Origin of the sequence: Streptomyces sp. NPDC005791, from assembly GCF_042871485.1 — a bacterium.
Lineage (GTDB): Bacteria > Actinomycetota > Actinomycetes > Streptomycetales > Streptomycetaceae > Streptomyces.
Window position 1 is genome coordinate 57672 of sequence record NZ_JBIAIP010000005.1, and the last position, 57671, is coordinate 115342.

General features: G+C 71.9%; 46 protein-coding genes and 1 pseudogene (2 of these 47 cut by a window edge). 34 read left to right on the forward strand and 13 right to left on the reverse strand.

Going from position 1 to position 57671, the window contains the following annotated elements; genetic code table 11:
• On the forward strand, window positions 1-1389 hold the 3' portion of the coding sequence (locus ACFYSH_RS11850; protein WP_388752068.1) for an ATP-binding cassette domain-containing protein. 216 nt of this gene lie to the left of the window's left edge; 1389 of the gene's 1605 nt are visible here — the last part of the coding sequence; the start codon falls outside the window, past its left edge; the stop codon is at window positions 1387-1389.
• A 14-nt stretch (window positions 1390-1403) separates the two neighbouring features.
• On the forward strand, window positions 1404-1583 hold the full coding sequence (locus tag ACFYSH_RS11855; protein WP_359473116.1) for a hypothetical protein: 180 nt from the start codon (window positions 1404-1406) through the stop codon (window positions 1581-1583).
• 19 nt (window positions 1584-1602) lie between these two features.
• Here ACFYSH_RS11855 and ACFYSH_RS11860 read toward each other — a convergent pair whose 3' ends face one another.
• From ACFYSH_RS11860 to zapE, 4 genes are all read right to left on the reverse strand, one after another.
• Window positions 1603-2508: a polysaccharide deacetylase family protein gene (locus tag ACFYSH_RS11860; RefSeq protein ID WP_359473217.1), complete on the reverse strand. Its 906-nt coding sequence runs from the start codon at window positions 2506-2508 to the stop codon at window positions 1603-1605.
• A gap of 118 nt (window positions 2509-2626) precedes the next feature.
• The gene (locus ACFYSH_RS11865; RefSeq protein ID WP_388752070.1) at window positions 2627-4003 is read right to left on the reverse strand and encodes an alkaline phosphatase PhoX; all 1377 of its coding nucleotides are present in this window, start codon (window positions 4001-4003) and stop codon (window positions 2627-2629) included.
• 133 nt (window positions 4004-4136) lie between these two features.
• Window positions 4137-4562: an OsmC family protein gene (locus tag ACFYSH_RS11870; protein WP_388752072.1), complete on the reverse strand. Its 426-nt coding sequence runs from the start codon at window positions 4560-4562 to the stop codon at window positions 4137-4139.
• An 85-nt stretch (window positions 4563-4647) separates the two neighbouring features.
• Window positions 4648-5742, reverse strand: a complete 1095-nt coding sequence (gene zapE / locus ACFYSH_RS11875) for a cell division protein ZapE (RefSeq protein ID WP_359473123.1) — start codon at window positions 5740-5742, stop codon at window positions 4648-4650.
• 37 nt (window positions 5743-5779) lie between these two features.
• Between zapE and ACFYSH_RS11880 the strand changes: the two genes are divergently transcribed.
• The 4 genes from ACFYSH_RS11880 to msrB all read left to right on the forward strand — a co-directional run bounded on the left by ACFYSH_RS11880 (window position 5780) and on the right by msrB (window position 9021).
• Window positions 5780-6553: a pyrimidine reductase family protein gene (locus tag ACFYSH_RS11880; protein WP_359473126.1), complete on the forward strand. Its 774-nt coding sequence runs from the start codon at window positions 5780-5782 to the stop codon at window positions 6551-6553.
• Between the two features lie 158 nt (window positions 6554-6711).
• Window positions 6712-7164 carry an indole-3-glycerol phosphate synthase gene (locus ACFYSH_RS11885; protein WP_359473129.1) on the forward strand — a complete coding sequence of 151 codons (453 nt, stop codon included), beginning with the start codon at window positions 6712-6714 and terminating at the stop codon, window positions 7162-7164.
• A gap of 45 nt (window positions 7165-7209) precedes the next feature.
• On the forward strand, window positions 7210-8604 hold the full coding sequence (gene murC, locus ACFYSH_RS11890; RefSeq protein ID WP_359473132.1) for a UDP-N-acetylmuramate--L-alanine ligase: 1395 nt from the start codon (window positions 7210-7212) through the stop codon (window positions 8602-8604).
• Window positions 8605-8613: 9 nt separating this feature from the next.
• Window positions 8614-9021 (forward strand): peptide-methionine (R)-S-oxide reductase MsrB, encoded by a 408-nt coding sequence (gene msrB / locus ACFYSH_RS11895; protein ID WP_359473135.1) that lies wholly within the window; start codon window positions 8614-8616, stop codon window positions 9019-9021.
• An 87-nt stretch (window positions 9022-9108) separates the two neighbouring features.
• Here the strand turns inward: msrB and ACFYSH_RS11900 are convergent, their stop codons facing one another.
• The 3 genes from ACFYSH_RS11900 to ACFYSH_RS11910 form a co-directional block, all read right to left on the reverse strand.
• Window positions 9109-11274 carry an MMPL family transporter gene (locus ACFYSH_RS11900; protein WP_388752076.1) on the reverse strand — a complete coding sequence of 722 codons (2166 nt, stop codon included), beginning with the start codon at window positions 11272-11274 and terminating at the stop codon, window positions 9109-9111.
• Window positions 11275-11314: 40 nt separating this feature from the next.
• Window positions 11315-11863, reverse strand: a complete 549-nt coding sequence (locus ACFYSH_RS11905; protein ID WP_388752078.1) for a TetR/AcrR family transcriptional regulator — start codon at window positions 11861-11863, stop codon at window positions 11315-11317.
• A gap of 494 nt (window positions 11864-12357) precedes the next feature.
• The gene (locus tag ACFYSH_RS11910) at window positions 12358-12828 is read right to left on the reverse strand and encodes a hypothetical protein (protein WP_359473144.1); all 471 of its coding nucleotides are present in this window, start codon (window positions 12826-12828) and stop codon (window positions 12358-12360) included.
• Window positions 12829-13337: 509 nt separating this feature from the next.
• On the opposite strand from ACFYSH_RS11910, the gene ACFYSH_RS11915 reads away from it, so the two are divergent.
• The 20 genes from ACFYSH_RS11915 (at window position 13338) to ACFYSH_RS12010 (ending at window position 42705) form a co-directional block, all read left to right on the forward strand.
• A complete protein-coding gene (locus ACFYSH_RS11915; protein WP_359473147.1) occupies window positions 13338-15188 on the forward strand; it encodes a phage tail sheath C-terminal domain-containing protein in 1851 nt (616 codons plus the stop codon).
• A 43-nt stretch (window positions 15189-15231) separates the two neighbouring features.
• The gene (locus tag ACFYSH_RS11920) at window positions 15232-15756 is read left to right on the forward strand and encodes a phage tail protein (protein WP_359473150.1); all 525 of its coding nucleotides are present in this window, start codon (window positions 15232-15234) and stop codon (window positions 15754-15756) included.
• Between the two features lie 8 nt (window positions 15757-15764).
• The gene (locus ACFYSH_RS11925) at window positions 15765-16523 is read left to right on the forward strand and encodes a hypothetical protein (protein ID WP_388752081.1); all 759 of its coding nucleotides are present in this window, start codon (window positions 15765-15767) and stop codon (window positions 16521-16523) included.
• The gene (locus ACFYSH_RS11930) at window positions 16516-17247 is read left to right on the forward strand and encodes a hypothetical protein (protein WP_359473156.1); all 732 of its coding nucleotides are present in this window, start codon (window positions 16516-16518) and stop codon (window positions 17245-17247) included. The genes ACFYSH_RS11925 and ACFYSH_RS11930 overlap by 8 nt, the downstream gene beginning before the upstream one ends.
• A gap of 4 nt (window positions 17248-17251) precedes the next feature.
• Window positions 17252-18058, forward strand: a complete 807-nt coding sequence (locus ACFYSH_RS11935) for a DUF4255 domain-containing protein (protein WP_388752083.1) — start codon at window positions 17252-17254, stop codon at window positions 18056-18058.
• Between the two features lie 30 nt (window positions 18059-18088).
• A complete protein-coding gene (locus tag ACFYSH_RS11940) occupies window positions 18089-20131 on the forward strand; it encodes an ATP-binding protein (RefSeq protein WP_359473162.1) in 2043 nt (680 codons plus the stop codon).
• Window positions 20122-20406: a hypothetical protein gene (locus ACFYSH_RS11945; protein WP_359473165.1), complete on the forward strand. Its 285-nt coding sequence runs from the start codon at window positions 20122-20124 to the stop codon at window positions 20404-20406. The genes ACFYSH_RS11940 and ACFYSH_RS11945 overlap by 10 nt, the downstream gene beginning before the upstream one ends.
• Entirely contained in the window at window positions 20403-26747 is a 6345-nt protein-coding gene (locus ACFYSH_RS11950) for a DUF4157 domain-containing protein (protein ID WP_388752085.1), read from the forward strand. Before ACFYSH_RS11945 ends, ACFYSH_RS11950 begins: the two co-directional genes overlap by 4 nt.
• A gap of 29 nt (window positions 26748-26776) precedes the next feature.
• The gene (locus ACFYSH_RS11955; protein WP_388752087.1) at window positions 26777-27553 is read left to right on the forward strand and encodes a hypothetical protein; all 777 of its coding nucleotides are present in this window, start codon (window positions 26777-26779) and stop codon (window positions 27551-27553) included.
• Complete coding sequence (locus tag ACFYSH_RS11960; RefSeq protein WP_359473174.1) at window positions 27550-28236, forward strand: hypothetical protein; 687 nt, start codon at window positions 27550-27552, stop codon at window positions 28234-28236. Before ACFYSH_RS11955 ends, ACFYSH_RS11960 begins: the two co-directional genes overlap by 4 nt.
• 5 nt (window positions 28237-28241) lie before the next feature.
• On the forward strand, window positions 28242-28610 hold the full coding sequence (locus ACFYSH_RS11965) for a hypothetical protein (RefSeq protein ID WP_388752089.1): 369 nt from the start codon (window positions 28242-28244) through the stop codon (window positions 28608-28610).
• A complete protein-coding gene (locus ACFYSH_RS11970) occupies window positions 28603-29742 on the forward strand; it encodes a hypothetical protein (RefSeq protein WP_388752091.1) in 1140 nt (379 codons plus the stop codon). The genes ACFYSH_RS11965 and ACFYSH_RS11970 overlap by 8 nt, the downstream gene beginning before the upstream one ends.
• Window positions 29743-29785: 43 nt before the next feature.
• Complete coding sequence (locus ACFYSH_RS11975; RefSeq protein WP_359473183.1) at window positions 29786-30316, forward strand: phage baseplate assembly protein V; 531 nt, start codon at window positions 29786-29788, stop codon at window positions 30314-30316.
• A gap of 51 nt (window positions 30317-30367) precedes the next feature.
• The gene (locus ACFYSH_RS11980) at window positions 30368-30709 is read left to right on the forward strand and encodes a hypothetical protein (protein WP_359473186.1); all 342 of its coding nucleotides are present in this window, start codon (window positions 30368-30370) and stop codon (window positions 30707-30709) included.
• Window positions 30706-31083: a GPW/gp25 family protein gene (locus ACFYSH_RS11985; RefSeq protein ID WP_359473189.1), complete on the forward strand. Its 378-nt coding sequence runs from the start codon at window positions 30706-30708 to the stop codon at window positions 31081-31083. The genes ACFYSH_RS11980 and ACFYSH_RS11985 overlap by 4 nt, the downstream gene beginning before the upstream one ends.
• A complete protein-coding gene (locus ACFYSH_RS11990) occupies window positions 31080-34250 on the forward strand; it encodes a putative baseplate assembly protein (protein ID WP_388752094.1) in 3171 nt (1056 codons plus the stop codon). Before ACFYSH_RS11985 ends, ACFYSH_RS11990 begins: the two co-directional genes overlap by 4 nt.
• Window positions 34247-37996, forward strand: coding sequence for a putative baseplate assembly protein (locus tag ACFYSH_RS11995; RefSeq protein ID WP_388752096.1), 3750 nt, complete (start codon window positions 34247-34249; stop codon window positions 37994-37996). The genes ACFYSH_RS11990 and ACFYSH_RS11995 overlap by 4 nt, the downstream gene beginning before the upstream one ends.
• Before the next feature lie 22 nt (window positions 37997-38018).
• Entirely contained in the window at window positions 38019-40184 is a 2166-nt protein-coding gene (locus tag ACFYSH_RS12000) for a hypothetical protein (RefSeq protein ID WP_359473197.1), read from the forward strand.
• Between the two features lie 84 nt (window positions 40185-40268).
• Entirely contained in the window at window positions 40269-41792 is a 1524-nt protein-coding gene (locus tag ACFYSH_RS12005; protein WP_359473200.1) for a DUF6519 domain-containing protein, read from the forward strand.
• Window positions 41793-41820: 28 nt separating this feature from the next.
• The gene (locus ACFYSH_RS12010; protein WP_359473202.1) at window positions 41821-42705 is read left to right on the forward strand and encodes a peptidoglycan-binding protein; all 885 of its coding nucleotides are present in this window, start codon (window positions 41821-41823) and stop codon (window positions 42703-42705) included.
• Between the two features lie 67 nt (window positions 42706-42772).
• On the opposite strand, the gene ACFYSH_RS12015 is transcribed toward ACFYSH_RS12010, so the two are convergent.
• Window positions 42773-45187: a GTPase-associated protein 1-related protein gene (locus tag ACFYSH_RS12015; RefSeq protein WP_388752099.1), complete on the reverse strand. Its 2415-nt coding sequence runs from the start codon at window positions 45185-45187 to the stop codon at window positions 42773-42775.
• 196 nt (window positions 45188-45383) lie between these two features.
• Here ACFYSH_RS12015 and ACFYSH_RS12020 point away from each other — a divergent pair, with 196 nt between their 5' ends.
• Window positions 45384-46220 (forward strand): alpha/beta fold hydrolase, encoded by an 837-nt coding sequence (locus tag ACFYSH_RS12020; protein ID WP_388752101.1) that lies wholly within the window; start codon window positions 45384-45386, stop codon window positions 46218-46220.
• A 72-nt stretch (window positions 46221-46292) separates the two neighbouring features.
• Here the strand turns inward: ACFYSH_RS12020 and ACFYSH_RS12025 are convergent, their stop codons facing one another.
• Together ACFYSH_RS12025 and ACFYSH_RS12030 are read right to left on the reverse strand one after the other, a co-directional pair.
• Window positions 46293-47885 carry an MFS transporter gene (locus tag ACFYSH_RS12025; protein ID WP_388752103.1) on the reverse strand — a complete coding sequence of 531 codons (1593 nt, stop codon included), beginning with the start codon at window positions 47883-47885 and terminating at the stop codon, window positions 46293-46295.
• 136 nt (window positions 47886-48021) lie between these two features.
• Entirely contained in the window at window positions 48022-48495 is a 474-nt protein-coding gene (locus ACFYSH_RS12030) for a MarR family winged helix-turn-helix transcriptional regulator (RefSeq protein WP_359468256.1), read from the reverse strand.
• An 81-nt stretch (window positions 48496-48576) separates the two neighbouring features.
• Here ACFYSH_RS12030 and ACFYSH_RS12035 point away from each other — a divergent pair, with 81 nt between their 5' ends.
• The 4 genes from ACFYSH_RS12035 to ACFYSH_RS12050 all read left to right on the forward strand — a co-directional run bounded on the left by ACFYSH_RS12035 (window position 48577) and on the right by ACFYSH_RS12050 (window position 52544).
• On the forward strand, window positions 48577-49077 hold the full coding sequence (locus ACFYSH_RS12035) for a MarR family winged helix-turn-helix transcriptional regulator (RefSeq protein WP_388752105.1): 501 nt from the start codon (window positions 48577-48579) through the stop codon (window positions 49075-49077).
• Window positions 49078-49316: 239 nt separating this feature from the next.
• A complete protein-coding gene (gene tdh, locus ACFYSH_RS12040; protein WP_359468253.1) occupies window positions 49317-50345 on the forward strand; it encodes an L-threonine 3-dehydrogenase in 1029 nt (342 codons plus the stop codon).
• Window positions 50346-50387: 42 nt separating this feature from the next.
• Entirely contained in the window at window positions 50388-51581 is a 1194-nt protein-coding gene (locus ACFYSH_RS12045) for a glycine C-acetyltransferase (protein WP_388752108.1), read from the forward strand.
• A 54-nt stretch (window positions 51582-51635) separates the two neighbouring features.
• Entirely contained in the window at window positions 51636-52544 is a 909-nt protein-coding gene (locus ACFYSH_RS12050) for a LysR family transcriptional regulator (protein WP_359468248.1), read from the forward strand.
• A 13-nt stretch (window positions 52545-52557) separates the two neighbouring features.
• Here ACFYSH_RS12050 and ACFYSH_RS12055 read toward each other — a convergent pair whose 3' ends face one another.
• Complete coding sequence (locus ACFYSH_RS12055) at window positions 52558-52944, reverse strand: VOC family protein (protein WP_359468246.1); 387 nt, start codon at window positions 52942-52944, stop codon at window positions 52558-52560.
• Between the two features lie 82 nt (window positions 52945-53026).
• Here ACFYSH_RS12055 and ACFYSH_RS12060 point away from each other — a divergent pair, with 82 nt between their 5' ends.
• A complete protein-coding gene (locus ACFYSH_RS12060) occupies window positions 53027-53653 on the forward strand; it encodes a nucleoside/nucleotide kinase family protein (protein ID WP_388752110.1) in 627 nt (208 codons plus the stop codon).
• Window positions 53654-53776: 123 nt separating this feature from the next.
• Window positions 53777-54907 carry a M24 family metallopeptidase gene (locus ACFYSH_RS12065; RefSeq protein WP_388752112.1) on the forward strand — a complete coding sequence of 377 codons (1131 nt, stop codon included), beginning with the start codon at window positions 53777-53779 and terminating at the stop codon, window positions 54905-54907.
• 63 nt (window positions 54908-54970) lie between these two features.
• Here ACFYSH_RS12065 and ACFYSH_RS12070 read toward each other — a convergent pair.
• Both ACFYSH_RS12070 and treZ read right to left on the reverse strand, forming a co-directional pair.
• Window positions 54971-55078: pseudogene (locus ACFYSH_RS12070) on the reverse strand (aldo/keto reductase); the annotation flags it as partial.
• A 76-nt stretch (window positions 55079-55154) separates the two neighbouring features.
• Complete coding sequence (gene treZ / locus ACFYSH_RS12075; protein ID WP_359468239.1) at window positions 55155-56915, reverse strand: malto-oligosyltrehalose trehalohydrolase; 1761 nt, start codon at window positions 56913-56915, stop codon at window positions 55155-55157.
• Window positions 56916-57118: 203 nt separating this feature from the next.
• On the opposite strand from treZ, the gene ACFYSH_RS12080 reads away from it, so the two are divergent.
• Window positions 57119-57671 carry the 5' portion of a GH1 family beta-glucosidase gene (locus tag ACFYSH_RS12080; protein ID WP_359468236.1) on the forward strand. It continues 845 nt past the right edge of the window, so 553 of the gene's 1398 nt are visible here — the first part of the coding sequence; it begins with the start codon at window positions 57119-57121; the stop codon falls past the right edge of the window.

Below are 57671 nucleotides of genomic sequence, written 5' to 3' on the forward strand. Positions count from 1 at the left end.
CCGGCGGCGCTCCCGTTCACCGCCACCGGCTATCTCGTGCACATGGGCCGCGTCCACGGGCTTGCGACCGCCGAGGCCGCCGCACGGGCCGAGGAGTGGCTGGCACGCTTCGGGGCCGCGGGCCATGCCCGTACGCCGCTCGCGGAACTCTCCAAGGGCACCAGCCAGAAGGTCGTCGTCGCCCAGGCGCTCCTGGCCGAGCCGGATCTCCTCGTCCTGGACGAGGCATGGACCGGACTGGACATGGTGGCCCGCGACGAACTGGACCGGGCCGTCGCCAAGCGGGTGGCCGACGGTGCCACGGTGGTGTTCGTCGACCATGGCCGGAGCAGGCTCGCGGGGCGGGCCGACGCCGCCTACCGGCTGGAGGGGCGGACCCTCACCGTGGCGGCGGCTGTTCCGCCCGGCGATCCCGGCCCGGCCGTGAGGATCGAGGCGACAGGTCAGGCGTCCGCCGCCCTCCCCTCCGGGCTGCCGGGGGCACCGGGGGTGGAACGGGACACCCGCAATCCGGCCGCGATCCAGCTCACGACCACCGTGGCGCACTCGGACCCCTTGCTCCACGCTCTGATCACGGCCCGCCCGCCGTGGCACATCACCGGGCTCTCACGGCTGCCGGTCCCGGTGCCGGCCCCGGCCTCGGCGGCCGCCGCCCCCGGGCCGGACAGAAGGGCCCGCCCGGCCACTCCCACCCGTGCGGCAGGGTCGCCGGTCCGTGGCACGAGCGCCCTGATGCGCTGTCAGGCGGCGCTGCTGGGACGCTCACAGCGCTGGCTCGCGCCCCTGCTCCTGTACGCGGCCGTCCTGGGCATCGGCGTACAGGCGGGGCAGCCCTTGCTGGACTCGCTCGGCTACGCCGCCGCCGCGCTGCTCCCCGTGGCCGCCTGGCTCCTGCGGCTCTGCGTCACCCAGGAGCCGCCCGCCGCACGGGCCGTCACCGCCGCCGCCGTCGGACCGTCGCGCGCCCACTGCGCCTCGCTGATCACCGGCCTCGGATGCGCGCTCGTCCTGGGCGCCGCGGGAACGGGGACCGTCCTGCTGATCAGCGAACCGGTCAGCACCGACCACACCGTCACCGTTCCGCTCCTGTCCGCCGCGCTCGCCGGACTGCTGGCGGCCGGGTGCTCCGCCCTGCTGGGAGCGGCGGTCGGGGCGCTCTGTGCCCGGCCGGTCCTGCACCGGCACGGCTGGTCGCTCGGTGCCACCGTGCTCGGCTCGCTGCTCGCCCTCGTGACCGACGGCTCACCCGCGAAGGCCGCGGTGACGGGCCTGGTCTCCGGTTCGCTCACCGGCACGGTGCGGTTGCCGCTCCTGCCCCTGGCGGCGGTCCTCGCCGTGGCCGTCGCGGTGGCCGCGCTCACGTCCCGGATCGCCACTCTGCGCGAGTGAGTACGCTCGGACGTATGGACGATGCGTACTGCGAGACGCCCGCGCCGGACCCCGCGCCCGTGGACGCCGGGCCGCCGTACGCCGAGTGCGTGCTGTGCCGGAAGCCGACCGAATACCCGGAGTCGACGAAGGGCAGCACGCTCTGCCCGGTCTGTGCATGGCAGGAGGCCGGCCGCACCGCCTGTTCCGGCTGACGGCCGGCCCGGGGCGTGCTCAGCCACGCATCAGTTCGGAGACCTTGACGAAGCGGTAGCCGCGCTCGCGCAGCTCCGGGACGATCCGGCGTACGGCCTCGTCGGTGACGGGCGCCGCGCTGCGGGTGCAGTGCATGACCACCAGTGAACCCGGCACCACGCCGGCCAGTACCTGCTCGGCCACGGCGTCCGCGTCCGTGGCGAAGGCGTCACCGCTGACCACGTCCCACTGGACCGCGGTCACCCCGGTCGGGGCCAGGGCCTTCAGCGACGCGTCGTCGTAGCAGCCGCCGGGGAATCGGAAGTACGGCACGACGTTGCGCGCCCCGGTCTTCCGGATCGCGGTGAAGGCCCGCTCCACGTCGCTCCGCATGTCCGTCTTCGCGACGGTCGGCAGACCGTGGCAGGGGAGGGAGAAGGCGTAGTGGCTGAACGAGTGGTTGGCGATCTCGAAGAGGGGGTCGGTGCCGATCGAACGGGCCTGGACCGGGTACTCCTGTGCCCACCTGCCGGTCATGAAGACCGTCGACGGGACCTTCAGCCGGCGTAGCGACGCGATCAGCCCGGGGTTGTCGAAGCGCTCACCGGCCGCGGCGCGGGGGCCCTGATCCGCCGTCATGTCCGCGTCGAAGGTGAGAGCGACGACCTTGTCGGGCCCGCCCGCCTCGTTCCGGGCGCCGGAGGCCGCGCCGGCGCCGTCCACCCGCCGTTCGAAGACCGGCGTGAGACCGCCCGGGCCCGGGGCCAGTACGGGCGGCGCGCTCTCCGGAACCCGCGACGGGGACGCGGGTCCCGTCGGGGGTCCCACTGCGGGTCCGGTCGCCGGTTCTGGAGAGGCCGCCGGGAGCGCGGCGGTCCCGGCGTGGGTGCCCACGGAACTTCCGCAGCCGACGAGCATCCCACTCACCACAGTCAGCACGATCATCGTACGAACGGATTTGATCACTGAAGGACGCTAGCCCGTGGACCGCCAGATCACGTCCATGGCGCTCCGGCCGCCCGTCTGCCGGGCCGCCGGATCACTCGTCCGCGCGCGTCCCAGGTCAGCGCCAGGGGCCCGTCACCGCGAACGTCGTCCCCGGTGCGTAGCAGTTCACGAACATCGTCCCGCCGTCCGGTGAGAACGTGACGCCCGCGAACTCGCCCCACTCCGGCTCCTCGGCCGTACCCATGTTCTGCCGCCCCCGGGCCATCGCGTAGACCTCGCCGCGCCGCGTCACCCCCAGCACGTGCTGCGCGCCGCCCCCGTCCTCGCAGACCATCAGCCCGCCGCCGGCGGCGAGGCAGATGTTGTCCGGGGATTCGCCCGGCAGCTGGACGTCGGTGTCCGGGCCGAAGACGATCACGAGGGTGAGCCGTCGCCGCTTCGGTTCGTACCGCCACACCTGGCCGTAGTGGTCGGCGGCCGACCCTTCCGCGCTGTGCGCGAAGCTGGAGACGAAGTACACCGACGAACCGCCCCAGTAGCAGCCCTCCAGCTTCTGGGCGTGCGTGATGCCCTTCGGCCCGAAGTCCTGCAGCCGGATCGGTGTCCCGGCGGCCTGCGGGTCCGGTACGGGGACCCACTCGATCCGGTCGAAGCTCGCACCCGTCTCCTGGATCACCGACAGGTCGGGCACGCCGGGCACCCGCATGGCCTCCAGCGCGCCGCCGGCCCGCAGCGAACCTGTGCCGCCGAGCGGTTTCTCGGGCAGGAAGCGGTAGAAGAGCCCGAACGGCCTCTCGAACGCGTCCTCCGTCTCGTACACGATGCCGTTCCGCGGGTCGACCGCGACGGCCTCGTGCTGGAAGCGGCCCATCGCGGTCAGCGGCACGGCCCCGGTGCGGCGCGGATCGGCGCCGTCCACCTCGAAGACGAAGCCGTGATCCTTCGTGTAGCCGTTGGTGCCGGCCTTGTCCTCGGTCTCCTCGCAGGTCAACCAGGTGTTCCAAGGGGTCGGTCCCCCCGCGCAGTTGACGGCCGTGCCGGCGATGGCGACGCGTTCGCCGACCACATCGCCCCGGCTGTCGAGCTCCAGGGCCGTACAACCGCCCTTGCCCATGGGGTCGTACGTGAGTCCCTCGACCGTCGGGACGCCGATCTTGCCCGTGACCCGGTTCTCGTGGTTGCGCACCAGGTGGACCCGGCCGCAGCGGCCGGCGAAGGCGGCCATGCCGTCGTGGTTGCCGGGGACCCGGCCCTCGCCGGAGCGGAGCGGGTCGCCCTCCCGGGAGAGCACCCGGTAGCGGAAACCTTTCGGCAGATCGAGCAGACCGTCGGGGTCCGGCACGAGGGGGCCGTAACCGCTGTGGCCCCGGGCCTCGGCGGTGCCGGAGAAGAGTTCGGTGAAGGCCCCGGCGAAGGCGACCGAGGCGGCGGTCGCGGCGCTGCCGGCCAGGACCTGTCGTCGTGACGCGAGGTGTCGAGGTGCGGATGACATGAGGCAACTCCCTGTTGGCGGACAGGTGAAGTGACCCGCATGTGTGTACCACGCGTCGCGGCGCGCGGGAACCATGCGGGTCACGGTGCCCCCTGTGTTCCCGGGGCGCACGAGGCCCCGGGAACGAGTGGGATCAGGCCAGCGACGCGGTGAGCGTGATGGTGGTGCCCGAGAGCGCCTGGCTGACCGGGCAGTTCGCCTTGGCCTCCTCGGCGGCCTTCACGAAGCCCGCCTCGTCCAGACCGGGGACCTCGCCCTCCACCGTGAGGTGGATGCCGGTGATACCGGTGCCGGGCTGGAAGGTGACCTCGGCCTGGGTGTTCAGCCGGGTGGGCGGAGTGCCCGCCGTGGCCAGGCCGTTGGACAGGGCCATCGAGAAGCAGCTGGAGTGCGCGGCGGCGATGAGCTCCTCGGGGCTGGTCTTGCCGTTCGCCTTCTCGGCGCGGGACGGCCAGGAGACCGGGTACTCCCCGATCCCGGAGGAGTCGAGGGTGACAACGCCGTTGCCCTCGAGCAGGTTGCCTTCCCAGACCGTGTGCGCCTGACGCGTGGTAGCCATGCTGGATCCCTTCAAACGGTGTGCGCGGTTGGTAACGGGCGTACGCGGCACCCGGAGGCACGCGTACGCCCTGCAACCCCCGAACCTACTGCGCCACCAGTCCCTTCGCGTCACGAGCCAGTGCTGTCAGCCGCGAGATGGCCCGGAAATACTTCTTCCGGTACCCGCCGTTCAGCATCTCGTCACTGAACAGCCGGTCGAAGGGGAGGCCGGAGGCGAGCACCGGGACCTCGCGGTCGTACAGCCGGTCCGCGAGCACCACCAGGCGCAGTGCCGTCGACTGGTCGGGCACCGGCTGCACGTCGGTGAGGCACACCGCCGTGATCCCCTCCGTCAGCGCGCCGTAACGGCTCGGGTGCACCCGGGCCAGATGGTCGAGCAGGGACGGGAAATCATCGAGCGAGGCCCCCGCGGTCGCGTACGCGGCCCGGGTGACCTGGTCCTCGGAGTACGGCGGCGGGGCCTCGGGCAGTCCTCGGTGGCGGTAGTCCTCGCCGTCGATGCGCAGCGGCCGGAAGTGCGAGGACAGTCCCTGGATCTCGCGGAGGAAGTCAGCTGCCGCGAAACGTCCCTCGCCGAGCTTGCCGGGCAGCGTGTTCGACGTGGCGGCCAGCGCGACGCCTGCCTCGACCAGTCTGCTGAGCAGGGACGACACCAGGACGGTGTCACCCGGGTCGTCCAGTTCGAATTCGTCGATACAGAGCAGCCGGTGCCCGCTCAGCGTCTGCACGGTCTGCTGGAAGCCCAGCGCGCCGACCAGGTTCGTCAGCTCGACGAAGGTGCCGAAGGCCTTGAGGGAAGGCGCGGCCGGCGTGGCGTGCCAGAGCGACGCCAGCAGGTGCGTCTTGCCGACGCCGTACCCGCCGTCGAGGTAGACCCCGCGCGGCCCGGTGGGCCCTGCGGCCTGCTTCCTGCCGAACCACCTGCGCTTGCCGGAGCCCGTTGCGTGCGCCCCGCCGAGCCCCGCGGCGAACGAGCTGAGGACCTCGACCGCCTCGGTCTGGCTCGGCTGGTTCGGGTCGGGGACGTACGTATCGAAGCGCACCGAGTCGAAGCGCGGCGGCGGCACCATCTCCGCGACCAGACGGTCGGCGGGGACGCGTGGCTCGAGGGCGCACAGGGACTGCGGGGCCGTTTCGGCTATGGGGCTCTGCCCCGGCACGGCTGTGGAGGACGACACAACTCTCCACCTTAAGGGCCGTGCCAGACTGCTGGGCATGCGACGCCTGCTCCCTGTGACGGACCTGACAGCCCCAGCCCATGCCGCCGCCGATCGCGAGTGGACGCTGGACGAGCTGGCCGACGCCTACGTCTATCCCGAGGGTGAGCACCCGTGGCTCCGAGCCAACATGGTCTCCACCCTGGACGGCGCCGCCCAGCACGACGGCCGCTCCCAGGGCATCTCGAGCCCCACCGACATGCGGATCTTCGGCACCCTGCGAGGCCTGGCCGACGCGGTCGTCGTCGGCGCCGAGACGGTGCGCCTGGAGGGTTACCGGCCCACACGGGCGCGTGAGGCCTTCGCCGTCCGGCGCGAGGCGGCCGGGCAGGCTCCCGCCCCGGCCGTCGCGGTCGTCAGCGCGAGCCTGGACCTGGACTTCTCGCTCCCGCTCTTCGTCTCGCCGCCGGTACCGACCCTCGTGATCACCGGAACGGCGGCACCCTCGGACCGGGTCCACGCGGCCCGGGAGGCAGGGGCCGAGGTGCTGTTCGCGGGGGACGGCGCCGCCGTCGACCCGGCGCGCGCGGTGGCGGAACTGGCCTCGCGGGGCCACACCCGGCTCCTCACCGAGGGCGGGCCCCGTCTGCTCGGCCAGTTCGTGGCGGCAGGGGTGCTGGACGAGCTCTGTCTGACTCTTTCCCCGCTGCTCTCGGCCGGGGACGCGCAACGCATCGCGGGCGGGGCCGCCGTTCCCGTGCCGCAACGTTTCTCCCTCGTCTCGCTCCTGGAGGAGGCAGGATTCCTTTTCACTCGGTACGGGAAGATCTGACACAGAGCGGAACTACCTGTTCCGGTTAGCCCCCGGTGGGCACACTGAGTCCCGCTACCCCGTGCAATTGCGGGGCAGGATGGTTTCAGCAGCAGCGGCCGTCCCTGCGGCCGACGAGATGAAGCAGAAGGGCGCCTGTCGTGTTCACAAGCGTTTTGATGATCGAGAAGCCCCTCACTCCCGAGGACGTGGAATTCGTCACGACCCTCCACGGCGAGGAGCGGATCTCGTTCGTCGTACTGATGCAGCCCCGTGGCGACCAGGCCGATGTGCTGCTGCGCGCGATCGACGACGTGGCACTCGGCGAGCTCCGGGAAGCCGTCCGCGAGGGGGAGCAGCCGGAGGGCAAGGAAGCCAGGGAGCCCGCCGAGATGGCGCTGGAGTACTCGCTCCGGGAGCTGCGGGAGGCCGGATCGGAGGCCGTCGGACAGGTGGTCGAGGACCACCCGCTGGACAAGCTGAAGACCGTCGTCGACGACTCCGGGGCCGACGAGGTCATCGTGCTGACGGCACCGCACTACGTCGAGGAGTTCTTCCACCGCGACTGGGCGTCCCGGGCCCGTCACAAGGTCGGCGTCCCGGTGCTCAAGCTCTTCGCGCACAGCGAATAGGCTGGGGCACACCCAGATCCACGTCACACCTCGGGAGAGACACGTATGGCACCCGGTATTCCTGCCGCCCTGGAACGGCCGCACTTCATCGGCATCGGCGGCGCCGGAATGTCGGGCATCGCGAAGATCCTCGCCCAGCGCGGCGCGAAGGTGGCGGGCAGCGACGCCCGGGAGTCCGCCACCGCCGACGCTCTGCGCGCGCTGGGAGCGACCGTCCACATCGGGCACGCCGCCGGGCACCTGGCCGACGACGCGACCTCGGTGGTCGTCTCCAGCGCCATCCGCGCCGACAACCCCGAGCTGGTCCGTGCCGCCGAGCTGGACATCCCCGTCGTCCACCGCTCCGACGCGCTCGCCTCCCTGATGGAAGGCCTGCGCGCCATCGCGGTCGCCGGCACGCACGGCAAGACGACCACCACGTCGATGCTCGCCGTCGCCCTCTCCGAGCTGGCCCTCGATCCCTCGTACGCCATCGGCGGCGACCTGGAGGGCCCCGGCACCAACGCCACGCACGGTCAGGGAGACATCTTCGTCGCCGAGGCCGACGAGAGCGACCGGAGCTTCCAGAAGTACGCCCCCGAGGTCGCGATCGTCCTCAACGTCGAGCTGGACCACCACGCGAACTACGCCTCGATGGACGAGATCTACGAGTCCTTCGAGACCTTCGTCGGCAAGGTCGTCCCCGGCGGCACCCTGGTCGTCGCCGCCGACCAGCCCGGTGCCGTCGAGCTCACCCGCCGGGTCCGTGACCTCTCCTCCCTCACCGTCGTCACCTACGGCGAGTCCGAGGGCGCGGACGTACGCGTGCACAAGGTCACCCCGCGCGGACTGACCAGCGAGGTCACGGTCGTCCTCAACGGCAAGTACCTCACCTTCACGGTCTCCGTCCCGGGCCGCCACTACGCGCACAACGCGGTCGCCGCGCTCGCCGCCGGCGTCGCCCTCGGCATCCCCGCGCACAACCTGGCCTCCGCCATCGGCAAGTACACCGGGGTCAAGCGACGCCTCCAGCTCAAGGGCGAGGCCGCCGGCGTCCAGGTCATCGACTCGTACGCGCACCACCCCACCGAGATGACCGCGGACCTGGAAGCCATGCGCGGAGCGGCGACGGACGCCCGCCTCCTGGTGGTCTTCCAGCCCCACCTCTTCTCCCGCACCCAGGAGCTCGGCACGGAGATGGGTCAGGCCCTCGCCCTCGCCGACGCCTCGCTGGTCCTGGACATCTACCCGGCCAGGGAGGACCCGGTTCCGGGCGTCACGAGCGCGCTGATCATCGATGCCGCGAAGGCCGCGGGCGCCGACGTCACGGCCGTCACCGACAAGGCCGCGGTCCCCGCCGCCGTCGCGGGAATGGCGAAGCCCGGCGATCTGGTTCTCACCATGGGAGCGGGCGACGTCACCGACCTCGGCCCGCAGATCTTGGACCACCTGTCGAGCTGAGGAGCCACCGTGTCGTACGACGTCGAGAAGCCGGACGAGCAATGGCGGGCGGAACTGTCGCCCGCCGAGTACGCGGTGCTGCGCAAGGCCGGCACCGAGCCCGCGTTCGTGGGTGAGTACACCGACACCAGGACCGCGGGCGTCTACTCCTGCCGTGCCTGCGGTGCGGAGCTGTTCCGCTCCGAGACCAAGTTCGAGTCGCACTGCGGCTGGCCGTCCTTCTACGACCCGAAGGACACCGACGCGGTCGAACTGCTCCAGGACGACACCCTCGGCATGACCCGCACCGAGGTGCGCTGCGCCCGCTGCGGCTCGCACCTCGGGCACGTCTTCGAGGGTGAGGGCTATCAGACGCCCACGGACCAGCGGTACTGCATCAACTCCATCTCGTTGACCCTGGCGCCCGACGAGAGCTGACCACGCCGCTGCCGGCCCGTACCGGCGCCGGAGCCGACGGAACGGCCCGCCAGGAGACATGAACTCCTGGCGGGCCGTTCCGTCACGTCACGTCTTCACGAGCTCGGCGTCCTGCCGCTGCACCGGGATGTGGCTGTTCAGCCGCTCGCCCTCGATGTCGAGGTCGGGCAGGGCCCGGTCGACCGGGCGCGGCAGATACCAGGCGGCGCGTCCCAGAAGGTGCATGACCGCCGGAACGAGAGCCATCCGTACGACGAACGCGTCGATGAGCACGCCGATCGCCAGGGCGAACCCGATGGACTTGATGATCGGGTCAGGCATGAACACGAATCCGCCGAAGACGGCAAACATGATCACCGCTGCGGCCGTGACCACGCGCGCGTTGTGGCCGACGCCGCTGATGACGGCCTCGCGGGCGTCGGCGCCGTGGACGAAGTCCTCCCGCATCCGCGAGACGAGGAAGACCTCGTAGTCCATGGCCAGTCCGAAGAGGATGCCGATCAGGAGGATGGGCAGGAAGCTGACCAGCGGGCCGGGCGTGTCGAGGCCGACCAGATCCGCCAGATGGCCCTCCTGGAAGATCGCGACGGTGATGCCGAAGGTGGCACCGATCGTCAGCAGGAAGCCGAGCGCCGCCTTGAGCGGAACCAGGACCGACCGGAAGACGAGCATCAGCAGCAGGATGGACAGACCGACCACCAGCAGGAGGTAGACCGGAAGCGCGTCGGCGAGCTTCTCGGAGACGTCGATACCGACCGCGGTGGCACCGGTCAGCGCGACGCCGGCTCCCTTCACGTCCTCCACCCGGTCACGGATCGTGTGGACGGTGTCCTCGGTCGCGGCGTCGGTGGGACCCGTCTCGGGGATCACCGCCAGCAGGGCGGTGGTGCCCTTCTCGTTCATCTGCGGCGCAGCGACGGCCAGTACGCCGTCGGTGTCCGTGATCAGCGCGGTGGTCTCCTTGACCGCTGCGCCGGTCGCCTGCGCGCTGTCGCCTGACACGACGGCGATCAGCCGGCCGTTGAAGCCCTCGCCGAACCCTTCGGTGGTCAGGTCGTAGGCCTCACGGTTGGGTGACCCGACCGCCTCGGTGCCCGCGTCGGGCAGGGACAGCCGCATGTCCTGCACGGGCAGGGCGAGCGCGCCGAGGCCGACCACACCGACGAGGAGCACAGGAACGCGCAGCCGCGCCACGATACGGCCCCAGCGGAAGCCGAAACCGGTCCCGGTCTCGACGGAGACGGGTGTGCGCTCCTGGGTCCGGAGCTTCCGGGGCAGTACGCGTACGCCCGCGAAACCGAGGACGGCGGGCAGCAGCGTGAGGGAGACCAGTACGGCGAGGGCGACCGTGGCGGCGGCCGCCAGCCCCATGACCGTGAGGAAGGGGACGCCGGCCACGGCGAGCCCCGCCAGTGCGATGACGACGGTGGCGCCCGCGAACACGACGGCGGAACCGGCGGTCCCGGTCGCCCGGCCGGCTGCTTCCTCCCTCTCCATGCCCTGCGAGAGGTACTGGCGGTAGCGGGAGGTGATGAACAGCGCGTAGTCGATGCCGACGGCCAGGCCCAGCATGAGCGCCAGGATCGGCGCGGTGCTCGTCAGCTCCACGGTGCTGCTGAGGGAGAACAGCCCGGCCATGCCGGCCGCCACGCCCACCAGGGCGTTCAGCAGGGTCATGCCCGCCGCCACCAGGGAGCCGAAGGTGAGGACCAGGACGAGGGCGGCCACCGCGACACCGATGGCCTCGGTCGAGCCGATCTCCGGGACGCCCCGCATGATCTCGCCGCCGTGCTCGACGCGGAGGTCGGTGACGTCCGACCCCGCCTCCCTGAACGACTCGCGCTGCGCGTCGGTGATGCCGTCGACACCCGACTCGAACTGCACCTGGATCAGGGCGTAACGGCCGTCCTGCGAGACGGCCTTGGACATGAACGGGTCGACGGCCGCGAGGACACCGGGAACCTTTCCGGCCTCCTCGGTCACGGGCGCCACAGCCGCCGGTGTGAGCTTCCCGCCCTCGGGAGCGGCCACGACGATGGTCCCGGTCGCGCCTCCTGCCTGCGGGAATTCCCTGGAGAGCGAGTCCAGGGCCTTCTGGGACTCGGTGCCCGGTATCGAGAACTTGCTGGTGGTGGGCCCGCTGAAGGCTGCCGCGCCGCCTCCGAGCAGGGCGAGCAGCAGAAGCCACAAGGCGAGGACACGGCCTCGGCGACGGAACGAGAACCGGCCTAGCCGGTACAGCAGGATAGCCATGTGAAAGAGGCGTCTTTCTCTTGGATCTGGACGACTTCTGTCAGCTGGTGGGATGTCCGAGGGTTCTCAGTGCTCCCCGGACCAGTTCGGCGCGCAGGGTGTCGCGGTCGACGTCGACGTCGGAGGCGACCGTGACGGCCACCCCTCCGATCACCATCTGGGCCCTGACACGCGCACGCGGTTGTTCGGAACGGCCGGCCAGCGCGTCCGCGAGCCGGTCGACCGCCTCGGGGATGACGGCCAGGACCGGGTGGCCGAGCATGTCGGGCAAGGCGGCGAAGATGATCTTTATCTCCAGATGGAACCGCACCGCCAGCCCGACGAAGCCCGCCACGGCCGGCTCGACGGCCTGCTCGCCGTCCAGCGCCGCCAACTCCTCACTCAGGGCGGAGAGCCCTTCGGCCGGTGAGGCCAGCAGTTCGGTGAGGATCGCGTCCTTGCTGGCGAAGTGGTACAGCAGGGACGCCTTGGAGCAGTGCGCCTCGACGGCGATGTCGTGCAGCGAGGACCCCTTGAAGCCGTGCTCGGCGAAGAGGTGCAGGGCGGAGTCGAGGATGTGACGGCGCATCGCGGAAGGCGGACGTGGCATGGGTCCACCGTAGCTGACCGATCGGTCAGCTCTGACCGATCGGTCAGGTGACCCCGGCCCCTCGACCGAAGGGGAGGGGAGTGCGCGTGATGTCGACCGCGTCTCAGGGCCGTACGGACCGTGCTGCGCGAGGTCACGTTCGGCGAGCTGGAGGAGACCTGCGGGATCGTCGGCATCGCGAGCGTGCAGACCGCCGTAGCCGGTCCGGCCGCGAGCATCAGCCCGTGCCGGCGACCGGGCGAGAAGGAGGGGATCGCCTCCCTGTCCTGGCCACGGTCGCCTGGGGAGACGCGGGAACGAGGGGCGCGGTCGCTGCCGAAGCGGCCGGACTCGCCGTCACACCCGCGCAGGTGGCGTTCGCCTGGCCCCTCGGCCGCTCACCGGTCGTGCTGCCGGTCACGGGCACCGCCCGGATCGGTCATCCGGAGGAGAACCTCGCCGCCGGACGACTCCATCCGACCCCGGTTCGGGCAGCGTCATCCAAGTGGGAGGCCCTACTCCTGGTCGGACTCCGCGCCCGCCTCGGCCCGCAGCAGCGGGTGCACCACCCCGGGGAACACCCGGGCCCGTACGACCTCCTCCGCCGCACCGCCCTGCACCACGGTCTCGGTCACGCCCCACGGGCGCCCCGCCAGGTGAACGGTCAGCGTGTACGAGGACGAACAGCCCATGCACTCGTACCGGTCCGCCCAGATCTCCACGTCCGTGACGCTGCCCGGGTAGCGCTTCACGTGCCGGTGCCGGGCGTGGCAGTGGCCACAGGTCTCGCCGGGCTCGCACGTGCCGCCGCACGGGCAGGGCACATCGAGCGAGTCCGCGGGCTGCCAGCGCTGGACGAGCCGGGCGTCGCGGGTGGCGCCCATGTCCTTCATCGCCTTCAGGTTCCGCGCCGCGACGTTGTACGACTCGCCCGTCGCGGCCATCCGGTCCCGGATCACGTCCTTGCGCCCGCGGTTGGTGGTCATGTCTTCCTCCTGGGTGTACGCAGCCCGCCAGGAGGCCCACGAAATCGTCCTCCCTACGGTACCTGCCGCTTCGCACCCGCGGTCCCGGTGCCGGTCGCGCGATCCGTGCGACCGCACGGCGGCGCGCCGCCATCGAGCCAATTCGGCTTGTTCTGCTCATCCGGCCCGGGTTTCCTGTGAAGTACTGGTGAATTAAATCTTCATATGCTGATGGGAAAAACCTCTGACCACGTCACATCATTAATTTCCGATCCGGCCATCCGTCGGCGCCGGATGACTGAATCACTGTCTTGACCGGTTCTCGTGGCGCGATACACACTCGCAACAGGCACTCATGCATCAGGAGCCACCGGCGCACGCAGATGCGGATGGCCCTGCGAGACCAGAAATCGCACGGGGTGAACGACGGGGGAAACGCGTGGGGGATCGGTGTGTGCGATTTCGATGGGTGCACACACGTCCTTCACCTCTCCACTCATCTCTTGGTGCGCGAAGGGAATGGAGGGGGAATGCCGACGCACATGGGCTATCCCGGTGTGTACATCGAAGAACTTCCCAGCAGCGTTCGCACGATAGCCTCGGTCACCACCTCGGTGACCGCGTTCGTGGGGCACACGCGCCGGGGTCCGCTCAACCAACCGGTACGGGTCACCAGCTTCGCGGACTTCGAGCGCCGGTTCGGCGGACTCACCTCGCAGAGCGCCCTCAGCTACGCGGTGCACCAGTTCTTCGGCAACGGTGGAACGCTCGCGGTGGTCGTCCGGGTGGCCAAGGCCGGCACGGGTGAGGACGCCTGCGTCACTCTTCGCTCCACGGAGGGGCGCAGCGAGTGCCCCGTGCTGGAGGTGCACGCCAAGGAGCCCGGAGTGTGGGGCTCGGGCCTGCGGGTGGCCGTCGACCACGACACCCCCGCGCCGGACAGAACCTTCAACCTGCGGATCCTCGATGCCCGCGGTGGTGCCCGGGAGTCCTTCACCGGACTGTCCATGGACGCCGGCCACGGCCGCTTCGTCGAGACGGTCGTCAACGCCGGCTCCTCCCTGGTCCGGGTGAAGGCCCTCGACGAGGACCGCCCGGACCCGTCGGGCACGGTCTCCAAGCCCTTCGCGGCGGCCTTGCCGAACCTGGAAGTCGAGCTGAAGGTCAAGATCGGCGACGTGGAGCGGGAGTTCACGCTCTTCGAGCCCGACCGCGACGGTGAACCGCCGAGCAGCGTGACCGAGCTGGCCCTCCTGCTGGAGCGCAAGCTGCGCGCGCTGCCCGACGCCCCTGGGAGGCACGCCTTCGCCGGGGCCGAGGTCACCGCCTTCGGCCGGCGGGTCCAGGTCGTCGCCGGGTCCGTCGACCCGGACGACGTGGTCCGCTTCGTCGGTGAGTGCGCCAACGACCTCGGGCTCGAGGCCTCGGTGAATTCGCCTGTCTTCCCGTTGGAGGGTGGCAAGGACGGTGACCCGCCGGGCCCGCGTGATCTCATCGGCAGCGAGGGGGCCAAGACCGGTCTCCAGTCGCTGCGGGACGTGGACGACGTCAACCTGCTGGCCCTGCCGGAGCTGTCGGCGTACGAGTCCACCGAGGACATGGTCACCGTCCTGTCGGCGGCCGCGCAGCTCTGTCAGGAGCGGCGGATCTTCCTGCTCGTCGACTCGCCCTCGACCTGGGGCAGCGTCGATGCCGCGCGTGCGGGGATCGGTGCGTTCGAACCCGTCCGCAGCAATCACGCGGGGCTGTACTTCCCGCACCTGCGGCTGACCGACCCGCTGACCGGCAGGCTGCGTTCCTTCCCGCCGTCGGGTGCCGTCGCCGGGGTGATCGCCCGCACCGACGGCGAACGCGGGGTGTGGAAGGCGCCCGCCGGGACCGAGGCGCGGCTCGCCGGTGTCCGGTCGCTGACGGTCAAGCTGACCGACCGGGAGAACGCGCTGCTCAACCCGCTGGGTGTGAACTGCCTGCGCACCTTCCCCGTGGTGGGGCCGCTGGTCTGGGGTGCCCGCACGCTGGAGGGCGCGGACGCGCTCGCCAGCGAGTGGATGTACGTACCGGTGCGACGGCTGGCGCTGCACGTCGAGGAGAGTCTCTACCGCGGGCTGCAGTGGGTCGTCTTCGAACCGAACGACGAGCAGCTGTGGCAGCAGATCCGCCTCAAGGCGTCGGCCTACCTCAACGACCTGTTCAGGCAGGGCGCGTTCAAGGGCGGCACACCGCGCGAGGCGTACTTCGTGAAGTGCGACAAGGACACCACCACCGAAGCCGACATCGAACGCGGAGTGGTCAACGTCGTGGTCGGTATCGCGCCGGTGAAGCCCGCGGAGTTCGTGATCGTCAAGATCCAGCAGTTCGCCGGACAGTTCGACCTCTCGTAGCCGGCCTCTCGTAACCAAGGAAAATGGAACACGAAGGAAACCGATGGCTGAGTTCCAGATAAACGCCCATCGCTTCGACCCCTACAAGAATTTCAAGTTCCTGGTCCTCTGGGACGGTAGAACGGTCGCGGGCATCAGTAAGGTCAGTCCCCTCAAGCGCACCACAGAGGTGGTCAAACACCGGCACGGCGGTGATCCGAGCTCGCCGAGGAAGTCGCCGGGCCGCTCCGAGTTCGAGGGCGTCACGCTCGAACGCGGCGTTACCCACGATGCCGAATTCGACCGATGGGCCAACAAGGTCTGGCAGGTGGGTGCCGGGCTCGGTTCGGAGGTCTCGCTCCGGGACTTCCGCAAGGACATCATCATCCAGGTGCTCAACGAAGCCGGGCAGGTGGCCGTCTCGCACAAGCTCTACCGGGCCTGGGTCAGCGAGTACCAGGTCATGGGCGAGCTCGACGCGAACGCCAACGCCGTCGCCATCCAGAGCGTGAAGCTGGAGTGTGAGGGCTGGGAGCGCGATTACGAGATCCCGGAACCGGTCGAGCCGTCCTTCACCCACCCGGCCTGAACGTCGCCGTGAGCCCTGGGACGACCCCGGTGGGGCCCGCCGAACTGCTGGCCGCCTGGGAGACCGGGCTGTCTCTGGGAACGGCGGAGAGATCGCTGCTGCTGCACCGGGCGGCCCGCCCGGGGGCCGGTACCGATGTGCTGCTTTCGGTACCGGTCGGCGAGCGCGAGGCCGATCTGTTCGCGCTGCGCCGGTCGCTCTTCGGAGAGCGGATGCAGGTGCGGACCGAGTGCGGTTCCTGCGGCGAGGCCATGGAGTTCGACCTCGACACGGGTGCGCTGGGTGCCCGCCCGGCGGCGGGGGACCGGCTGCTGCGCGTGGCGGAGGACGACTGGGTGGTCGAGTTCCGGCTTCCCACCGTCGCCGACCTCGCGGCGGCCGGTGCGGCCGCCTCGTCCGCCGACGCACGGCGGCGGCTGGTGACGGGCTGCACGGTCCGGGCGCTGCGCGGCGGCGAGCCCGTCACCGCGGAGCGGCTGGCCGCGCTGCTGCCCGAACGGGTGGAGCGGCTCATCACGGAGAAGGCCGCCGAGGCCGACCCGACGGCCGAGGTGACGCTGAACGTGGCGTGCCCCGCATGCGGTGAGGCCACCCGGGCCGAGCTGGACATCACCTCCTACCTGTGGACCGAACTGGACAGTTGGGCGAGGGACGTGCTTCTCGATGTGCATCTGCTCGCCACCGCCTACGGGTGGAGCGAACCCGACATCCTGGCGCTCAGCCCCACGCGGCGTCGTTACTACCTGGAGCTGTGCACCGATGGCTGACTACTTCGACCGGTTGCTCGCGCGGTACACACCGGTGGCCGCGGCCGACGCCACCGGCGCACGGGTGCGGGTACGGCCGCGGCTGTCCGGGCCGTTCGAGCGGGCCGAGGCGCTGCGGTACGGCCCGCCCGAGGCGGACGAGCCCGCCGCGCTGCTCCCCTCCGCCGCGAGCGCCGACCGGAATCCGCCCCGGCCGCCTCGGCCGGACCGGGAGGTGCGTACGGAGCGGCACACCGTGGTGCGCACCGAGCGCGTTCCCCAGCCCGCCGAGTCCGGGCAGCCGGCCCGGCCTCCGGCAGCGGCCCCGGCACCCCTGTTGCGGCCCTCGGCGGCCCCGGCGTCGAGGATCCGGCCCGCCGGTGCGGAAGGCGCGCGGCCTGCGCACCCGGGGCGGCCGTCCGCTCCGGACGAGCCGGCGGCGCCCGTGGCGCCGGCGGCACCGGCATACGCGCCGGTGGCACCGGTGCGCGCGGCAGCACTCACCGGGCCGCGCGGATCCGACGCCGCCACGGCACGGAGCGTGGCACCCGGCTCGGTGGGACGGCGCGCACCGCGCCCGGCCGAACGCGTCGTGCACGTACAGATCGGCAGGCTGGAGGTCAGCGCGGCGCCGCAGCCAGGAGCGAACGCCTCACCGGCGGGGCACCCCGCACAGCGGACCGGCCGGCCCGCCCCCGTACTGACGCTGGACGACTACCTGTCGCGTGGCGGGAAGAGGGACTGACGACATGAGCAACGCACTCGCGGTCGCCACGGTCACCCAGGCGCTCGCCCTGCTGATCGAGAGCAACCTGGGGCCCGAGATGGACATCGCGGTCAAGGTGGAGACCCGTAAACCGCCGTCGGAACCGCCGGGCGAGCCGACCATCACGGTGTTCCTCTACCAGGTGACCCCGAACGCCGCGATGCGCAACAACGATCTGCCGACGCGCGCCGCCGACGGCACCCTGCGCGACCGGGCGGCCGCACCGCTCGACCTGCACTACGTGATCAGCGCGTACGGGGAGGAGACGGAGCTGGTCGGGCAGCGGCTGCTGGGCTGCGTGATCCGGACGCTGCACGAGATTCCGGTACTGCCACGGGAGCTGATCGAACTGGCCGCGGAGCGACCGCACCTGGCGGGAAGCGACCTGGCGGACTCGCTGCAGAAGGTGCGCTTCACGCCGACGGTCATGGACGTCGACGAGACGTCCAAGCTGTGGGGGATGCTGCACCAGACCCCCTACACCCTGTCGGTGGCCTACCAGGCGTCGCTGGTGGTGATCGAGGGCCGCGAGAAGCCGGTCCCGGCGAAGCCGGTGCAGCAACGCACGGTACGAGTGGTGCCCCTCGGGACGGCACCCGCGGCACCTGCGGCTCCCACCGCGCCCGTCGTTCCCCTCGGCACGGCTCCTGTGGAGAAGGCTCCCGCGAAGAAGGCCGCTGCCAGGAAGGCCCCCGCCAGATTCACCAGGACCGCCGCCCAACGAGCGGCTCCGCCGCGTCCCCGCAGGACGTCCGGGAGCGACGTACCGACGCCGGACGACAAGGGCTGAGCCGACGTGCGCAACACGGGGGGTGAGGGCATGGGTACGCACGCAGGCGCCGGTGGCGGCGGGGACCGTGACGCGGCAGCCCAGGGTCGGGCACTGCTGGCGGCCGTCCACGCCGTGCTCGCCCGCGTCGACTCCCACGCCGAGCGCGCGGCACACGGACCGCGTGCGGCAGGGCCCGAGCGGCCCGCACCGAGCGGTGACCCGGATACGGACACCATCGCCCCGGCCGACCACACGGCCGACGCCGCAGGTGGAGCCCTGGCCGCGCCGCCGGGTCCCGCCGCACTCGATGCCCTGGTCGCCTGCTTCGGGCTCAGCCCGTTCGAGCGCGAGATCGTCCTGCTGGCCGCGGCGGCCGAGCTCGACCCCACCACGGCCACCCGCTGCGCCGCGGCCTGCGGGGACCCGGAGCGTACGTACCCCACCTTCTCGCTCTCCCTCGCCGCCCTCGCCGATCCCCACTGGAGCGCACTGACTCCCGTCGCCCCGTTGCGACGCTGGCGCATCGTCGAACTCGACGACGAGACCCGGCTGACCACGTCCCGGCTCCGGCTCGACGAACGGATCCTGCACTTCCTGGCCGGCTCGCCCTATCTGGACGCGCGGCTGCACGGCCTGCTCCGCCGGACCACCGCCCCGGACTCGTTGCCCGCTTCCCATGACCAGGCGGCGAGCCGGGTCGCCGCGGGCTGGGCGGGGACGGGGCGCGGTGCGCCGCTCCGGGTCGAGCTGGTCGGAGGCGATCTCCGTACCCGCGCGGACATCGCCGCGGTCGCGGCCCGACGCTCGGGACTCGCCCTCTACGAGATGTCGGCCGCCGACCTTCCGGCCGCCCCCGCCCCACGGGATCTGCTGGCCCGGCTGTGGCAGCGCGAAGCGGTACTGCTGCCCGCGGCGCTGCTGGTCGAGGTCGGTGACCTGGACCGCGAACAGGGCGCTGCCACCGATGCGTTCGTCGAGAGCGCCGCCGTGCCACTGGTCGTGTCGAGTGCCGAACCGCGGCGGACGGCACGCCCGCGCGGGGAACGTGTGGTCGTTCCGGGGCTGGACGCGGACGAGCAGCTCGGGGTGTGGACCGATGCGTTCGCCGAGGTGCCGGACGTGTCGCAGGACGACCTCCGCGACCTCGTGGCCCAGTTCTCGCTGGCTCCCCATCTGGTCCGCGCGGCAGGAGCGGCCGTGGCCAGGGACCTGCCCGGCGAGGAGGAGCGGGACGCGGCAGGCCTGGCCTGGCAGGCGGGCCTCACCGAGGCCCGGATGGGCATGGACGAGCTGGGCCGGCGGATCGAACCGCAGGCATCCTGGGACGATCTGGTGCTGGCGGAGCGGCAGGTGCGGGTGCTGCGTGAGATCACCGCGCATGTGCGACAGAGGCCGACCGTGTACCAGGAGTGGGGCTTCGCCGGGACACTGCGCCGGGGGCTGGGCGTCACCGCGCTCTTCGCCGGCGGATCCGGCACCGGCAAGACCCTCGCCGCCGAGGTGATGGCGAAGGAACTGGGCCTGGACCTGTTCGTCATCGATCTCTCCCAGGTGGTCAGCAAATACATCGGGGAGACCGAGAAGAACCTGCGCAAGGTCTTCGACGCCGCCGAGCAGGGCGGGGCGCTGCTTCTGTTCGACGAGGCCGACGCGCTGTTCGGCAAGCGCAGCGAGGTCAAGGACTCCCACGACCGTTACGCCAACCTCGAAGTCAGCTACCTGCTGATGCGGATGGAGGCGTACCGGGGCCTGGCCGTCCTCACGACGAACATGAAGCAGGCGCTGGACACGGCGTTCATGCGCCGTATCCGCTTCGTCGTCGACTTCCCCTTCCCGGGGGAGAGCGAGCGCGCCGAGATCTGGCGCCGTGTGCTGCCCGCGCGTGCGCCGGTGAAGGGCGTCGACCCCGCTCTGCTGGCGCGCCTGACCGTGGCGGGCGGTTCCATCCGCAACATCGCGCTGTCAGGTGCGTTCCTCGCGGCGGAGGAGGGCGACCGGCTGCAGATGCGCCACATGCTGGAGGCCGCCCGCACCGAGTACCTGAAGCTCGACCGTTCCCTGACACCGTCGGAGGTGCACGGATGGGTCTGAACGAGCAGCGCACGGTACGGGTGGACATCGGCGAGCTGGTGCTCGACGGGTTCGGCCGGGTGGACCCTGCACGCGTGTCGGAGGCGTTCCAGGCGGAGTTGGGCCGGCTCGTACGGGAACGGGGCATCCCGCTCGCCGCCGACGGCGGACAGGCGCTGGACGCCCTTGCCGGACTGCCCCCGCTGCCCGCGGACCTTTCCGCGCGGCGCCTCGGCCAGGAGCTGGCGCGCGCCGTGCACACGGGCCTCTCGGGCGGGGGCGAGGTGACACCATGAGCACGTCCCACGCGCAGGAGACCCGGTCGGACCAGACCGGCAAGCGGCGTAGACGCAAGGAACGCGCCGCGACCCGGGCGCCCGAACCGAAGGACATCGTCAGCGGCGCGGGCCAGCCGCTCGACCTGGGCGTCCGGCGGGAGCTGGAGGAGCAGCTCGGACACGACTTCAGCCGCGTACGGCTGCACACCGACCCGGACGCGGGTGCGCTCACCGAGTTGCTCGGCGCGGACGCGGTCGCGGTCGGCCAGGACATCTTCTTCCGGGACGGCGCGTACCGCCCCGGCACGGTCGACGGACAGCGGCTGCTCGCCCACGAATTGCTGCACACGGTGCAGAACCCGCACGGTCTGGGCGCGCTACGGGCGGGACGCGACCTGGGCGAGGTGAGCCTGCCGCAGCAGGAGATGGAGCGCGAGGCGGAGTCGGCGGCCCAGGAGGCCGTGCGGGACGGGGAGCCCTCCGCCCGGGTCGAGGAAGGGCGGGAGACGCCGGGCTGGCTGCGGTACGCGACCGTGGACGCGGACCGCAACCGTCTGGAGCAGATCGACCCGGCGACGCTGGTGGATCGGCTGGCGAACGGCCTGCTGCGCTCGCTGCGCGGCGATCCCGCCGACCTGTCCGGGCGAGTGCGCTGGGAACTGGCCCGCTTGGCGCCGCAGTTGCAGGACTCCGTACTGGACCGGCTGGAGAACCGGCTGCTCACGTCCGAGTACGACCGGCTGCTCGATCTCGCCGAGGAAGCGGAGACCGGGCCCGCAGGCTTCACGTCGGCCGATGTGCCTGTCCCGGAGATCGACCTCTTCGAGGCACTGGGCGTGGAGCGCACCCGGTGGAAGCGTGAGCAGGAGGGGGAGGCGGCCTCCACCAGCCGGCGCGACGACGACGCCCGCGAGGAGCGGCGGGATGCCATGGACCGCGACGAGCAGCGGGACAGCGACCGCAGCAGAGCGCGTTCCGACGCGGCGGCAGAGGACCGGGAAGCGGCACAGCGCGAGGAGCGCGAGGACGAGCGCGCGCAGTCGCGCGAGCAGGCCGAGCAGGAACAGCAGCAGGAGGACGAGAAACGGTCCCAGGACCGGCAGCGCACCGACGAGGCCGCCGACGCGCGGGCGCGGGGGCGGCAGGAGGGCACCGAGGAGGCGAAGGAGGAGCGCAAGGCGCAACGGGACCGCGAGGAGCGGGACCCGGAGCAGGCGAACGCGCCCGGAGCCGACAAGCGCGAGCGCAACGACGACGCGACGAAACCGGCGGTCGGCTCGCAGCAGGAGAACCTCGCCCCGAAGGCGAAGGCCCAGCCCGGCCCCGTACGCCCGGAGAAGGTCGACGAGCGCGGCGACCAGCCGGACAGCGCGCTCTCCGAGCACAGGCTGCACGAGAAGGACGAGATCGAGGGCGAGCCGCGCGAGGAGGAGAAGCCGCTCGGCCTGGAGGCGGGCGCGGAGAACGAGATCGGTGGCGACCAGGACCGTGAGCGGAGCAGGGCGGGCGCCGCTCGGGCCGAGGTGGAACTGAAGCCCGAGGACCACCTGCCCGAGACCGACCTGGACCTGTCCGCCGTACCGACGGCGGACGACGTGGCGCCGGGAGCGGCACCACCGAGCATGCCGGCCTTCCCCGCACCGCCGCCGACGAAGGCCGAACGGGTCCAGCAGGAGAGGGAGAAGGAGCAGCAGGAGGAGGACGAGGACGCCGGGGCTCCCGAGGCGAAGGCGCCCGGTCAGGATGAAGGGCCGGTCGAAGGCGAGGCACCCCGCCCGGAGGGCGGGCCGGTGGCGCAGGCGCAGGACCGCAGCGCGAAGGATCTGCAGCCCGAGAAGGCCACCGACCAGGAGGTCGGTCCGGACCCGGAGACGACCGACAGGGAACAGCAGGAACCGGAGGCCGAGAAACCTGACCCGGCCCAGGAACAGGGGCAACAGCGGGGGGCTGCCTCTTCCGGCACCACGGGGGAGCGGGACACCGACGACGCGGAGGACGCCCGTGACGAAGGGCGTCAGCTGAGTGAACGAGGACAGCAGGAGATGCGGCGGGGCGTCGCCGGCGTCAGGCCGGTCCCCGCCGCGACCGATGCCGCTCCCGCTGGCTCGCCCGTTCCGGCCGCGGCACGGCCGGCCGGTGCCCAGCCGCAGAGGACGGCCGTCGAGGACCGCAACCCTTCCCCGGCCGCACGCCGCGATGCCGAGCCGCCCAAGCCGGAGCGGGAGGCGGCCGGTCCGAAGAGCCGGGTGCCCAAGGAGTCCGGTCCCGGGGTGTCGCCCCGCGGTTCCGTGGGCGCTTCCGAGCCGGCGGGTCCGACCGCCGCGGCCGGACCCGGTGCGGCGGCGTCAGCAGCCCAGGCCGCCGTGAGCCCGGCGGCCGAACAGGCGGGCGCCCCCGGCGCGGAGGCCGCGGGGCCCACAGCGGAAGCGTCGTTGGAGAAGGACGGCGGCGGCTGCGCCCCGCCGGAGCCCGCGGCGGAGAAGGACGAGGCAGGCGGCAGCTGCGGTGGGGGCGGGGGCGCCGCGCCCGAGGAGAAGAAGGACGAGGAGCCGCCGGACGTCTCCGGCCAGGACCCCAAGGCCGCGATCGGCACGGTGAGCAAGCTGGCGCCGGACCAGGCTGCCGCCGCGATGCCGGGTGTGGACGCCGCGGCCGACAGGAAGGTCGGTGAGGAGCAGCAGCGTCTCGACGCCAACCCGCCGAAGCGGGAGCGGCCTTCGGGTGCGCCGCGTACGCAGTCGGGGCCGCCGCAGGCCGCGCCGCCGGCCGCTCAGGTGACCGGAAAGGTGGAGAAGCTCGGGCCGAAGGACCAGGGCGACAGGCAGCGGGCGAAGGGCAGCGAGAAGGCCGACGGGGCGAAGCCCACGGACAGTGCCCCTCCGCCGCCCATGCCCGTGGCGGCTGAGCTGAGCGCCGACGAGGCGAAGAACGTGGAGGCCGCGGCCGACGCCGTCCCGACCGTGGACCCCGAACTGCGCAACAAGACGGTCGGTCCCGCGCCGAAGATCCGGTTGGAGGGGGCGAGCGACCCCAAGCGGACGGACGACCAGGCCAAGGCTCTCAAGGACAAGCAGTCCGACATCCGGAGCACGGGGCGCGACGACGCCGCCAAGCCGATGGGTGAGGACCAGATCTTCCCGAACGCGCCGCAGGAACAGCTCGTCGGCAAGGCGACCGGCCGCGCGGCCGCCAAGCGCAGCGTCGGCGTGGCCAAGGGCGCGCGGGCCCAACCGGGTGTGGGCGCGGTCGCCAAGCAGGAGCGCGGAGGTGAGATCCAGGGCGCGGCAGGCCAGGCCCAGGGCGATCTGGGCGTCAAGGAGAAAGAACATCAGCAGGGCGAGCAGCAGTCCAAGAAGGAGAAGCAGACAGAGATCGACCGCGAGGTCACGCGGAACACGGAGAAGCAGACCGCGGAACGCGGCCGGGCGGCCGAGAACGCGCTGCGAGAACGCGAGACCTGGCGAACCGAGCAGGACAAGAAGGTCGAAGAGGCGGACAAGAACTCCGAGAAGGAGCACACCGCCAAGAACAAGGAGATCGTCAAGGCTCGCGACGACAAGGACAAGGAAGTAGGCGACAGGAAGGACAAGGACAACCAGCAGATCGACACGGAGCGCGAGAACGCCGAGAAGGAGGCGGAGAGGAAGAAGGAGGAGGAAAAGCCCTCCGGAGGATTCTTCGGCTGGATCGCGGACAAGGTGAAGGGCTTCTTCACCGCGCTCCTGGAAGCCGTGACGGCGGTGTTCGACGCCGCGCGCAAGGCCGTGAACAGCATCATCGACACGTTCAAGGAGTGGGCGAACAAGGCCATCGACTTCGTGCGCGACCTCGCGATCGCGGCGATCAACGTGCTCGCCGACGCGCTGATCGCGATCGGTGACGTGCTGCTGGCGGCGTTCCCCGAACTGCGGGACAAGTTCCGCAAGGCGATCGAGGGCCTTCGGGACAAGGCGATCACGGCGGTCAACACGCTGGCGGACGGCCTGAAGAAGGCCGTGAACGCACTGCTGGACGCGCTGGCGGCCGGTCTGAACGCGCTGCTCGACCTCCTCGAGGCGGGAATCAAGGCCGTCATCAAGGCCTACCAGGCGGTCATCCTGGGCGCGATCAAGTTCGCGCAGGCGGCGATCGAGGCGCTGGGCAAGTTCGCTGCCCTGGTCGCGGACATCGCACCGGACCCGGGCGGCTGGGTGGGCAAGGCGGGCAGCTCGGCGAAGTCCGGTATCCAGGACCACCTCTGGGGCGCGATCAAGACGGGCGTCAAGCGGTGGTTCGACACGAAGGTCGAGGGCATCCTCGGGCTCGGCAAGGCCGTGATCGACGTCCTGGTGAAGGGCTGCGTCTCGGTCAAGCAGATCGGGAAGATGGCGTGGGACGCGATCATCGCCTCACTGCCGATGATGATCGCCTCGATCGTGATCGAGAAGGTCGTCTCGATGATCGTTCCCGCAGCGGGCGCGATCCTCACGATCGTGCAGGGTCTGATGGCCGCCTGGCAGAGCATCAGTTCGATCCTCTCCGCCTTTAGCAAGTTCTGGGCCTACCTGAAGGCGGTGAAGGCCGGTCCGGCGGCGTGCCTGTTCGCGGAGGCGGTGGCCGCGGGGATCGTGGCACTGCTGGACTTCATCGCGAACTTCCTCATGATCCGCCTGTCGGGCGCGACGAAGGGCGTGGGCAAGAGGCTCCAGGCGATGGCGCAGAAGATCACGAAAGGCCTGAAGAAAACGGGCAGGGGCGCGAAGAAGGCGGCGGGCTCGGCGGTCAACAAGGCGCGGGACGCGATGCGGAACGCGAAGACGGCGATGACGAAGCCGGCGGTGTCGCCGAAGGCGGAGGGCAAACCGTCGCCGAACCCGAAGGCACCGGTGAAGCCGAAGGACACGGCGACCCCGAAGGGGCCGGCGAAGCCGGGGCCGTCTCCGTCCGCGACGAAGCCGGGGTCGACGAAGGACAGGTCCCCCGAAAATTCCCCTCGGGCACCCGAGAAGCACAAGGAGATCGAGGGCCCGAAGCCGACCAGGCCGAGAAAGCCGAAGTCGCCGCTGGGCAAGGCGCTGGGCACGGCGAAGTCGGCCGTGAGGTCGGCCCTGAAAAAGGTCCGCAACGCGGGGAGGACACTGGGCAGAAAGCTCAGGAGGAGCAAGCTGGGCAAGGCGCTGACGAACAGCGCGTCGAAGCTGCGGAACGCGTTCACGAAGAAGCGCGACCAGCTTCGTGGGCGTCACAAGCAGCGTACGGACGCCAGGAAGCAGCGTCGTGAGGACCGGCGTAGGCAGGAGCGGTCTCCCGAGTCGAAATCCCGGCGTCTTTCCCTGATCGTCGAGCGGCTTCGGCGCACCATCGTCCCCCTTCTCAAGCGCGGGTTGCGCGGGCCGGTCTATTACGGGCTCCTTCAGGCGCTCCGCGTCTGGCATCGGCTCACGCGCCTGACATCGTCCGGTCAGTCGGATTTCCGCATCACCGCCACCCTCAACCCCAGTGGCGATGTCACGCCGGGAACGTGGGACGAGGACGAAGACGGGTACAGGGTCGCCCGCTTCGAGCCGTTCGAGACCGATCCGCAAGGCAAGAAGGACAAGGACCTCAAGGAGGACGACCCGGACGTCGCAGCCTTCCGCAGGGCCATCGCCGCACAGTTGGACGACCTCAAGAAAGACGCATCTCTGAACGAGGTGAAGGGCCTGTGCGCACGCCTCGCGGACAAGTCGCGCGGCATCAGGTCGCAGCAACTGAGGTGGCTCGATGAATCACCCGACGCGTCGACTCTCCTGCTGGATCACCCGGGCGCCGCCATCTCGGCGGTAGGGCGCTTCCAGAAGGAGAGTCTGTACGAGCCCACCGGTGAGGTCATGGCCCAGAGCGTGTTCAGAGACAGCAACGGGGGTCAGTACGTTCGCGATCAGAAGGGCCAGTACGTCCCCCGCCGTGTGACGCGGAACATGTCCGAGGCAGATCTGGCCTCCTACAAGGAGCACGGAATCTCCGCACGGAAGAAGGGGGCGAACATCGCCCCGTGGCAACACGTCACGGGTGTCAAGAACTCTCCTTTCATATCCACGACAAAAATCGACGGAGGGAACATCACCGACCCGAAGGGGCTGAAATGGAGCACGGCGGAGGGGTTCGCGTTCTACGGCACGATCGAGATCGACCTCGCGCACATCAACCCTGACTACATTCTCGACCTCACGACGAGGAAGGGGCAGCGGGAGTGGAACCTCACCACGCCTGGCAAGAAAATTATGCAACAGGCGCTGCGAGACGTCGTGCGAACACAGGAGGTCCTCGTCCGAGGAACCATTCCCAAGGCTGCCATCACGCTCATCATCGACAAGAACGGAAAGCCAGTCACCCGCTGAAGGCTCCCGACCGCGAACCAGGAAAGAGCATGGAGAAATTCGACACGTACCACTGGCAGGGATGCCGCCTCGATGATCCGGAACTCGAGGCCGCCCGGCTGGAGCTGGTGTCCCCGCGGAGTGGCGATGCCGCCCAGCGCGCGTTCACCCGGCTCCTGCACAGTGGCAGTACTCCGGCCATGGGGATGGCTCTTGACCACTACCACTACGCACTCTCGGGCGAACGCCACGGCATTGCCGGCCTGTTCGCAGCCCATGCCGCAGAGGTCCTCGCATGTGCGCGGACGATTCTGCGGCGCGCCCAGGCCGGGGGCGCAACCGAAGCGTGTGCGGCGAACGGCGCGGACGGCGCCAGCGCGCTACTCGTCCTCGTGAACGAAGCGACGGGTGAGGACTCCGACCTCATCGCGCGAAACATCACAGACCCTCCGGGTCCCGACTCGTTCTCAGCGGCCCTGGGGGCAGCAGGCACCATTCTGGACACGGTCACGGAGCCCGGCCGACGCCTGATCGCTGCGGTCGAGGGGATCGTCTTCGACGAGTCCGCCGACCTCGACGACCGGTTGGAGGCGCTGCAGGCACTGGCTCGGGGCAGGTCCCCCGCCGTGATGTCCGCGCTGGTCAGAGCCTCTGCTCTGGAAGCCCTGGAGCTTCAGGTGACAGCTGTCCAGGCGCTCGCCTTCCACGACATGGACACCCACCGCGGCCTCGTCGAAACGCGGGCGGCACGCTGGCCCGAAGGCGCCCCCTACCCGGCAGCGGACGTTCGACGTCTCCTCCGATCACACGACAGGGACAAGAAGTGACCCGCTACGCCGACATACCCAAACCCATCCGCTCCGGCATCGTCGTCGTCGACCCCGAACGCGGCACTCCCCAGCGCATCATCGTCCTCCAGTTCAACCCCGACACCCTGGAACGCTCCCTCGCGCCCCAGTCCGCCGGCGCGAGCGGTGACTCCGGGGGCGGGGGCAGCGGGTCCGGCGACAGGAACGAGGCCCTGCGGCTCAAGGGGCCCGCCGAGGAGACCTGGAAGTTCACCGCCGAGATCGATGCCACGGATCAGTTCGAGGTCGCCGCACCCGACGGGATCCATCCCGAGCTGGCCACCCTCGAAATGCTCGTGCACCCGACCACCGCCCAGCTGCGCGAAGCGAGCCGCCTCTCCAAGAAGGGGACCATCGAGATCAGCCCGATCGAGATGCCGCTCACCCTCTTCACCTGGGGCAGCAAGCGCGTCATGCCCGTGCGGCTCACCGAACTGTCCATCAACGAATCGGCGTTCGACGTGCACCTCAATCCGATCAGGGCGAGCCTCAGCATCGGCATGAAGGTGCTCAGCGTCAGCGACCTGCCGGCCGGGCACCGGGGGGCCGATCTGTACATGGCGCATCTCGCGCAGAAGGAGCAGCTCGCCAGGGCCGCGCGCGGCGGCGGGCTCGGTGCGCTGGGGCTGGCCGGGGGCAACACCGTCATGGGGAGGGGCTGAAGGACATGGCCGAGATCGAACCGTACGAGAACGCGCTGGACGCCGTACCCGGCGCCCACCCCTACCCCCGCTCCAGTCGGTACCACGACGCCGAGATCGGCGTGCACCGGATGGCCGACGGGACCGAAGTGCGGTATGCGAAGCGGAGGTTACTTCCTCCGCTGAGTGAAGCAGCCCACGAGAGCGCCCCGCACACCGTCAGCAGCGGCGACCGGCCGGACCTGCTCGCGCAGCGGTACGTCGGCGATCCGGGGCAGTGGTGGCAGATCGCCGACGCCAACCCCGTGCTGGACCCGCATGAGCTGACCGAGGAGGCGGGGCGCACCATCGCGATCCCGTACGCGGGCGGCTTCCAGGGGGCAAGGTATGTCTGACCAGCCCGTGGGAGGCGGGCCCATCCACATCACGCTGCAGACGGGGCCCCGGCTGACCCGGCCGGTCCCGCCCGAAGTCACCGAGGCGCTGCTGTCCGCGCAGATCACCGCCACCGCGGGCGAACGCAGCGGTTTCCAGATGGCGTTCGACCTCACCAAGCAGGGCGCGCTCTCCCGGAGGCTGCTGCCCGAAGGGTTCTTCGACCCGAAGACCCGGGTGATCCTCTCCGTGAGCGTGAAGGGCACGGCATGGGTGCTGCTCGACGGGCTGATCGTGCGGCAGGAGGTCGGTGCCAGCAACCAGCCGGGCCACTCCACCCTCACGGTGACCGGGGAGGACCTGACGCTCCTCATGGACCTGGAGGAGCGTACCGACCGGTACCCGAATCTGCGGCCCTCCGGACGCGTCGCCCGCATCCTCGCCAAGTACGCCGACTACGGCATCGAGGCCCGCGTCTTCCAGGAGCAGATCGAGCAGCCTCCGCGCGAACAGCTGAGGGTCGACCACCAGTCCGGCACCGACCTGAGTTACGTGAACGACCTGGCGCGGGCCAACGGCTACACCTTCTACCTCGAACCCGGACCCCGCCCCGGCCGCTCCACCGCCGTCTGGGGCCCGGAGGCCCGTATCGGGCAGCGCCAGCACGCGCTCAACGTGAACATGGACGTCAACTCGACCGTGGACCAGCTGACGTTCGCGTACGACGGGACGGCCAGGGAGGAACCGCAGGCCCGGGTGCAGGACCCGGCCACCAGGGACAGCCGGCTCCTGCCGCAGCCCGACATCGGGCCGCTGCGCCCCCCGCTCGGCCGTCGCGCCACCCCCGCGCTCAAACGGCGCACGCTGTCCGGCACGGCGAAGAAGGAGTCGGCGCAGGCGCAGGCGGAACTGCTGGCGCGGGCCGCGCTGTCCGCCGACGCCATCTCGGGGTCCGGGTCGCTGGACGTGAACCGTCACGGGTACATCCTGCGGCCGCGCGAGCTGGTCGGGGTCCGGGGCGCGGGCGTGACGTACGACGGCGACTACTTCGTCAAGTCCGTCACCCACTCCATCAGGCCCGGTTCGTACCAGCAGAACTTCACGCTGTCGCGCGAAGGCCTCATCGCCCGGAGCAGCACCGTACGACCGTGACGGCCGCGACCGGCGAAGAGAAGAAGAACCAGGAGAGCTACGCATGGCTGCAGGACCGAACAACCGGTTTCTCGGAAAGTTCCGGGGGAGGGTCGTGAGCAACGCCGACCCCCTGAGGATCGGCCGGGTCACGGTCAAGGTGCCGGACGTCCTCGGCGACGAGACGTCCACCTGGGCCATGCCCTGCCTGCCGTTCACGGGACCCCGGTCGGGGCAGTACGTCGTCCCCGCCGAAGGAGCCGGTGTGTGGGTGGAGTTCGAGCAGGGAGACGTCAGTTTCCCCGTCTGGACGGGCTGCTGGTACGGCGACGCCTCCGAGCTCCCGCCCGACGCGCTGACCGGAGGGCCCGCGCACCAGAACGTGGTGATCCAGACCTCCGACCGGCACAAATTCGTCATGGGCGACGTGCCGGACGGCGGCAGCGGCATCCGTCTCCAGGCCGCGACCGGGGCGTACATCCAGGTCGACGAGAAGGGCGTGACGATCGCCGACGGCCAGGGCGCCTCGATCGTGCTGACCGGTGGCGAGGTCGACATCAACGACGGCCGGCTGGTCGTGGCCAAGAAGCAGTGAGCAACGAGCAGTACAGCAGTGAGGCAGTCACAGACAACGGGGAGAGAAGACTTGTCCACCACCTCAGCGACCATCGTCAGCGCCGCCGCGACCCTGCACTGCCCGCACGGCGGCCGGGCCTGCGCCCCCTCCGCGCACGCGGCCGTGTGCCTGGACGGGCTGCCCGTCCATACCGTCTCCGACGCCTTCGTGGTGACCGGGTGCCCGCACACCGTCGACGGCGTACCGCATCCGTGCACCACCGTCCGGTGGAGCCCACAACCGGGCGGCGTGCGCATCGACGGCGTACCCGTCCTGCTGCACACGAGTGCTGCCCAGTGCTTCGGCGCGGCGCTCGTACCGCAGGGGCCACCGGTCGTCGACGCGGCCCGGCGGGGGGCGACGTGCCGATGAGGGCCGTACGCAGCGACCTCGCGTTCCCCTTCCGCAGCGACCGGCGCGGCAGGACGGCGCACGCCGGTTACGACGAACATGTGCGGGACCTGGTCGAGCAGTTGCTGTTCACCAGCCCCGGAGAACGGCTGATGCGCCCCGACTTCGGCTGCGGGCTGCTCGACCTGGTGTTCACGCCCAACAGTCCTGAGCTGGCCTCGGCGATGGAGCTGTCCGTGCAGGCCTCGCTGCAGCGCTGGCTGGGCGAGCTGATCGATGTGCAATCCCTGGACGTGGTGAGCGAGGACAACGTCGTCCGGGTGTACCTGCGCTACGTGGTGCGCTCCACGGGGAGCCGGCGCGACGAGGTCTTCGAAGGGAGCGGGCCCGCATGAGCGGTACGGGCAGGGAGGTGGCCTGCCGGACGGCCGGCAGGCGTGGCAGGGTGCGCGCGGCACGGCTCCACGGCGTGGACGCGGTGGAGGCCGGCGACGACGGGCTGACGCTCACGGTGACGTTCCTCGGCAAGGCCCCGCACGGGCTGTGCCCGGAGAACGTCCGCATCGACGGCGGCCGCCGTGTCACGGGCATCGAGGCAGTCGAGGTGACCGTGGAGCGGGAGGAGGACCCGGAGCTCGACGACCGGCTGCTCGTGACCGTCGACCGGACCGGGGACACCTCTCGCTACCGGCTGTCGGTGGTGGAGACCGACCCGTACGGACGGCCGGGCACCGAGCCCTACCCCGGCTTCGACCAGCGCTACTTCCAGGCGGAGTTCGCATTCCGCACGGACTGTCCCGCGCCCTTCGACTGCGCGGACGACCCAGGGGCCGGCGACCCCTGGCCCCGGGCCGAGGCACCCGTCATCGACTACACGGCGCGCGACTACGAGTCCGTACGCCGCCTGATCCTCGACCGGCTCGCGCTGACGACACCCGACTGGGTCGAGCGCAACCCCGCCGACCTCGGCGTCACGCTCGTCGAGCTGCTGGCCCACACGGCCGACCGGATCAGCTACCACCAGGACGCCGTCGCGACGGAGGCCTACCTCGACACCGCCCGCAGGCGGGTGTCGGTGCGCCGCCACGTACGGCTGATCGACTACCCGATGCACGACGGCTGCAACGCCCGGGCCCTGGTCACCGTCGAGGTGACGAAGCGGCTGACGCTGCTGCCGGGGACGTTCCGCTTCGCAGCGGTCGACATCCGCACGCCGGGGCTCCGCGACCGGCCCGAGGCCGGCACCGTCCTCGAGGACCGTGAGCTGGCGGTGCTGGCCGAGCGCGGTGCGGTGGAGGTGTTCGAGCCGGTGGTGGATGCCGAACCGGCCGAACTGCGCCCGGCGCACAACACCATCCGCTTCTGGACATGGGGTGATGAGGTGTGCGCCCTGCCGAGGGGCGCGGTGTCCGCGACGCTCCGGGACGGATGGACCGACAAGAAGTGCACGGTGCGCTCGCTGTCCCTGGCCCCCGGCGATCTGCTGGTGTTCGAGGAGGTACGAGGGCCCCGCTCGGGCACGCCGGGTGACGCGGATCCCGCGCACCGGCAGGCGGTACGGCTGACCTCGGTCACCCCGGGCGTGGACCGGCTGGCCGGCCGGCCGGTGCTGGAGGTCACCTGGGCCCGCGAGGACGCGCTGGCCTTCCCCGTGTGCCTGTCGACACGCGGTGGGCCGGACTGCGCACCGGTGGAAGACGTGAGCGTCGCCCGCGGCAACGTGGTCCTCGTCGATCACGGCAGGTCGCTGACGTTCGGCGGAGCTCTGCCGGAGACGGTGCTCGTGCCCCCGGAGCCCGCGCTCCCCGGCTCCTGCGAGCCCTCCGGCTCCGGCTGCGGGACAGTCGACGCGGGCAACGCGACGGCCCGGTTGCTGGCCGAACGGCTGGACCGGGCGCGGGGCGGACGGCTGCTCACCGCCGCACAGGTGCGGGAGCTGGCCGAGCAGGTCGGCGACGAGCAGGTGACACGTGCCGGAATCGGCCTCGAACTCGCCGGGCGGCGCCGCGAGAAGGTCGTACCGGGCACGGCGTACGAGCAGGCCGAAGCGCTGGCGACGCTCCTGGCCCAGGTGGTCCACCCGGGCATCAGGCCCCGGTTCCGCCCCGTGCTCCAGCGCTCACCCGTCGTCCAGGCGGCGCCGTTCCCCCTGCCGGAGCACGTCTCGGCCGGGCAGGCCGACCGGCTGGCCGCCGTGCCCGGACGGGTCCGGGAACGGCTGGTGGAGCTGTGGCGCAGCGCCCGTGACCGCGACGGGCTGACCGAGGCGGAGATCGACGAGCTGACCGTGCTCTTCGGGCTGCGGACGCTGGAGCACCTGGAGCTGCACCTCCACCCCGTGCGCGCGCTGCGGGAACTGCTGCACCGCGGCGAACGGCTGCTGGCACCCAAGCTGCGCAGGCTCCAGGTGCTGACGGCCCGGGCCCGGGCGGGCGCGGTGCTCGACGGCGGCATCGCCTGGGAGATCGCGCAGACCTGGGGCCCCGGCCACGCGGCCGGGCTGCATCCGGACGAGCCGGTGCTCCGAGGCCCCGCCGCGGCGCTGGTCCAGGACCCGCGGGCCGCGCTGCCGGCGGTGACGGCCGTGGACGGCGACGAGGAGTGGACCGCGCGGCGCGACCTGCTCGCGGCCGGTCACCGGGACCGGCGGTTCGTGGGTGAACTGGAGGACGACGGGCGGCTCGCCCTGCGCTTCGGCGACGGACGGCACGGCGCGCGGCCCCGGCCCGGAGCGCGGCTGGAACTGCACTACCGGCTCGGCGGCGGCACGGCGGGCAACGTCGGCGCGGAGGCCGTCAACCACCTGGTGCTGCACCGCGACCCTGAGACGGAGGACGCCGGAGAGCCGCTGCCCGTCGCCGGGGTACGCAACCCGCTTCCGGCGGTCGGCGGCACGGAACCCGAACCTGTCGAACAGGTACGGCAGTTGGCCCCGCTCGACCTGAGACGCACCGTACGGCGCGCGGTGACCGCCGAGGACTACGCGGCGCTGGCCTCAGCGCTCCCCGGGGTGCAGCGGGCCGCGGCTGAGATCCGCTGGACGGGCAGCGTGCAGGAGGCCCATGTCGCCGTCGACACCCTGGGGGCCGCGGGCCCCGAGCCCGAGCTGCTCGACTCGGTGGCGTACGCACTGGAGCGCTACCGGCGGATCGGACACGATCTGGTGGTCGGCCCCGCGCGCACCGTACCGCTGGACATCGCCCTGTCGGTGTGTGCGGTGCCCGGACATCAGCACGGGCAGATCCTGGCCGAGCTGTACCGGCTGCTGGGCCGAGGCCGGCTGCGCGACGGGCGGCTCGGCTTCTTCCACCCCGACGCCCTGGTGTTCGGCGAACCGGTGCGGCTCAGCCGCCTGGTGGCCGCAGCGGCCGCCGTGCAGGGGGTGGAGAGCGTGACGGTGACCCGCCTGCGCCGGCTCTTCGACGACGCCGACGCAGACGGCACGGCCTTGGAGACGGGCGTGCTGCGGCTCGGCGCGCTGGAGATCGCACGCTGCGACAACGACCCGGACCGCCCGGACGACGGGCGGCTCACCATCGAACTCGCCGGAGGTACCCGATGAGCGGCGCGGGCGGCTGCGGCTGCGGCGGACACGACGAACGCCGGGCCCCCGAGGCCCTGTACAACCCACCGGGGCGCACCGGCCTCGACTACCGGGTCGGGGACCACGGGTCGTTCCTGGCGGCCATGGTGGACCGGCTCGCCTCCCCGGCCTATCCGGCACTGCGGGGACTGACGGTCCGCACCCCGGACGACCCGGCGATCGGACTGCTGGACTCCTGGGCCGTCGTCGGCGACCTGCTGACCTTCCACTCCGAACGGATCATGGACGAGGCGTACGTCCGCACCGCGAACGATCACCGCTCCCTGGCGCTGCTCGGACGCCTGGTGGGGCACCGCCCGAGGCCGGGCATCGCCGCCGGGACCCATCTCGCGTACACCCTGGACAAGGACCCACGGGGTGCGGACGTGGAGGTGCTCGTCCCGCGCGGGGCGCGCAGCAACAGCGTTCCCCTCACCTCCGAGGAGGAGTCACAGGTCTTCGAGACGGAGGCCGATCTCGTCGCCCGTGCTTCCTGGAACGAGCTGGCGGTGCGCCGGCGCAGACCCGCACTGCTCACCGAGGAGGATCTGACCCGGCGCTCCGAGATCCTGGTGTCCGGCACCACGACCGCTCTGCGGACCGGGGACCGGCTGCTGTTCGTCCTCAAGGGCCAGGACGGAGACGGGGTTCCGGGGCAGCGGCTGCTCCGGACCGTGGCCCGGCTCCGTGTCGACCGTGAGGACGACGTCACGGGGATCGGACTCCAGCGGTCCGCCCCGCCGTCACCGGGTGAACTGGTGGAACTCCTGCGCGAGTGGATCACCGAGGACGAGCGGGCGGTGGAGGACGGCGAACCCACGCCCGACAACCCCAACCCACGACCGGTCAGCGGGTTCATCACCGGTTTCGACGCCCAGGTGCTCGCCCCGCTGCGGGCCGATCTGGATGACGTCACCTCACCGGCCGCCCTCGCCGCCCGACTGGCGGAGCCCCACGAACGGCTGGCGGAGGCACGGGTCGTCGCCCGTGCGTACCCCGATGTCGCCGCCTGGTTCGAGCGGCTGGAGGCGCTGGTCGGCGAAGTGATCGACCGGGCCACCGACCTGGAGCCCTCCCGGCCGGCGCCCGACGCCCTGCGCGCCGCCGCACCGGCGTCCGCGGCGCTGCGGGCCCTCGGCGCGGTGCTCCCCGCACTGCGCGGCGAGGTCGCGGGCCCCACCCGCGGCGGGCCGGGCCCGGTGCCCGTACGGACACCGGCTCCGGGCTCCGATCTGGGCGCGCGGCTGCTCGCCGCTCTCGATCCGCGGATCGCCGACGGGATGTACCCGGCGTGGCGGCGTTCCGCGCCCACCGCGGAGCCACTCCTGCACGAGGTGCGGGCGATGCGGGTGACGGCCGCCCCGTTCGGGGCGACGGCCCCGCTGCGGCCGGTGCAGGACGCACGGGGGCGGGTGATCAGGCAGGCGGACTGGCCACTGACCGGCTCCGCCCTCACCACGATGCGGGTGGTGTTCGACACGGCGGGCAGGGTCCCGGTGCGCGCGGAGTTCCAGCACACCGAGACGGGGTCGTCCGTCCAGCACTCGGAGAACCTGCCGTCGGAGGCGACGTTCGCTCTCGGGCCCGGCCGGGTCGCCGTCATGACCCGGACCGCGCAGGACCACGATCTGAGCTGGCTGAACAGACGCCCCACCGACTCGCAGGAGCCGGGAGTGACCGCCCAGTTCCTCGACGGGCTGCCCGAGCGGACCCTGTTCGTGTCCCGGCCCGCGGACGACGGCCGTGTCCATGTCGCCGTACACAACGGTGAGCCGCGGAGCTGGCGTCTGGCGCCCGGCGACCACCAGCAGGTCAGGCACGAGGGCTACGAGCTGACCGTGCGCTACACGGTCGGCAGCGAACCGGCCAACGTGGTCGTCGGCGTCGCCACGGTGCCCGAGCCCGCGAACCGGCGGGTGCTCGCCCTGGACTCGGTGCAGGACTCGATCACACCCGGCAGCTGGGTCGTCGTCGAGCGCCCCCGCAAGGGAGCCGCAGGGCCCGACGGCATTCCCGGCGACGCGGCGCTGAGCCTCGTCACCACCAGGGTCACCTCGCTGCGCACCTCCGTGTACACCGACTTCGGCATCACCGGCCGCGGTACGGAACTGACCCTGGCCGATCCCTGGCTCGACGAGCACGACGTACTGCTCTCCACGATCCGCGACGCCACCGTCCACGCGGGCGGGCAGGCGCTGCGGCTCGCCGACGAGCCGCTCGGAGAGGACGTCCACGGCAACGAGCTGGAGCTGGCCGAGCTGTACGACGGGCTGCGCCCGGGCCGGCCGCTGATCGTGTCCGGGGAGCGCGCCGACGTCACCGCCGCGCCCGCCACCGAACTGGTGACCATCGCGGGCGTCGAGCAGGTCCTCGACCCGCTGCTGCCCGGCGACCACGTGCACACGCGGCTGACCCTGACGACGGACCTCGCCCACCGCTACCGGCGCGCCACCGTGCGCGTACGGGGCAACGTCGTGGCGGCCGGCCACGGTGAGAGCCGGGACGAACCGATCGGCAACGGTGACGCGGACCTCGCCAACCAGACGTTCGCGCTCTGGCAGGCGCCACTGACCTGGCTGCCCGCCGACAACCCGCTGGGCGCGACCCCGGCCCTCGACGTACGCGTCGACGGGCTGCTCTGGCACCGGGTCGACAGTCTCGCCGGGCGCGGCCCGCGCGAGCGGGTCTACGTCTGCGGCGTCGCGAACGGCCGGACCACCGTCACCTTCGGCGACGGCGTGCACGGCGCCCGGCTGCCCACCGGCCACGAGAACGTCCGGGCCCGCTACCGCTTCGGCACCGGCCGGGCGGCCAACGTCCGCGCCGACCGCGTCACCCAGGCGGTCACCCGGCCGCTGGGCGTCACCGGGGTCACCAACCCCCGGCCCGCCACGGGCGGCGCGGACGCGGACGGCCCCGGCCGGACCCGGACCGCGATCCCGCTCGCCGTGTCCGCCCTCGACCGGCTGGTGTCGGTCACCGACTACGAGGACTTCGCCCGCTCCCGGGCCGGGATCGGCCGGGCGGCGGCACGCGAACTCTTCGACGGCCGGCGGCGGACGCTGCACGTCACCGTCACCGGTGTCCAGGACCTCCCGGTCGCCGACGACTCCGACGTGCTCACCGCACTGCGCTCCTCGCTCAGCCGGTACGGCGACTCCAGGCTGCCCGTCCGCGTACAGGTACGCGAACTGCTGCTGCTCGTCGTCGCCGCGAAGGTGAAGGTGACCCGCGACCACAGCTGGCAGATCGTCGAGCCCCGGCTGCGCCAGGCCCTGCTGACCCGGTTCGGCGGCTCCCGGCGTGAGCTGGGCAGCCCCGCGCACCTGTCGGACGTGCTGGCGACGGCCCACTCCGTGCCCGGGGTCGACCACGTCGACGTGGACGTCTTCGGCGCGGTGCCGGCCTCCCTCACCCCCGAAGGTCTGCCCGCCCTCGCGGACACGCTCGCCGAACCGCGGACCACGGTCCCGGCGCGGCCCGCGACGTACGACGAGGACGTGCACCGGGTGACGGCGCCTGAGGGCGAGACGCTCACCGCGGTCGCCGCCCGGTACGGCATCGCCCTCGCCGAACTGCTGCGGCTCAACCCGGACATCACCGACACCCGGCGCCTGGAGAAGGGCCGCGCGGTGTGCGTCTTCCGCGGCATCCGGCCCGCACAGCTCCTTCTGCTGTCTCCGGAAGTCCCGGACACGCTGATCCTGACGGAGGTCACCGCATGAACACCCAGGAAGGGAGCGTCGTATGAGCAGGGAACCCGACGGGCTCGCGGAGCTGCTCCCGCAGTGGCACCGGCTGCGGGACGCGGAGGGCGGGGAGCCGCTGCGGGCCCTGCTCGCGGTGATCGCCGAGCAGGTCGACCGGGTGCGCGACAGCGTCGACCAGAGCTACGAGGACCTCTTCGTGGAGACCGCCGCGCCCTGGGTGCTGCCCTACCTCGGCGACCTGGTCGGCTACCGCCCGCTGCCCGGGTACGAGCGGGTCAGGACGGCCGGGCTGGGCGACACCGCCGACGGCGAGGCCCGTTCCCGGCTGGCCGAGGCGCTTGCCCCGCGCCGCGACGTCGCGGCCACGGTCGCCAACCGCCGCCGCAAGGGCACCCTCGCCCTGCTGGAGGAGCTGGCCCAGGAGGTCGCCGGATGGCCGGCCAGGGCCGTGGAGTTCTCCCGGCTGGTCTCCCACCAGCAGCCGGTGAGGCTGTACGGGACAGGGGCGGCCGCCGACGACGTACGCAGGGCGGCACGCGGCCGACTGGCCGACGTACGCGACGGCGTCGAACTCGACCTGGTGGGAGGGCCCTTCGACACGCTGGCCCGGTCCGTCGATGTGCGCCGGGCCGCGTCGCCACGGCGTAGGGGCGGCCATTCCCCCGCCGGGGTGGGGCTGTTCGTATGGCGGCTGAAGCCCTACCGGGTCAGCCGGGCACCGGCGTACTGCGTCGACCGCGCCCGCAGCCTGTACACGTTCTCCATCCTGGGCAACGACACCGGGCTGGTGACCCGCCCTGTGCCGGAACCCTCCGCCACGCACACCGCGACCGTCGACAACGTGCCGGCGTCCATCAGCCGCCGGCAGCTCGCGGACCGGCTCGCCGACCACTACGGACCGGGCAAGAGCTTCACGGTCTGGCGCGACGGGCAGGCGGAGCCCGTGCCGATGTCGGACATCGTCGTGGCGGACCTGTCCGGCTGGCGCTACCGCCCCGGGCTCGGCCAGGTGGCCGTCGACCCGGTGCTGGGCCGCATCGCCTTCGGGACACGCTCGGCACCCCGGCAAGGGGTCTGGGTCACCTACCACTACGCCTTCGGCGACGACACCGGCGGCGGCGAGTACCCGCGCGAGCGCGTCACCTCGCCCGCCGCCCGGATCTACCGGGTCGGCCCCCGCCAGGCCCACCAGCGGATCATGGACGCGTACGAGCAGTGGCGCACCGACCGGCGGTCCGGGCACTGTGGTGCCGAAGGCGTCATCGAGATCACGCACAGCGGCGCCTACCAGGAGCAGCTCGACTTCGACCTCGAACGCGGCGACCGGCTGGAACTGCGGGCGGCCGAGGGATGCCGTCCCGTCATCCGCCTGCTCGACTGGTACAGCAACCGCCCCGACGCGCTCAACATCCGCGCGCAGGACGGCACGCGGGGCGAAGGCGACGCCCCCCGGATCGTCCTGGACGGTCTGCTGGTCACCGGACGAGGGCTCCATGTCAGTGGCCCCGTCGGCGCGGTCGTGCTGCGGCACTGCACCCTGGTGCCCGGCTGGTCGCTGGAGACGGACTGCGACCCGCACTCGCCCGAGGAGCCGAGCCTGGTCCTGGACCGGACCACCGCCTGTGTGTCCATCGACCGCAGCATTCTCGGAACCATCGAGGTGATCGGTGACGAGGTGAGCACCGACCCGCTGCCGATCCACATCCGTGACAGCATCCTGGACGCCACCGGCCACGACCTCCCGGCCCTGTCCGCCCCGGACTGCCGGCACGCGCACGCCGTGCTGCACGCACACCGCACCACGGTCATCGGTGAGGTCCACACCCATGCGGTCCGGATCGCCGAGAACAGTGTCTTCACCGGGCGGCTGCGGGTGGCCCGGCGCGGCATCGGCTGTCTGCGGTACTGCTACGTGCCGCCCGGCTCCCGCACCCCGCGCCGCCACCGCTGCCAGCCGGACCTCGTGGGCGCCGGACAGGCCGGACAGGTGCGTCCACAGCTGAGCAGCGAGCGGTACGGCACCCCGGCGTACGGGCGGCTCGCCGACGGCGGGCCGTGGCAGATCCGGCGGGGCGCCGACGACGGCTCCGAGATGGGGGTCTTCCACCAGCTCCACGAACCGCAGCGCGAGGACAGCCTGCGGGCCAGGCTCGCCGAGTACACCCCGGCCGGCACGGACGCCGGGATCTTCCCCGTGACCTGACCGGACCTGACCTCACCGCGCCCGTCCGACCCGCCCGCCCCGAACTCTTCCGAACCGACGCACTTCCGAGGGGGACCCCTTCCCATGCACGCAGATCTCTCCCGCGACACCTTCCGGCCCGACCGGCACTACGCGGCGGTCCTCACCCAGCAAGGCCGCGTCCAGCTGGACGCCGACGCCAACGAACAGGCCGCGATCCAGCTGCACCTGGCCCGGACCACCACGGCCGACCTGGTCGGGCAGCACGGCGGCCCGCGGGGCGCCACCGGATTCGAGGTGGGCTTCCTGGGCGGCAGCCGGGAGCTCGACGACCTGTCGCTCGGCGGCGGGCGCTACTACGTCGACGGGATCCTGCTGGACGCGACCCGTCCGGAACCCGGCGTACCGGCCGGGGAGGACGCCGCCGACGACGCGGAGACTCCGGCGACCTGGACGTACTGGGACCAGCCGGACGGCTACCGGGACCCGGAGCGCCCCGGCGACCGGCTGCCCACCCGGTTCCCGTACCTCGTCTGCCTCAAGGTGTGGGAACGCTCGGTGACCGCGGCCGAGGACCCGCTGCTGCGCGAGGTCGCGCTCGGTGCGGCGATGCCCGACACCGCGGCCAGGATCAGGACCGTCTGGCAGGTGCTGCCGCTGCCCGGCGAGAGGCTGGAGCTGGAGGACGGGGCGACCAAGGACCAGGTTCGTGAGGCGTTCGCCCGCTGGACGGCGGCGCAGGCACCGACGGCGCGGATGGCGGCGCGCGGCGAGCGTCCCCCGCACGCGGACGACGACCCCTGCCTGGTGGAGCCGGACGCCCGCTACCGGGGCCCGGAGAACCAGCTGTACCGCGTCGAGATCCACCAGGGCGGCGCGGCGCAGGACGCCACCTTCAAATGGTCGCGGGAGAACGGCTCCGTGACGCTGCCGGTCGACGGGATCGACGGGACCTGGGTGGAGCTGGGATCGCTCGGCAACGACGACAAGCTCGGCCTCGCCGTCGGTGACCAGGTGGAGTTCGTGGACACCGGCTACACCAGCCGGGGCGAGCCGCTGCCGCTGCTGCGGGTGGAGGAGACCGACCTGCCGGGACGGCGGGTACGGCTCTCCGGTGAGCCGCACCCCTCGGTCGGGCGGCGCCCTGAGCTCCAGCCCTACCTGCGGCGGTGGGACCAGCGGGCCGGCCGTACCAAGCGGTCGGCGGCGAAGCTGCGGCACGGAGCGGTCCGCGTCGAGGAGGGCGGCTGGCTGCCGTTGGAGGACGGCGTGGACGTGTACTTCGAGCCGGGCCGGACCTACCGGACCGGTGACTTCTGGACCGTTCCGGCCCGGACCGTGACCGGCGGGGTCGAGTGGCCCACCGACGCGGCTCGCCGCCCCCTGCTGCAGTCACCGAAGGGCGTCCACGTCCATTACGCGCCGCTGGCCTGGGTGCTGGGGGAGGGGTCGGTCGCGGACCTGCGCATGACGTTCGCACCCCTGGCCGCCGTCATCCCCGCGGCCGACGGACAAGCGCTGGCCGCCGAGGCGGAGGCCGAGGCGGAAGCAAAGGCCACGGAGACGTCCGCCGCCGGTTCGGACGGCCGGACGGCCGGGCAGGACGACGAGGGACAGCCCGAGAACTGACGCATCACCTGGGTAAAGGAGCACCACGATGGCAACGCCCCTGTCCGCCGACAAACTGCTCAAGGCCCTGCGGGACGAGGGTCTGCACGTCGTCGAGCACCGGAGCTGGCGCACACACAACCGTAACCACAAAGGCTCGTGGGGGCCCGTGCACGGTGTGATGATCCATCACACCGTGACCTCGGGCACCCAGAGCTCCGTCGACCTCTGCTACGACGGCCATTCGAGCCTTCCGGGCCCGCTGTGCCACGGGGTGATCGCCAAGGACGGCGCGGTCCACCTGGTCGGCCACGGCCGCGCCAATCACGCCGGACTCGGTGACGACGACGTCCTGCGCGCGGTGATCGACGAGACGTCCCTGCCCGCCGACAACGAGGCCAACACCGACGGCAACCGCCACTTCTACGGCTTCGAGTGCGTCAACCTCGGCAACGGCAAGGACCCGTGGCCGAAAGCCCAGTTGGAGGCCATCGAGAAGGCGGCGGCCGCGATCTGCCGGGCCCACGGCTGGAACCAGCACTCGGTGATCGGCCACAAGGAGTGGCAGCCGGGGAAGATCGACCCGCGCGGGTTCACGATGGACTCGATGCGCGGCCGGGTCAGGTCACGCCTCGCGGGCGGACCGGACGGCCCGTCGAAGCCGCCCACCCCCGCACCCCCGGCGAAGTACGAGCCGTTCCCCGGAGCCGCGTACTTCCGGGTCGGGCGGCGCAGCGCCGTCATCACGGCGATGGGAAAGAGACTGGTGGCCGAGGGCTGCGGACGGTACGAGGTCGGCCCGGGCCCGGACTGGTCCGAGGCGGACCGTAAGTCGTACGCCGCGTGGCAGCGCAAGCTGGGCTACTCGGGCAGCGGTGCGGACGGCATCCCGGGCAAGGCCAGCTGGGACAAGCTCAAGGTGCCCAACGTCTGAGCCCGGTGCGACGCCGGTGCGGCGGCCCTCTCCCCGGCAGGGCGGAGGACCGCCGTACGCACCGCGGTCACCCCCGGCGCACCCGCCCCACGATCCGCCTGCCCAGGCGCCCGATCGAGCGGGCCGGCCGGTTCCAGGCGCGGAACGCGTCGAGGGTACGGCTGCTTCCCTCACGCTCCACTGCCTGCTCCGCCGCGGCCAGCCCCTCCGGGGACAGGGCGCGCACGGCGGGGCGCAGCACCTCCTCCAGCAGCGCGGTCCGGGTCCGGGTCCAGTCGCTGCCCGCGTGCGGGTGGGCGTTCCACACGGTGAAGCAGTCCGCCACGTAGGCGGGATCCGTCCGCAGCAGGGCCAGGACCGCCTCGCGACGCGCCGCCCCGCCGTACGCCGCGATCAGGTCCTCGTCCCCGCTGTGCACGAACGCGTACAACTCCTCCTCGGGCCGGCCGGGAGCGAGCAGCCGCTCGGCCAGGGCGCCGAACGCGTGCTCCACGGCCGGGGCTTCAGCCGGTTCGGCGCGGCTGCGCAGCGTCCTGGCGCGGTCCACCCAGCCGGGCTCCGCCGTCCCGGAGCGCAGATCGCGCGCGAAGTCCAGCAGCAGCAGACAGGCGCGTATCCGGGCACCGATCTCCTGCGGGAAGCCGCGCAGCAGGTCGTGGGCGAGCTCGGCAGCGTCGTCGTCGCCGGCGGGGGCCGCGAGCGCGGCGTCGACCAGGCGCGCCCAGGTGCCGGCCGTCCGGTGGGCGTCGGACGTGGTCTCGCCGAGCAGCGACCGGGCCTCGCCCGCCGTCGGGGGGTTCTCCCCCCACACCAGGCCGACAGCGGTCCGCAGCACCAGGGGCTCGGTGAACGGGGACATGCCCGCCGCGCGCAGCACCGTGTGCAGGATCTCCAACCGGTCAGCGCCGCGCGCCTTGGCACCGGGCGCCTCGGCGCACATCCGCAGATGCGGCAGGGTCTGCGTCCCGGTGAACGGCAGGGGGGCCCGCAGCAACAGCCGTTCCGTGTCCGTGGGGTGGTCCGGGGCGAGCCGGTCCAGCTCACCCAGGAGCGCCGTACGCACGTCGAACTGCTCGTCCAGCAGGTCGGGCAGGGTGGGGCACGCGCCCGCCTCGGGGTCGTCGAGCAGTGCGCGGGCCAGCCGGCTCACGACACCCGGAAGCAGCTCCGCGCAGTCGACACCGAGCAGCCGGGTGATCCGCAGCAGCTGCACGGTCCGGGCTACGCCCCGGGGCACCCCGGCGGAGAGTTCGGCCAGCAGCTCGTCGCCGAGCTCCTCGACCAGCGCGGCCAGCGCGCGCTCCCCGGCGGGCTCCGCGAACGCCGAACGCGCGGGCGGCTCCAGGGTCACGTCGCCGCCCCGTACCGCCTCCGTCACGAGCAGGGCGGCCAGCGGCGCGGTCACGGCGGCGGGGCACCGGCCGTCGAGCGCCGTCAGCAGCCGGAGTGCCGCGGCGCACTCCGCGGCCGTGCGGTCGTCGGCGGGCACGGTGAGTGCGTCCGTCAGCTGCCCGATGCCCTTCTCGTCCAGCGCGTAGGGCCGCACGGCCGCCCAGTCGGCCGCCGCTGCCCGCTCGGCGGACCCGAGTGCGATGCCGGCGCCGAGCGCCGTGACGGCGAGCGGCCCTGCGGCGAAGGGCTCACCCGGCAGTTCCGCCGCCGCCCGGAAGAGCTCGGGGGACCTGCTGCGCCAGATCCGGGCCGCGGTCACCGCCCAGACGTCGTCCACCGTCCCGGTGGGACCCTGACCGGATGCGGTGTGCACGCGGAAACGGGGATCGCGGACGTCGGGCGCGTCCTCGGGAAGCACGCCGACGACCTGGTGCGAGGTGCGTCCGGGGTGCCGGGTGTACGTGGTGAAGGTGAGCCGCTCGGCATCCTCCGGGGGCAGTACGGCGGTGGCCAGCGCGACCCAGCGGGCCACGTCCGCGCTCTGCCGCTCCACGAGTACGACCGGGGGCGCCGACGGGTCCTCGCTCACGCGGCGCAGATCACTGAGTACGGCGGCGAGCCACGGGCCGCGGGACACCGCGAAGTCGCCGAGGCCTTCCCGGGTGAGCCCTCGTGAAGGGCCGTGCGTGGTGGACATCGAGGTCAGCGGGTCGGGCAGCATGCGGTCCGGCGTCGTGGAGAGCCACCCCGCGGCCCCCCACGCGGCGACCGGGAGCACCCGGCCCGGTATCGGCGTACCGGGCAGGAGATGCACGGCGTGCGCGTGGAAGCGGCCCGCGCCTGTGGCCACCGTACGGCTCAGCAGATGGCTGCCGTCGGAGAGCGTGACGTAGCCGAACGCCATCGGCAGCGCCCGGAGCCGGGCATCGGTGAGCCGCTCGGGAGTGTCCGCCGGAGCGTCGTACGCCAGAAGCGGTGCGGCCTCCGCGCGCACCGGCCCGGGTATCGCGGGGTCCACGGCGGTGAACCGTCCGGCGGGCACCCCGTCGCCGGACCCCACGGAGGTGTAGTGCAACTGCGGGAGGCTCATGCGTAGGCCCTCATCGTCCCTGCCACGTGCGTCCCCGTCACGCGCACCGGCCGCCGCTCGCCGCCCTGTCGGTGCGGCCCGGCCCGGCGGAGCGACGACCCCGGCGGGGAGCTTGCCGTAGTCGTGCGGGCGACGCTATCAAGCCCTGACGCCCCGTTGGGCCGCACGCGGCCCGCGAAAGCCCTACGTTGGCCGTATGACCGAGGTGACGCTTTCCGCAGGAGTGGTGGAGTACGGGGACACGGGCGGCGACGGGCCCGTGGTGGTCCTGCTCCACGGGGTGGCGATGGACGGTTCGCTCTGGCGCCATGTGGTCCCCGGGCTGCGCTCCGACTTCCGATGCGTGGTGCCCATGCTGCCGCTGGGGGCCCACCGCAGGCCGATGCGCCCGGACGCCGATCTGACGGTCCTCGGGGTCGCCCACCTGGTGGCGGAGTTCCTGGACGCGCTGGACCTCCGGGACGTCACCCTGGTGATGAGCGACTGGGGCGGGGCGCAGGCCCTCGTCGCGGAGGGCCGGGACCAGCGGATCGGCAGGCTGGTGATCACGTCCTGCGAAGCCTTCGACAACTTCCCGCCCGGCCTGCCCGGCCGCAATCTGTACACGGCGGCGAAGCTGCCCGGCGGGCTGCGGCTCGCCTTCGCCCTGCTGAGGCTCAGGCCGATGCGCCGACTTCCCCTGACCTGGGGGTGGATGAGTAAACGGCCGGTCCCGCACGACGTGATGGACGCGTGGTTCCGGCCGCTGTGGACCTCCGCCGCGATCCGGCGGGACCTGCGGGCGTACGTGCTCGGAGTGCCGCCCCGCGACGAGCTCCTGGCATGGGCGGAAGCGCTGCGTACGTTCGACCGGCCCGCGCTCGTCGTCTGGGCGGCCGAGGACAAGGTCATGCCGCTCGCCCACGGCCGGCGGCTGACGGACATGCTGCCCCAGGGCGAACTCGTGGAGATCGCCGACAGCTTCACCCTCATCCCCGAGGACCAGCCCCAGCGACTGTGCGAGGCCGTCAGGTCGTTCGTACCGTTGCCCTGAACGAGGGCCGGCCGGGTGCGGGAGGCGCGGGCACGCGCCTCCCGCACCCGGCCGGGCCGGTCAAGGGGGTCGTCAGCTCTCCACTGCCTCCGGTCGGGTGCGGCTGCCCATGCCGAACGCGGCCAGCAGCGCGCCGATGGCGCACAGGACCGCGGTGACGGTCACGGCGGTGTGCACGCCGTTCATGAACGCGTGTCCGCTGCCCTCGATCACAGCCGCCTTCAGCTGCGCCGGCATGTCGGCCGACACGGGCGAGACACCCATGGCGACGGCGTCCTCGGCCTCCTCGAAGCCGGCCGCCGCGTGCGCCGGGACACCGGCGGAGGTCAGCTCACCGGTGAGCGTGGAGCCCACCTTGCCGCTGATCAGGGAGACCAGCACCGACGTGCCGAGGGCACCACCGATCTGCAGTGAGGTGGCCTGGAGCCCGCCCGCGACGCCGCCGTCCTTCCTCGGAGCGTTGCCGACGATGGCGTCGGAGGAGGCGGACATCACCATGCCGACGCCCAGACCGATGGCGAGGAACGGCGGCCACATCGCGACGTAGGCGGAATCGGCCTCCCACGTCAGCATCCACAGGGTGGCCGCGGCCTGGAGGACCATGCCGAGCGGCATGGTGAGCCGGGGGCCGAAGCGCTGGGTCAGGGCGGCGCCGAGCGGTGCCGCCACCACGGTGGCCAGACTGAACGGGAGGGTGCGGACGCCGGCTTCGACCGGGGAGAAGCCCCGCACGTTCTGCAGGTACAGCATCACGAAGAAGATGACACCGAGCATCACGAAGAAGTTGATCGCGGTGACGAGCGTGCCGATGGTCAGCGAACGGTTGCGGAAGAGACGCATCGGCAGCAGCGGGTGCTCCTGGCGCGTCTCGTACCAGCAGAAGGCGGCCAGCACGGCCAGACCCGCGGCGATCGATCCCAGCGTTCCGCCGGAGGTCCAGCCCCAGGTCTCTCCCTTGACCACGCCGAAGATCAGGGCGACCAGGCCGATGGCGAGCAGGAACACGCCGGCCACGTCGAAGCGGTGGTTGCCCGTGGAGTCCTTGCTCTTCGGAAGGACGAACAGGCTGAAGACCAGCGCGAAGACGCCGATGGGGGCGTTGATGTAGAAGACCGACTCCCAGTTGACGTGCTCGATGAGCAGACCGCCGACGATCGGGCCGAGCGCGGTCGAGCAGGACGCCACCATGGCCCACAGGCCCACGGCCATGCCGAACTTCTGGGGCGGGAAGACCGCGCGCAGCAGGCCGAGGGTGTTGGGGATCAACAGTGCGCCGAAGAGTCCCTGGACGGCACGGAAGGCGATGACGCCCTCGATGGAACCGGAGAGGGCGATCGCGACCGAGGCCAGGGTGAAGCCGGCGGTGCCGACCATGTAGACCGTGTGCCGCCCGAAGCGGTCGCCGAGCTTGCCGCCCAGGATCAGCAGGGCGGCCATGGCGATCAGATAGGCGTTGGTGACCCACTGCAGGTCGGCGGTGGAGGCGTCGAGGTCCCGGCCGATCTCGGGGTTGGCGATCGCGACGACCGAACCGTCGAGGTTGACCATGAACAGGCCGATGGCGACGGCGATCAGCGTCAGCCAGGGATTGGTGCGCCTGCTCCCGGGCACGTCGGGTGGACTGCTGTCGGGCAGGGAGGAGGTGTCCACGGTGGTGGAGGACATGCGGAAGCCTTGTCTGTGAAACGTGGGGTGAAGACGTGCCTCGGCTACGACGACGGCGGCGCAGGCGTGGACACATGGCGGCATCCGGCCGCTGCCGCACCCGGAGCGCCGGTCGTGGCCGTGTCCGTGGGCGGAATCAGCCGATGGGGGAGTGGAGGTGCCGGTTCAATGAGGTCAGTGCGCCCAGAGCCGCACCGAGAGCGTCGAGCTCCCCCTCGGTGAGGACGTGCAGCGCGCCTGCCAGATGGGCTTCCTTGAGCGCCCGCGCCTCGGCGAGCCGCTCTCGGGCCGTAGCCGTCGGGTGGAGATGGGCGATCCGCTTGTCGGCCGCGTCCTGCCTGCGCTCCAGCAGCCCACGGTCGGTGAGCTGGGAGACGAGGGCGCTGACGTTGTTCGGCTTCATGAGCAGGGCTTCGGCGGTCTCCCGGACGGTGATCCCTTCGCGCTCCTCGACGAGGAACAACAACGCCAACTGGCCGTCGGGAAGCCGTGGATGCGGAAACTCCTGTGCGACCTTCCGCTCCAGACCCCGCTGCAGGGCAGGCAGGACCGTCACGAGCGCGGAGGCTACGCGGTCGATGTCCTGGTCGGGCGCGAGGGGGTCGGGCATGCCACCAACATAGGTACCCAGTAATAGATATGTCAACATACCTAAATATCGTGTGAGCCCGACCGGGCGGCCGGGTGGTATATGTGCCGTGAAGAGCCCCGAGATGCCGCGCAGGCGGTCGAGAGAAGGACCGTGGACAAGCCGACGCACCTGATCGAGTTCGAGACGATGCTGCTCGGGCGGCACCTCCATCTGAACGTGTCCCGGCGAGGCGGCGGGCACCTCGATCGCAGCGCGTACACCCTGTTGAGCCGGATCCGTATGGAAGGGCCGATGTCCATCGGCCGGCTGAGCGAGGCCTTCGGCCTCGACGCCTCCACCCTGAACCGGCAGACCGCCGCCATGCTGCGCGCCGGTCTCGTCGAGCGGATCCCGGATCCGGAAGGAGGTGTCGCCCGCAAGTTCCGCATCACCGATGCGGGTGAACGCAGCCTCGACGCGGAACGCACGGGCAACATCAGCGGGCTGGAGCGGGTCATGGCCGGCTGGTCGCCCGAGGAGGTCGCCGTCTTCGCCGCCTGCCTCAGGCGCTTCAACAAGGACATCGAGGACCTCGACGGGCGGCACTGGCCCCGGCCCTGAGCGGGCGAACGCGTCCCGCCCCGGGCCCGGGTGTGAAGCTGAGCTGCGGCGGCGCTTAAGAAATCCTCGATGGACCCGGGGTCCGGCGTGCGGCAAGGTCTCTGTGACGGCAGCGTGCGGCGGATGACCCGTTCGCCCTGCTCCGTCAGTCGTCACCCCACGCACCCAGGGCCGCAGGCCGACTTCGGCATGCCCTGGCCCGGGACATCCGCACGTACCAGGTACAGGGAGCCGCAGCCGTGAAGGCACTCGTGAAGCACAAGGCCGAGCCGGGACTGTGGCTGATGGACGTGCCGGAGCCGGAGGTCGGCCCCGGCGACGTGCTGATCAAGGTGTTGCGCACCGGCATCTGCGGCACCGACCTGCACATCCGTGACTACGACGGCTGGGCGCAGCAGGCCGTGCGGACGCCGCTCGTCCTGGGCCACGAGTTCGTCGGCGAGGTCGCCGGGACCGGCGCGGACGTCGTCGACATCAAGATCGGTGACCTGGTCAGCGGCGAGGGCCACCTCGTCTGCGGGAAGTGCCGCAACTGTCTCGCCGGGCGCCGGCACCTGTGCCGCTCCACCCTGGGGCTCGGGGTCGGCCGGGACGGGGCGTTCGCCGAGTACCTGGCGCTGCCCGCGTCGAACGTCTGGGTGCACCGGGACGAGGTCGACCTCGACGTCGCCGCCATCTTCGACCCGTTCGGCAACGCCGTGCACACCGCGCTGTCCTTCCCGCTGGTCGGCGAGGACGTGCTGATCACCGGCGCGGGCCCGATCGGCATCATGGCCGCCGCCGTCGCCCGCCACGCGGGTGCCCGCAACGTCGTCATCACCGACGTCAGTGAGGCCCGGCTCGAGCTGGCCAGGAAGGTCGGGGTGAACCTCGCCCTGAACGTCGGCGCGGAGACGATCGCCGACGGCCAGCGCCGGCTCGGCCTGCGCGAGGGATTCGACATCGGTCTGGAGATGTCAGGACGTCCCGAGGCCATGCGGGACATGATCGCGAACATGACGCACGGCGGCCGGATCGCGATGCTCGGACTGCCCTCCGCCGAATTCCCCGTCGACTGGTCCCGCGTCGTCACCTCGATGCTCACGATCAAGGGCATCTACGGCCGCGAGATGTACGAGACGTGGTACGCCATGTCCGTACTCCTGGAGGGCGGGCTCGACCTCGCCCCCGTGATCACCGGCCGGTACGGCTACCGCGACTTCGAAGCCGCCTTCGACGACGCCGCGAGCGGTCTCGGCGGCAAGGTCCTGCTCGACTGGGCCGCCTGAAGCTCCTCGTACGCACCCGTATACACCTGGGAGACACCCCTCATGTTCGATTCCGTACGCGACGACCTGCGCACCACCCTCGACGAGATCCGCGACGCCGGACTCCAGAAGCCCGAGCGGGTCATCGGCACCCCGCAGTCCGCCACCGTCTCCGTCACCTCCGGAGGCCGCGCGGGTGAGGTGCTCAACTTCTGCGCCAACAACTACCTGGGCCTCGCCGACCACCCCGAGGTCGTCGCCGCCGCCCACGAGGCGCTGGACCGCTGGGGCTACGGGCTCGCGTCCGTCCGCTTCATCTGCGGCACCCAGGAGGTCCACAAGGAGCTGGAGCAGCGGCTCTCCACCTTCCTCGGGCAGGAGGACACGATCCTCTACTCCTCCTGCTTCGACGCCAACGGCGGAGTCTTCGAGACGCTGCTCGGCCCCGAGGACGCGGTGATCTCCGACGCCCTCAACCATGCCTCGATCATCGACGGCATCCGCCTGTCCAAGGCGAAGCGGTACCGCTACGCCAACCGCGACATGGCCGACCTGGAGCAGCAGCTCAAGGAGGCCTCCGGGGCGCGGCGCCGCCTCGTCGTCACCGACGGCGTCTTCTCCATGGACGGCTACGTCGCCCCGCTCGCCGAGATCTGCGACCTCGCCGACCGCTACGACGCCATGGTCATGGTCGACGACTCGCACGCCGTCGGCTTCGTCGGCCCCGGCGGCCGGGGCACTCCCGAGCTGCACGGCGTCATGGACCGGGTCGACATCCTCACCGGCACGCTGGGCAAGGCCCTGGGCGGCGCGTCCGGAGGTTACGTCGCCGCGCGCGCCGAGATCGTCGCGCTGCTGCGCCAGCGCTCGCGCCCGTACCTCTTCTCCAACTCGCTCGCCCCGGTCATCGCCGCCGCCTCGCTCAAGGTCGTCGACCTGCTGGAGTCCGCGGGCGACCTGCGCGAGCAGCTGAATGCCAACACCGCGCTCTTCCGCTCCCGGATGACGGAGGAGGGCTTCGACATCCTGCCCGGCGACCACGCCATCGCCCCCGTCATGATCGGGGACGCGGCGAAGGCAGGCCGGATGGCGGAGCTGCTCCTCGAGCGCGGTGTGTACGTGATCGGGTTCTCCTACCCCGTCGTCCCGCAGGGCGCCGCGCGCATCCGCGTCCAGCTCTCCGCCGCGCACTCCAGCGACGACGTCGACCGTGCCGTGGACGCGTTCGTCGACGCACGGGCCGCGCTGGAGGCGTAGGACCGGACCGGCCAGGAGGCGGGGAACCCTCTCACGACCTGGGACAATGGGCGCATGATCGATGCTCGACGGCTGCGTGTCCTGCGTGCGGTGGCCGACCACCGCACGGTGACCGCCGCGGCCGCCGCGCTGTATCTGACCCCCTCGGCGGTCTCCCAGCAGCTCGCCGCCCTGGAGCAGGAGACCGGCCACCGGCTGGTCGAGCGCGGGGCGCGGGGCGCCCGGATGACCGCCGCCGGGGAGATCCTGCTGACCCACGCCAACGCGGTCCTCGCTCAGCTGGAACGGGCGGAGGCGGAACTCGCCGACTACAGCGCGGGCGTCGCGGGGACGGTCACCGTCGCCGCGTTCGCCACGGGCATCGGACTCGTCCTCGCACCCGCGATCGCCGAGCTCCACCGCACCGCGCCGGGCATCCGGGTCCGGGTGCAGGACGCCGAGGGCGACGCGAGTGTGCCGATGGTGCTGGACCGCCAGGTCGACGTGGCGGTCGCCGTCGAATACCGGGGCGCGCCCGGTGACGGCGACCGGCGCCTGACCCGGGTGCCGCTGTACTCCGAACCCTTCGACGCGGTGCTGCCGGTCGGCCACCGTCTCGCGGAGCAGGACCAGGTGGCTGTCGCCGATCTCGCCGGTGACACCTGGATCGGGCCGTACCCCGGCAACCCCTGCCACGATGTAGTGGTCCTGGCCTGCGAGTACGCGGGTTTCGAGCCCCAGTTGGAGCACTCCTCGGACGACTTCCACGCCGTGGTCGCCCTGGCCGGGGCCGGTGCAGGGGTGGCACTGGTGCCCCGCTCGGCGCTGCGCGACACGGAGCTCGGCCGGGTCGTCGTACGGCCGGTGGAGGGAGCCGCCCCCACCCGGAGGGTCTTCGCCGCCGTACGGCAGGGGGCCGAGGGGCACCCGCTGATCAAGCCGGTCCTGGAAGCGCTGCGCGCGGCGGCGGCCACGCCTGTCTGATGCCCCGGGGCGGTCAGGCCGGCTGCAGCAGGTCCCACCGGTTGCCGTAGAGGTCCTCGAACACCGCGACGGAGCCGTACACCTCGTGCCTCGGCTCCTCCAGGAAGCGGACCCCGGCTGCCCGCATCCGCTCGTGGTCGCCCGCGAAGTCCTCGGTGTGCAGGAAGAAGCCGACGCGTCCGCCTGTCTGCGCCCCGACGCTCCCGAGCTGGGTCTCGTCCTTGGCGCGCGCCAGGAGGAGCCCTGTGCCCGTGGTGCCTCGTGGCCTGACGACGACCCAGCGGGAGCCGTCACCCCGGTCGGTGTCCTCCACCGGTTCGAACCCGAGCGCGTCGGTGTAGAAGGCGAGTGCCTCGTCGTAGTCGCGGACGACCAGGGTGACCAGAGCGATGTGCGACATGGGGATCCTCGTCCTCGGGAGCGCAAGGGGAAGTTATACGTAACACTAACGCGGGTCGGGCCGATCCGGGACAATGCCCGCCATGGACACGAGCGACCTCGCCGCGCTGACCGACCGCGCCCGCCGCCTCTCCGCCGCCGGGGGCCGCCGCATCCTCGGCATCGCTGGTGCGCCCGGCGCCGGAAAGTCCACACTGGCCGCCCGCGTCGTCGAAGGGCTCGAAGGGCGCGCGGTCCTCGTCCCGATGGACGGCTTCCACCTGGCGGGGGCGGAGCTGGAACGACTCGGGCGGGCGGACCGCAAGGGCGCCCCCGACACGTTCGACGCCGCCGGATACGCGGCCCTGCTCCGGAGGCTGCGCCACCCCGAGGGCCCGGACCCGGTGTACGCGCCGGCCTTCGACCGGGCGCTGGAGGAGCCGGTCGCCGGGTCGGTGTGTGTCCCCCCGGACATCCCGCTCGTCGTGACCGAGGGCAACTACCTGCTGCTGGACGAGGGGTCCTGGGCGCCGGTGCGCGGACTGCTGGACGAGGTGTGGTTCCTGGACACCGATCCGGCGCTGCGGGTGAGCAGGCTCGTCGACCGGCACGTGCTCTTCGGTAAACCCCGCCCGTACGCCGAGCGCTGGGTCGCCGGGTCCGACGAGCCCAACGCGCGGCTGGTCGAGCCGCACCGCGACCGCGCCGACCTCGTCGTACGGTCCGGCTGACCGGCGCACGGACCCTTCGACGCCCGCGCCGGCCCGCGCGGCGTGACCCGAATCCCGCTCGCGTCGACCCGTGCGGACGGGCAGGATGCTGAGAGCCGCGTCGCGCCCCGCCAGGAGGTCTCCATGTCCCGTACCGATCAGCCCGTGCCCTTCACCGCGGACGACTACCGGGCCAGGATGGCCCGCGCGGCCGAGTCCGCCGACGCCGCGGGCCTGGCGGGCGTCCTCGTGGCGCCGGGCCCCGACATGGTCCACCTCACCGGCTACCGGCCGACCGCGGACACGGAACGCCTCACCCTGCTGGTCCTCAGGGCCGGCCACGACCCCGTCCTCGTCGTCCCGGCCCTGGAGGCGGCGGACGCCGAGCGTGCGGCCGGTTCCCCCGCCCTCACCCTGAGGGACTGGACCGACGCCGCGAACCCCTACACCCTGACCGCCGGACTGCTCGACGCCAAGGGCAGGTTCGGGATCAGCGACAACGCCTGGGCGCTGCACCTGCTGGCCCTGCACAAGCTCCTTCCCGACACGTCCTACGCCTCGCTCACCGAGGCGCTGCCGATGCTGCGCGCCGTCAAGGACGCGGCCGAACTGGAGCGGCTCGCCGCGGCCGGGGCCGCTGCCGACGCGACGTACGAGCAGATCCTGAAGGTCCGCTTCTCCGGCCGCCGGGAGAGCGACGTGGCCGCCGATCTGGCCGCACTCCTCACGGAACACGGACACTCCCAGGTCGACTTCACGGTGGTCGGCTCCGGACCGAACGGCGCGAACCCGCACCACGAGGCGGGCGACCGCACCATCGAGCAGGGCGACATGGTGGTCCTGGACTTCGGCGGGCTGATGCACGGCTACGGGTCCGACACCTCCCGCACGGTCCACGTCGGCGGGCCGACCGCCGAGGAGCAGCGTGTCCACGACGTCGTACGGGAGGCGCAGGAGGCCGGCTGCAACGCCGTGCGGCCCGGGGCGGCCTGCCAGGACGTCGACCGGGCAGCCCGTGCCGTCATCACCGAGTTCGGCTACGGCGAACGGTTCATCCACCGCACGGGCCACGGCATCGGCGTCACCACCCATGAACCGCCCTACATGATCGAGGGCGAGGAGCAGCCGCTCGTGCCCGGGATGTGCTTCTCCGTGGAGCCGGGCATCTATCTCCCCGGCCGCTTCGGCGTCCGCATCGAGGACATCGTCACGGTCACGGAGAGCGGGGGCAGGCGGCTGAACACCACCGCCCGCGCCCTGGCGGTCGTCGAGTAGGGCCCGGCCTCAGTCCTGCGGCTCGCGGTCGCGGAACCGGTGCAGCACGTCGTAGGGATACGGCAGGACGCGGTGTGCGTCGGCCTCGTCGGTGTCCTGGCCGAACGTCATGGTGCCGAGGCACAGTTCGCTGACGCGCAGCCCCGAACGTCCCAGGAAACGCTGCTTCATGGATCCCCCTCCGTCTGTTCTCCGGCAGTCGCCGAGACCATATGAGTTGAAGTGCACACGAAGACAAGGGCGTTGTTCAGTCGTCGGCGAGCACGACGCACGATTCCGGCGGCAGGTGCAGTACTCCGTCGGCGCCGGGGGTCCCGGCCGGCTCCCACGCGGCCAGCACCCTCCCGCCACCGGCCCGGTGACGGCCGGCACCCAGCGGGATGGCGGCGGGCTTGCCGGAGAGGTTCACCGCGACCCGCAGATCGCCGCGCCGGTAGGCGATCCAGCGGGCTTCCTCGTCGTACGCCGTCCGCACCGAGGCAAGGTCCGGGTCGGAGAGGTCCGGCAGGGCGCGGCGCAGGGCGATCAGCCGGCGGTGCCAGGCGCGCAGCCTGTCGTGCGGCTCACGTTCCGGCTCGCTCCAGTCGAGGCAGGAGCGGGCCCGGGTGGCCGGGTCCTGCGGATCGGGGACGTCCTCCTCGGCCCAGCCGTGTGCGGCGAACTCCCTCCGCCTGCCGTCGCGCACGGCGCGGGCCAGTTCGGGATCGGTGTGGTCGGTGAAGAACTGCCAAGGGGTGCGGGCGCCCCACTCCTCGCCCATGAAGAGCATCGGGGTGAACGGCCCGGTGAGTACGAGCGCCGCCGCGCACGCCTGGAGTCCGGGGGAGAGCCCGGCGGCGAGCCGGTCGCCGAGGGCACGGTTCCCGATCTGGTCGTGGGTCTGGGCGTATCCGACGAAACGGTGGGCGGGCGTGCGGGTGGCGTCCACGGGACGGCCGTGCGCGCGGCCGCGGAAGCCGGAGTACGTACCGTCGTGGAAGAACGCCTTGGTCACGGTCTTGGCGAGGGCGGACAGCGGGGCGGCCGCGAAGTCGGCGTAGTAGCCCTGGGACTCGCCCGTGAGTGCGGTGTGCAGGGCGTGGTGGAAGTCGTCGTTCCACTGGGCGTGCAGCCCGATGCCGCCCTCCGTGCGGGGGGTGGTCGTACGAGGATCGCAGAGGTCGGACTCCGCGATCAGTGCGAGCGGCCGGCCGAGCTCGGAGGCGAGCGCGTCGACGGCGGTGGAGAGCTCCTCCAGGAAGGTGAGTGCCCGCCCGTCGGCCAGAGCGTGGACGGCGTCCAGTCGCAGGCCGTCCAGGCGGTAGTCCCGCAGCCAGGCGAGCGCACTGCCCAGCAGGTAGGCGCGCACCTCGTCCGAGCCGGGGGCGTCGAGGTTGACGGCCGAGCCCCAGGGGGTGTGGTGGGTGTCCGTGAAGTACGGGCCGAAGGCCGGGAGGTGGTTGCCCGAGGGCCCCAGGTGGTTGTGGACCACGTCCAGGACGACGGCGAGACCCAGCCCGTGCGCCGTGTCGACAAAGCGCTTCAACCCGTCCGGGCCGCCGTACGGCTCGTGCACCGCCCAGAGCGAGACTCCTTCGTACCCCCACCCGTGGGTTCCCGGGAAGGGGCAGACGGGCATCAGCTCCACATGGGTGATGCCGAGGTCCACGAGGTGGCCGAGCCGCGCGGCTGCGGCGTCGAAGGTGCCCGCCTCCGTGAACGTGCCGACGTGCAGCTCGTACAGCACGGCCCCGGGCAGCCCGTGGCCCGCCCAGGTGGTGTTCCAGGCGTACGCGCCGTGGTCGACGACCGCGCTCTCGCCGTCGGGCCCGTCGGGCTGGCGGCGGGAGCGCGGATCGGGCAGCACCGGGCCGTCGTCGAGGGAGAAGCCGTAGCGGTCGCCGTCCACCGCTTCGGCCTCCGCGGTCCACCAGCCCGCGCGCAGCGGGTCGCGTGCCATCGGCAGGCGCCCGCCCGCCGTGCACAGCGCGACGGACCCGGCCTCAGGGGCCCACACCTCGAACTGCATCCATCACTCCTCGTCCATGAACCGGATGCCTCGCCGGAGGCCCCATGATCGGCGGAATTCGCACGCACGGCCCCGGGACACTGGAGCGAGCCCGTAACTGGCGATTAAGGTCTGGTCCTGATCATTGCCCTACCGGGTTCTGCTCATTCGCATGGAGCCCGGGCAGTAATGCGAGGTCCCTCTTACGGCTGCTGGAGGCCGAGATGACCGTGCCGACCTTCCCACCCGGATTCCTGTGGGGCGCCTCCGCCTCCGCTTTCCAGACGGAGGGCGCCTGCGACGCCGACGGTAAAGGGCCCTCCGGCTGGGACGCCTTCGCCGCCCAGCCCGGCCGGATCAAGGACGGCACCGACACCACCCGGGGCACCGGCTTCCACGAGCACTACCGCGAGGACGTCGCCCTGCTCGCCGGACTCGGCGTGGACGCGTTCCGCTTCTCCATCAGCTGGCCCCGCGTCGTGCCCGGCGGCAGCGGCTCGCTCAACCCCGCCGGACTGGACTTCTACGACCGGCTCGTCGACGAACTCTGCGCCAACGGCATCACCCCGGCTCCGACCCTCTACCACTGGGACACCCCGCTCCCGCTGGACGAGGCGGGCGGCTGGCTCAACCGGGACACCGCCTACCGCTTCGCCGAGTACGCGGGCATCGTCGCGGAACGCCTCGCCGACCGGGTGCCCATGTGGATCACCATCAACGAACCGGCCGAGGTGACGATGCTCGGCTACGCGCTCGGCGAGCACGCCCCCGGCCGCA

Excerpts from the sequence above, each read along its gene's own strand:
- ACFYSH_RS11910 (WP_359473144.1), bottom strand. The coding sequence starts at position 12,828 with ATGACCACCAACCGCGGGCGCAAGGACGTGATCCGGGACCGGATGGCC.
- ACFYSH_RS11955 (WP_388752087.1), top strand. The coding sequence starts at position 26,777 with ATGGAGAAATTCGACACGTACCACTGGCAGGGATGCCGCCTCGATGAT.
- ACFYSH_RS11885 (WP_359473129.1), top strand. The coding sequence starts at position 6,712 with ATGATCGAGAAGCCCCTCACTCCCGAGGACGTGGAATTCGTCACGACC.
- ACFYSH_RS11915 (WP_359473147.1), top strand. The coding sequence starts at position 13,338 with ATGCCGACGCACATGGGCTATCCCGGTGTGTACATCGAAGAACTTCCC.
- ACFYSH_RS11940 (WP_359473162.1), top strand. The coding sequence starts at position 18,089 with ATGGGTACGCACGCAGGCGCCGGTGGCGGCGGGGACCGTGACGCGGCA.
- ACFYSH_RS11930 (WP_359473156.1), top strand. The coding sequence starts at position 16,516 with ATGGCTGACTACTTCGACCGGTTGCTCGCGCGGTACACACCGGTGGCC.
- ACFYSH_RS11870 (WP_388752072.1), bottom strand. The coding sequence starts at position 4,562 with ATGGCTACCACGCGTCAGGCGCACACGGTCTGGGAAGGCAACCTGCTC.
- ACFYSH_RS11950 (WP_388752085.1), top strand. The coding sequence starts at position 20,403 with ATGAGCACGTCCCACGCGCAGGAGACCCGGTCGGACCAGACCGGCAAG.
- ACFYSH_RS12000 (WP_359473197.1), top strand. The coding sequence starts at position 38,019 with ATGAGCAGGGAACCCGACGGGCTCGCGGAGCTGCTCCCGCAGTGGCAC.
- ACFYSH_RS11920 (WP_359473150.1), top strand. The coding sequence starts at position 15,232 with ATGGCTGAGTTCCAGATAAACGCCCATCGCTTCGACCCCTACAAGAAT.
- ACFYSH_RS12020 (WP_388752101.1), top strand. The coding sequence starts at position 45,384 with ATGACCGAGGTGACGCTTTCCGCAGGAGTGGTGGAGTACGGGGACACG.
- ACFYSH_RS12030 (WP_359468256.1), bottom strand. The coding sequence starts at position 48,495 with ATGCCCGACCCCCTCGCGCCCGACCAGGACATCGACCGCGTAGCCTCC.
- murC (WP_359473132.1), top strand. The coding sequence starts at position 7,210 with ATGGCACCCGGTATTCCTGCCGCCCTGGAACGGCCGCACTTCATCGGC.
- treZ (WP_359468239.1), bottom strand. The coding sequence starts at position 56,915 with ATGCAGTTCGAGGTGTGGGCCCCTGAGGCCGGGTCCGTCGCGCTGTGC.
- ACFYSH_RS11995 (WP_388752096.1), top strand. The coding sequence starts at position 34,247 with ATGAGCGGCGCGGGCGGCTGCGGCTGCGGCGGACACGACGAACGCCGG.
- ACFYSH_RS11970 (WP_388752091.1), top strand. The coding sequence starts at position 28,603 with ATGTCTGACCAGCCCGTGGGAGGCGGGCCCATCCACATCACGCTGCAG.
- ACFYSH_RS11990 (WP_388752094.1), top strand. The coding sequence starts at position 31,080 with ATGAGCGGTACGGGCAGGGAGGTGGCCTGCCGGACGGCCGGCAGGCGT.
- ACFYSH_RS12060 (WP_388752110.1), top strand. The coding sequence starts at position 53,027 with ATGGACACGAGCGACCTCGCCGCGCTGACCGACCGCGCCCGCCGCCTC.
- ACFYSH_RS11945 (WP_359473165.1), top strand. The coding sequence starts at position 20,122 with ATGGGTCTGAACGAGCAGCGCACGGTACGGGTGGACATCGGCGAGCTG.
- ACFYSH_RS12050 (WP_359468248.1), top strand. The coding sequence starts at position 51,636 with ATGATCGATGCTCGACGGCTGCGTGTCCTGCGTGCGGTGGCCGACCAC.
- ACFYSH_RS11975 (WP_359473183.1), top strand. The coding sequence starts at position 29,786 with ATGGCTGCAGGACCGAACAACCGGTTTCTCGGAAAGTTCCGGGGGAGG.
- ACFYSH_RS12025 (WP_388752103.1), bottom strand. The coding sequence starts at position 47,885 with ATGTCCTCCACCACCGTGGACACCTCCTCCCTGCCCGACAGCAGTCCA.
- ACFYSH_RS11855 (WP_359473116.1), top strand. The coding sequence starts at position 1,404 with ATGGACGATGCGTACTGCGAGACGCCCGCGCCGGACCCCGCGCCCGTG.
- ACFYSH_RS11905 (WP_388752078.1), bottom strand. The coding sequence starts at position 11,863 with ATGCCACGTCCGCCTTCCGCGATGCGCCGTCACATCCTCGACTCCGCC.
- ACFYSH_RS11935 (WP_388752083.1), top strand. The coding sequence starts at position 17,252 with ATGAGCAACGCACTCGCGGTCGCCACGGTCACCCAGGCGCTCGCCCTG.
- ACFYSH_RS11965 (WP_388752089.1), top strand. The coding sequence starts at position 28,242 with ATGGCCGAGATCGAACCGTACGAGAACGCGCTGGACGCCGTACCCGGC.
- ACFYSH_RS11880 (WP_359473126.1), top strand. The coding sequence starts at position 5,780 with ATGCGACGCCTGCTCCCTGTGACGGACCTGACAGCCCCAGCCCATGCC.
- ACFYSH_RS12015 (WP_388752099.1), bottom strand. The coding sequence starts at position 45,187 with ATGAGCCTCCCGCAGTTGCACTACACCTCCGTGGGGTCCGGCGACGGG.
- ACFYSH_RS12005 (WP_359473200.1), top strand. The coding sequence starts at position 40,269 with ATGCACGCAGATCTCTCCCGCGACACCTTCCGGCCCGACCGGCACTAC.
- ACFYSH_RS12010 (WP_359473202.1), top strand. The coding sequence starts at position 41,821 with ATGGCAACGCCCCTGTCCGCCGACAAACTGCTCAAGGCCCTGCGGGAC.
- ACFYSH_RS11865 (WP_388752070.1), bottom strand. The coding sequence starts at position 4,003 with ATGTCATCCGCACCTCGACACCTCGCGTCACGACGACAGGTCCTGGCC.
- ACFYSH_RS11900 (WP_388752076.1), bottom strand. The coding sequence starts at position 11,274 with ATGGCTATCCTGCTGTACCGGCTAGGCCGGTTCTCGTTCCGTCGCCGA.
- ACFYSH_RS12035 (WP_388752105.1), top strand. The coding sequence starts at position 48,577 with ATGTGCCGTGAAGAGCCCCGAGATGCCGCGCAGGCGGTCGAGAGAAGG.
- ACFYSH_RS12055 (WP_359468246.1), bottom strand. The coding sequence starts at position 52,944 with ATGTCGCACATCGCTCTGGTCACCCTGGTCGTCCGCGACTACGACGAG.
- ACFYSH_RS11860 (WP_359473217.1), bottom strand. The coding sequence starts at position 2,508 with ATGATCGTGCTGACTGTGGTGAGTGGGATGCTCGTCGGCTGCGGAAGT.
- ACFYSH_RS12045 (WP_388752108.1), top strand. The coding sequence starts at position 50,388 with ATGTTCGATTCCGTACGCGACGACCTGCGCACCACCCTCGACGAGATC.
- ACFYSH_RS11985 (WP_359473189.1), top strand. The coding sequence starts at position 30,706 with ATGAGGGCCGTACGCAGCGACCTCGCGTTCCCCTTCCGCAGCGACCGG.
- ACFYSH_RS12065 (WP_388752112.1), top strand. The coding sequence starts at position 53,777 with ATGTCCCGTACCGATCAGCCCGTGCCCTTCACCGCGGACGACTACCGG.